General features: G+C 48.4%; 58 protein-coding genes and 2 pseudogenes (2 of these 60 only partly in view). 39 read left to right on the top strand and 21 right to left on the bottom strand.

Features of this window, described 5'->3' with window-relative positions; all coding sequences use genetic code 11:
* Positions 1–65: the start of a hypothetical protein gene (locus IEY34_RS14245; RefSeq protein ID WP_189012536.1), read on the bottom strand. Its footprint begins 334 nt before the window's first position; the window shows 65 of its 399 coding nt (coding positions 1–65); it begins with the start codon at positions 63–65; its stop codon lies off the left edge, out of view.
* A gap of 157 nt (positions 66–222) precedes the next feature.
* Entirely contained in the window at positions 223–2,826 is a 2,604-nt protein-coding gene (locus tag IEY34_RS14240; RefSeq protein WP_229757640.1) for an Ig-like domain-containing protein, read from the bottom strand.
* A 291-nt stretch (positions 2,827–3,117) separates the two neighbouring features.
* On the opposite strand from IEY34_RS14240, the gene IEY34_RS14235 reads away from it, so the two are divergent.
* Positions 3,118–4,857 (top strand): methyl-accepting chemotaxis protein, encoded by a 1,740-nt coding sequence (locus tag IEY34_RS14235; protein WP_189012535.1) that lies wholly within the window; start codon positions 3,118–3,120, stop codon positions 4,855–4,857.
* A gap of 21 nt (positions 4,858–4,878) precedes the next feature.
* Positions 4,879–5,196, top strand: a pseudogene (locus IEY34_RS38125) (transposase zinc-binding domain-containing protein); the annotation flags it as partial.
* A gap of 693 nt (positions 5,197–5,889) precedes the next feature.
* On the opposite strand, the gene IEY34_RS14225 reads toward IEY34_RS38125, so the two are convergent.
* Entirely contained in the window at positions 5,890–7,179 is a 1,290-nt protein-coding gene (locus tag IEY34_RS14225; protein WP_189012533.1) for a glycoside hydrolase family 18 protein, read from the bottom strand.
* Between the two features lie 177 nt (positions 7,180–7,356).
* Between IEY34_RS14225 and IEY34_RS14220 the strand changes: the two genes are divergently transcribed.
* The 6 genes and pseudogenes from IEY34_RS14220 (at position 7,357) to IEY34_RS14200 (ending at position 10,314) form a co-directional block, all read left to right on the top strand.
* The gene (locus IEY34_RS14220) at positions 7,357–8,136 is read left to right on the top strand and encodes a hypothetical protein (RefSeq protein ID WP_189012532.1); all 780 of its coding nucleotides are present in this window, start codon (positions 7,357–7,359) and stop codon (positions 8,134–8,136) included.
* Between the two features lie 4 nt (positions 8,137–8,140).
* Complete coding sequence (locus IEY34_RS14215; protein ID WP_189012531.1) at positions 8,141–8,593, top strand: hypothetical protein; 453 nt, start codon at positions 8,141–8,143, stop codon at positions 8,591–8,593.
* A gap of 163 nt (positions 8,594–8,756) precedes the next feature.
* A pseudogene (locus IEY34_RS37305) lies at positions 8,757–8,960 on the top strand (YiaA/YiaB family inner membrane protein); the annotation flags it as partial.
* On the top strand, positions 8,952–9,209 hold the full coding sequence (locus IEY34_RS14210; protein ID WP_268240131.1) for a YiaA/YiaB family inner membrane protein: 258 nt from the start codon (positions 8,952–8,954) through the stop codon (positions 9,207–9,209). The pseudogene IEY34_RS37305 and the gene IEY34_RS14210, both read left to right, overlap by 9 nt.
* A gap of 107 nt (positions 9,210–9,316) precedes the next feature.
* Complete coding sequence (locus tag IEY34_RS14205; protein WP_189012529.1) at positions 9,317–9,832, top strand: CBO0543 family protein; 516 nt, start codon at positions 9,317–9,319, stop codon at positions 9,830–9,832.
* Positions 9,829–10,314, top strand: a complete 486-nt coding sequence (locus tag IEY34_RS14200; protein WP_189012528.1) for a CBO0543 family protein — start codon at positions 9,829–9,831, stop codon at positions 10,312–10,314. Before IEY34_RS14205 ends, IEY34_RS14200 begins: the two co-directional genes overlap by 4 nt.
* 144 nt (positions 10,315–10,458) lie before the next feature.
* On the opposite strand, the gene xylA is transcribed toward IEY34_RS14200, so the two are convergent.
* Positions 10,459–11,778: a xylose isomerase gene (gene xylA, locus IEY34_RS14195; protein WP_189012527.1), complete on the bottom strand. Its 1,320-nt coding sequence runs from the start codon at positions 11,776–11,778 to the stop codon at positions 10,459–10,461.
* 181 nt (positions 11,779–11,959) lie between these two features.
* On the opposite strand from xylA, the gene IEY34_RS14190 reads away from it, so the two are divergent.
* Both IEY34_RS14190 and IEY34_RS14185 read left to right on the top strand, forming a co-directional pair.
* Positions 11,960–13,135 carry an ROK family transcriptional regulator gene (locus tag IEY34_RS14190; protein WP_189012526.1) on the top strand — a complete coding sequence of 392 codons (1,176 nt, stop codon included), beginning with the start codon at positions 11,960–11,962 and terminating at the stop codon, positions 13,133–13,135.
* A gap of 149 nt (positions 13,136–13,284) precedes the next feature.
* Entirely contained in the window at positions 13,285–13,803 is a 519-nt protein-coding gene (locus IEY34_RS14185; RefSeq protein ID WP_189012525.1) for a Crp/Fnr family transcriptional regulator, read from the top strand.
* Here IEY34_RS14185 and hmpA read toward each other — a convergent pair.
* Entirely contained in the window at positions 13,798–15,012 is a 1,215-nt protein-coding gene (gene hmpA, locus IEY34_RS14180) for an NO-inducible flavohemoprotein (protein WP_189012524.1), read from the bottom strand. The two genes, IEY34_RS14185 and hmpA, sit on opposite strands and share 6 nt — an antisense overlap.
* 635 nt (positions 15,013–15,647) lie before the next feature.
* On the opposite strand from hmpA, the gene IEY34_RS14175 reads away from it, so the two are divergent.
* Positions 15,648–17,156, top strand: coding sequence for a hypothetical protein (locus tag IEY34_RS14175; protein ID WP_229757639.1), 1,509 nt, complete (start codon positions 15,648–15,650; stop codon positions 17,154–17,156).
* A 15-nt stretch (positions 17,157–17,171) separates the two neighbouring features.
* On the top strand, positions 17,172–17,906 hold the full coding sequence (locus IEY34_RS14170) for a metallophosphoesterase family protein (protein WP_189012522.1): 735 nt from the start codon (positions 17,172–17,174) through the stop codon (positions 17,904–17,906).
* 133 nt (positions 17,907–18,039) lie between these two features.
* Here the strand turns inward: IEY34_RS14170 and IEY34_RS37300 are convergent, their stop codons facing one another.
* Both IEY34_RS37300 and IEY34_RS14165 read right to left on the bottom strand, forming a co-directional pair.
* Positions 18,040–18,168, bottom strand: coding sequence for a hypothetical protein (locus tag IEY34_RS37300; RefSeq protein ID WP_268240130.1), 129 nt, complete (start codon positions 18,166–18,168; stop codon positions 18,040–18,042).
* A gap of 336 nt (positions 18,169–18,504) precedes the next feature.
* Positions 18,505–19,140 carry an FMN-dependent NADH-azoreductase gene (locus IEY34_RS14165; RefSeq protein ID WP_189012521.1) on the bottom strand — a complete coding sequence of 212 codons (636 nt, stop codon included), beginning with the start codon at positions 19,138–19,140 and terminating at the stop codon, positions 18,505–18,507.
* Between the two features lie 233 nt (positions 19,141–19,373).
* Between IEY34_RS14165 and IEY34_RS14160 the strand changes: the two genes are divergently transcribed.
* The 3 genes from IEY34_RS14160 (at position 19,374) to IEY34_RS14150 (ending at position 22,120) form a co-directional block, all read left to right on the top strand.
* On the top strand, positions 19,374–20,408 hold the full coding sequence (locus tag IEY34_RS14160; RefSeq protein ID WP_189012520.1) for an agmatine deiminase family protein: 1,035 nt from the start codon (positions 19,374–19,376) through the stop codon (positions 20,406–20,408).
* Positions 20,409–20,418: 10 nt separating this feature from the next.
* Complete coding sequence (aguB, locus tag IEY34_RS14155) at positions 20,419–21,294, top strand: N-carbamoylputrescine amidase (RefSeq protein WP_189012519.1); 876 nt, start codon at positions 20,419–20,421, stop codon at positions 21,292–21,294.
* 388 nt (positions 21,295–21,682) lie between these two features.
* Positions 21,683–22,120: a YkvA family protein gene (locus IEY34_RS14150; protein WP_189012518.1), complete on the top strand. Its 438-nt coding sequence runs from the start codon at positions 21,683–21,685 to the stop codon at positions 22,118–22,120.
* Between the two features lie 71 nt (positions 22,121–22,191).
* Here IEY34_RS14150 and IEY34_RS14145 read toward each other — a convergent pair whose 3' ends face one another.
* On the bottom strand, positions 22,192–23,262 hold the full coding sequence (locus IEY34_RS14145; protein WP_189012517.1) for a branched-chain amino acid aminotransferase: 1,071 nt from the start codon (positions 23,260–23,262) through the stop codon (positions 22,192–22,194).
* Positions 23,263–23,386: 124 nt separating this feature from the next.
* On the opposite strand from IEY34_RS14145, the gene IEY34_RS14140 reads away from it, so the two are divergent.
* Positions 23,387–24,292 carry a LysR family transcriptional regulator gene (locus tag IEY34_RS14140; protein WP_189012516.1) on the top strand — a complete coding sequence of 302 codons (906 nt, stop codon included), beginning with the start codon at positions 23,387–23,389 and terminating at the stop codon, positions 24,290–24,292.
* A gap of 29 nt (positions 24,293–24,321) precedes the next feature.
* A complete protein-coding gene (locus IEY34_RS14135; RefSeq protein ID WP_189012515.1) occupies positions 24,322–25,263 on the top strand; it encodes a TRM11 family SAM-dependent methyltransferase in 942 nt (313 codons plus the stop codon).
* 4 nt (positions 25,264–25,267) lie between these two features.
* On the opposite strand, the gene IEY34_RS14130 is transcribed toward IEY34_RS14135, so the two are convergent.
* Together IEY34_RS14130 and IEY34_RS14125 are read right to left on the bottom strand one after the other, a co-directional pair.
* Positions 25,268–25,876 (bottom strand): DUF3298 and DUF4163 domain-containing protein, encoded by a 609-nt coding sequence (locus IEY34_RS14130; RefSeq protein WP_189012514.1) that lies wholly within the window; start codon positions 25,874–25,876, stop codon positions 25,268–25,270.
* Positions 25,877–26,569: 693 nt separating this feature from the next.
* Positions 26,570–26,737, bottom strand: a complete 168-nt coding sequence (locus IEY34_RS14125) for a hypothetical protein (protein ID WP_189012513.1) — start codon at positions 26,735–26,737, stop codon at positions 26,570–26,572.
* A gap of 196 nt (positions 26,738–26,933) precedes the next feature.
* On the opposite strand from IEY34_RS14125, the gene IEY34_RS14120 reads away from it, so the two are divergent.
* Positions 26,934–27,506, top strand: a complete 573-nt coding sequence (locus tag IEY34_RS14120) for a pyridoxamine 5'-phosphate oxidase family protein (RefSeq protein WP_189012512.1) — start codon at positions 26,934–26,936, stop codon at positions 27,504–27,506.
* 3 nt (positions 27,507–27,509) lie between these two features.
* Here IEY34_RS14120 and IEY34_RS14115 read toward each other — a convergent pair whose 3' ends face one another.
* Positions 27,510–27,902: an acyl-CoA thioesterase gene (locus IEY34_RS14115; protein ID WP_189012511.1), complete on the bottom strand. Its 393-nt coding sequence runs from the start codon at positions 27,900–27,902 to the stop codon at positions 27,510–27,512.
* Positions 27,903–28,111: 209 nt separating this feature from the next.
* On the opposite strand from IEY34_RS14115, the gene fumC reads away from it, so the two are divergent.
* Positions 28,112–29,506: a class II fumarate hydratase gene (fumC, locus tag IEY34_RS14110; protein WP_268240129.1), complete on the top strand. Its 1,395-nt coding sequence runs from the start codon at positions 28,112–28,114 to the stop codon at positions 29,504–29,506.
* A 162-nt stretch (positions 29,507–29,668) separates the two neighbouring features.
* Here the strand turns inward: fumC and IEY34_RS14105 are convergent, their stop codons facing one another.
* Complete coding sequence (locus IEY34_RS14105; RefSeq protein ID WP_189012585.1) at positions 29,669–30,082, bottom strand: hypothetical protein; 414 nt, start codon at positions 30,080–30,082, stop codon at positions 29,669–29,671.
* Between the two features lie 66 nt (positions 30,083–30,148).
* Entirely contained in the window at positions 30,149–30,550 is a 402-nt protein-coding gene (locus IEY34_RS14100) for a YtxH domain-containing protein (RefSeq protein ID WP_189012509.1), read from the bottom strand.
* 258 nt (positions 30,551–30,808) lie between these two features.
* Here IEY34_RS14100 and IEY34_RS14095 point away from each other — a divergent pair, with 258 nt between their 5' ends.
* The 7 genes from IEY34_RS14095 to rsbW (IEY34_RS14065) all read left to right on the top strand — a co-directional run bounded on the left by IEY34_RS14095 (position 30,809) and on the right by rsbW (IEY34_RS14065) (position 37,986).
* On the top strand, positions 30,809–31,945 hold the full coding sequence (locus tag IEY34_RS14095) for a SpoIIE family protein phosphatase (protein WP_189012508.1): 1,137 nt from the start codon (positions 30,809–30,811) through the stop codon (positions 31,943–31,945).
* A gap of 141 nt (positions 31,946–32,086) precedes the next feature.
* A complete protein-coding gene (gene glgB / locus IEY34_RS14090) occupies positions 32,087–33,988 on the top strand; it encodes a 1,4-alpha-glucan branching protein GlgB (RefSeq protein ID WP_189012507.1) in 1,902 nt (633 codons plus the stop codon).
* Between the two features lie 7 nt (positions 33,989–33,995).
* A complete protein-coding gene (locus IEY34_RS14085) occupies positions 33,996–35,180 on the top strand; it encodes a glucose-1-phosphate adenylyltransferase (protein ID WP_189012506.1) in 1,185 nt (394 codons plus the stop codon).
* 14 nt (positions 35,181–35,194) lie between these two features.
* A complete protein-coding gene (gene glgD / locus IEY34_RS14080; RefSeq protein ID WP_189012505.1) occupies positions 35,195–36,346 on the top strand; it encodes a glucose-1-phosphate adenylyltransferase subunit GlgD in 1,152 nt (383 codons plus the stop codon).
* Positions 36,347–36,375: 29 nt separating this feature from the next.
* Positions 36,376–37,065, top strand: coding sequence for a hypothetical protein (locus tag IEY34_RS14075; RefSeq protein ID WP_189012504.1), 690 nt, complete (start codon positions 36,376–36,378; stop codon positions 37,063–37,065).
* Positions 37,066–37,195: 130 nt separating this feature from the next.
* Positions 37,196–37,528, top strand: coding sequence for an STAS domain-containing protein (locus IEY34_RS14070; RefSeq protein ID WP_189012503.1), 333 nt, complete (start codon positions 37,196–37,198; stop codon positions 37,526–37,528).
* Entirely contained in the window at positions 37,525–37,986 is a 462-nt protein-coding gene (gene rsbW / locus IEY34_RS14065) for an anti-sigma B factor RsbW (protein WP_189012502.1), read from the top strand. Before IEY34_RS14070 ends, rsbW (IEY34_RS14065) begins: the two co-directional genes overlap by 4 nt.
* Before the next feature lie 623 nt (positions 37,987–38,609).
* Here the strand turns inward: rsbW (IEY34_RS14065) and IEY34_RS14060 are convergent.
* The gene (locus IEY34_RS14060; RefSeq protein WP_189012501.1) at positions 38,610–39,068 is read right to left on the bottom strand and encodes a Dps family protein; all 459 of its coding nucleotides are present in this window, start codon (positions 39,066–39,068) and stop codon (positions 38,610–38,612) included.
* A 163-nt stretch (positions 39,069–39,231) separates the two neighbouring features.
* On the opposite strand from IEY34_RS14060, the gene IEY34_RS14055 reads away from it, so the two are divergent.
* The 10 genes from IEY34_RS14055 to IEY34_RS14010 all read left to right on the top strand — a co-directional run bounded on the left by IEY34_RS14055 (position 39,232) and on the right by IEY34_RS14010 (position 47,264).
* The gene (locus IEY34_RS14055; RefSeq protein WP_189012500.1) at positions 39,232–39,687 is read left to right on the top strand and encodes a DUF948 domain-containing protein; all 456 of its coding nucleotides are present in this window, start codon (positions 39,232–39,234) and stop codon (positions 39,685–39,687) included.
* Between the two features lie 15 nt (positions 39,688–39,702).
* Entirely contained in the window at positions 39,703–40,074 is a 372-nt protein-coding gene (locus IEY34_RS14050; RefSeq protein ID WP_189012499.1) for an STAS domain-containing protein, read from the top strand.
* Positions 40,071–40,526, top strand: coding sequence for an anti-sigma B factor RsbW (rsbW, locus tag IEY34_RS14045; RefSeq protein WP_189012498.1), 456 nt, complete (start codon positions 40,071–40,073; stop codon positions 40,524–40,526). The genes IEY34_RS14050 and rsbW (IEY34_RS14045) overlap by 4 nt, the downstream gene beginning before the upstream one ends.
* Positions 40,523–41,290, top strand: a complete 768-nt coding sequence (locus tag IEY34_RS14040; protein WP_189012497.1) for a sigma-70 family RNA polymerase sigma factor — start codon at positions 40,523–40,525, stop codon at positions 41,288–41,290. The genes rsbW (IEY34_RS14045) and IEY34_RS14040 overlap by 4 nt, the downstream gene beginning before the upstream one ends.
* 12 nt (positions 41,291–41,302) lie before the next feature.
* Positions 41,303–42,118, top strand: coding sequence for a PPK2 family polyphosphate kinase (locus IEY34_RS14035; protein WP_189012496.1), 816 nt, complete (start codon positions 41,303–41,305; stop codon positions 42,116–42,118).
* 95 nt (positions 42,119–42,213) lie between these two features.
* Positions 42,214–44,997 (top strand): CHASE3 domain-containing protein, encoded by a 2,784-nt coding sequence (locus IEY34_RS14030; RefSeq protein WP_189012495.1) that lies wholly within the window; start codon positions 42,214–42,216, stop codon positions 44,995–44,997.
* Positions 44,998–45,026: 29 nt separating this feature from the next.
* The gene (locus IEY34_RS14025) at positions 45,027–45,860 is read left to right on the top strand and encodes a CheR family methyltransferase (protein ID WP_189012578.1); all 834 of its coding nucleotides are present in this window, start codon (positions 45,027–45,029) and stop codon (positions 45,858–45,860) included.
* Positions 45,861–46,000: 140 nt separating this feature from the next.
* Positions 46,001–46,552 (top strand): DUF1003 domain-containing protein, encoded by a 552-nt coding sequence (locus IEY34_RS14020; protein WP_189012494.1) that lies wholly within the window; start codon positions 46,001–46,003, stop codon positions 46,550–46,552.
* Positions 46,553–46,662: 110 nt separating this feature from the next.
* Complete coding sequence (locus IEY34_RS14015; protein ID WP_079411004.1) at positions 46,663–46,827, top strand: DUF1328 domain-containing protein; 165 nt, start codon at positions 46,663–46,665, stop codon at positions 46,825–46,827.
* 56 nt (positions 46,828–46,883) lie between these two features.
* Positions 46,884–47,264: a YflT domain-containing protein gene (locus tag IEY34_RS14010; RefSeq protein WP_229757638.1), complete on the top strand. Its 381-nt coding sequence runs from the start codon at positions 46,884–46,886 to the stop codon at positions 47,262–47,264.
* Here the strand turns inward: IEY34_RS14010 and IEY34_RS14005 are convergent.
* The 6 genes from IEY34_RS14005 to IEY34_RS13980 form a co-directional block, all read right to left on the bottom strand.
* Positions 47,259–47,474: a hypothetical protein gene (locus IEY34_RS14005; RefSeq protein WP_189012584.1), complete on the bottom strand. Its 216-nt coding sequence runs from the start codon at positions 47,472–47,474 to the stop codon at positions 47,259–47,261. The genes IEY34_RS14010 and IEY34_RS14005 overlap by 6 nt on opposite strands.
* Positions 47,396–47,596, bottom strand: coding sequence for a cold-shock protein (locus IEY34_RS14000; RefSeq protein WP_189012492.1), 201 nt, complete (start codon positions 47,594–47,596; stop codon positions 47,396–47,398). The genes IEY34_RS14005 and IEY34_RS14000 overlap by 79 nt, the downstream gene beginning before the upstream one ends.
* Positions 47,597–47,662: 66 nt before the next feature.
* A complete protein-coding gene (locus IEY34_RS13995; RefSeq protein ID WP_079410998.1) occupies positions 47,663–47,863 on the bottom strand; it encodes a cold-shock protein in 201 nt (66 codons plus the stop codon).
* Between the two features lie 217 nt (positions 47,864–48,080).
* Entirely contained in the window at positions 48,081–49,679 is a 1,599-nt protein-coding gene (locus IEY34_RS13990; RefSeq protein ID WP_189012491.1) for a copper amine oxidase N-terminal domain-containing protein, read from the bottom strand.
* 184 nt (positions 49,680–49,863) lie between these two features.
* Positions 49,864–50,172, bottom strand: a complete 309-nt coding sequence (locus tag IEY34_RS13985) for an LSm family protein (protein WP_189012490.1) — start codon at positions 50,170–50,172, stop codon at positions 49,864–49,866.
* Positions 50,173–50,296: 124 nt separating this feature from the next.
* Positions 50,297–51,847, bottom strand: coding sequence for a copper amine oxidase N-terminal domain-containing protein (locus tag IEY34_RS13980; RefSeq protein ID WP_189012489.1), 1,551 nt, complete (start codon positions 51,845–51,847; stop codon positions 50,297–50,299).
* 209 nt (positions 51,848–52,056) lie between these two features.
* Here IEY34_RS13980 and IEY34_RS13975 point away from each other — a divergent pair, with 209 nt between their 5' ends.
* The 3 genes from IEY34_RS13975 to IEY34_RS13965 all read left to right on the top strand — a co-directional run bounded on the left by IEY34_RS13975 (position 52,057) and on the right by IEY34_RS13965 (position 55,710).
* A complete protein-coding gene (locus tag IEY34_RS13975; RefSeq protein WP_189012488.1) occupies positions 52,057–52,584 on the top strand; it encodes an NfeD family membrane protein in 528 nt (175 codons plus the stop codon).
* Positions 52,585–52,623: 39 nt separating this feature from the next.
* Positions 52,624–54,069: a flotillin family protein gene (locus tag IEY34_RS13970; protein WP_189012487.1), complete on the top strand. Its 1,446-nt coding sequence runs from the start codon at positions 52,624–52,626 to the stop codon at positions 54,067–54,069.
* Between the two features lie 156 nt (positions 54,070–54,225).
* On the top strand, positions 54,226–55,710 hold the full coding sequence (locus tag IEY34_RS13965; RefSeq protein ID WP_189012486.1) for an HD-GYP domain-containing protein: 1,485 nt from the start codon (positions 54,226–54,228) through the stop codon (positions 55,708–55,710).
* A gap of 68 nt (positions 55,711–55,778) precedes the next feature.
* On the opposite strand, the gene IEY34_RS13960 is transcribed toward IEY34_RS13965, so the two are convergent.
* Positions 55,779–56,592, bottom strand: partial view of a hypothetical protein gene (locus tag IEY34_RS13960; RefSeq protein ID WP_189012485.1) — the 3' portion only. It continues 476 nt past the right edge of the window; 814 of the gene's 1,290 nt are visible here — the last part of the coding sequence; the start codon falls outside the window, past its right edge; its stop codon occupies positions 55,779–55,781.

The following is a 56,592-nucleotide window of genomic DNA, read 5'->3' as shown; positions in this document are numbered from 1 at the left end:
GTCCCCAGAAGGGCCGTTATGCATAGAAAAGAAATCAAAGCTAGCTTCATAGAACGGGAAAGCATAATCCATACCTCCAGGCACTTGATGAATAGTGTTTTCTGTAAATGCAGGTAAGGATATATTCCCCTATATACGAATTTGTATGCACGAAGCAGAAATCCCTGTCTTATATATAGAAAAACCGTTGTTTCCATGAAGGAAACAACGGTTTGGCTGAGCTTATTTCGTAACCGTTACCTGAACGGTTGTTCTCATGTTGGAGTAGGTGACCGTAATGCGGGCGGACCCTTTACCGGTTGCGCGGATAACGCCATCTTTCACATCAGCAATCATAATGTTGGAAGAGGTCCAAAGCGCTGGCTTGGTGACCTCTTCTTCCGATCCGTCTGTGTAAGTGGCTATAGCTTCAATTTTAGCTGTTTTGCCTTCTTGAAGCTCAACTTTGACGACATCCGTTTTCAAATATTTCAGGGAATCGATCTCTACAGGAATAGCGATTGTTTTACCGCCAAACGATCCAGTAATGGTCGTTTTGCCAGATGCTGTTGCGGTGAATAGTCCGTTCACAACAGTCCCTAATTTGTAAGAAGACACTTTCCATGTAGCCGTGGAGGTGACATCTTTAATGGTCCCATCGGCCAATGTCGCTGTCAGCTTCAGTTGGACTTGATCCCCGCTTTTGGTAACGAAGAAAGATTTATCAGCCACAAGTGCTTGAATCACACCGATTTCTACCGGAATCGTAACCGTTTTGCCGCCATAGACAGCTGTGATGGTTGCTTTCCCGCGAGAAACGGATGTTACAACCCCTTTGGAAACGGAGGCAATTGCACTGTTGCTCGTTTTCCATTCCGCCTCATTCGTGACTGAACGCGTAGCGCCGTCTAAGTCTGTAGCGGTTAGTGTAATGCTTCTCGTTTCGTTAAGGTCGAATACTAGCGATGTTACATTTGCTGAAAGATCACTGGCCATATCAACCTGAACAGGAATGGTAACTGTTTTGTTATCTAGTTGAGCTGTCAGCGTAGTTTCGCCCGAAGCGATTGCTTTCACTTTGCCGGCATCAACTGTAGCCGCTTTGACATTGCTGCTTGTCCAGATAACATCGGAAGTTACATCTTTCGTTGTCTCATCGGTGTATAGGGCAGTTGCTTTTAATGTAACCGCATCGCCTTTTTTCATCACCAGTTTTTCTTGGTTGACTGTTAAGCTTTTGAGAACACCAACAGATACTTGAATGACTGCTGTACGAGTGCCATATTTGGCTGTGATGGTTGCTGCGCCTGTCGCTAAACCGGAAATTGCTCCGGAGCGAGCTTCAGCGATATCTTTGGAGCTTGTTGACCACTCCGCCTTGGAAGTGACATCAACAGATCCACGGCCATCTTTGAAATCGGCCATCAGAACAATGGATTCAGACCCGCCAATTTGTAAATTTACGATTTTCTTGCTGGGCTTAATAATCGTCGGGATATCGACTTCAACTTTGGTTGTCGTTGTTTTGCCGCCGTAGGTTGCGGTAATTGTAGCAATACCGGATTTATACGTAGTGACTTTTCCTTTACTAACAAAGGCAACGGCATCATCATCTACAGTCCAAACTGCGCTGTCTGCCACTGGGCCAGTTGTTCCATCCGCATAAGTAGCGGTCAGAATAAGCGTTTGGGAATCACCCACTTTGAGAGATATAAGATCTGTATTAACAACAAGTCGGCGTGGAACTTCTACGTCAATGGTGGCTGTCACGACTTTCTCGCCATATTTGGCATAAATAGTTGCTTCCCCGGTAGCTATTGCCGAAATCTTTCCTTTGGTCACCTGCACGATGTCCGCATCACTGGAAGCCCATTCGGCACGGTCTGTAAAATCATCTGTGCTTCCGTTAGCATAAGTCGCTGTCAACTTCAGCACATCTGTCGTATTTTTCTTCATTAATAGATTTTTCTTGTTTAAATCGATTTTAAGCGTACTGTCCACATCTACTTTGATGGTTGTGGACTTCGTGCCATACGTAGCCGTTAAGGTAGCCGTTCCTACACTGTAACCTTTCACTGTGCCTTTGATCGCGTCAGCTACGCTCGGTTTGTCTGTGGTCCATACAGCTTTCTCGGAGATATCCTCGTCGATAGTGCCGTCTGGGTAGGTGGCTATCAGTTTAATTTTCTCTGTCCCATTCAACAGCAAGGAGACTTCTGGTTTCTCAGCATCAATACGTCTTACTACTTCAACATCAACAGGCAATGTCAACGTTTGATTCATATACTTGATTGTCACAGTTGCGCTGCCGGGATTCTGTCCTTTCACTAACCCGTTCGTTACAGTAACAATAGAGCTTGCATCTACCGTGTAATCGGCCTTGCTCGTTACAATCTCGGATGAGCCGTCATCATAATAAGCGGTAATGATAAGTTGATCACTTGCATTCAAACGGAGGTCCAGAGAGGACTTGTTTTTAGTTAATGACTTGACCTTCTTGCTAACCGTAACGTTAACAATCTCGGTTTTGCCCATATACGTAGCAGTAATGACTGCTGTACCTTCTTTCTTAGCTGTTACAACGCCTGCATAGACGGAAGCTACGTCTGCCGTACCGGAATTCCAGTCCGTTTTGACGGTAGCATTCTCTGTAGATCCACTTACGAAAATAGCGGTTGCCGTTAAATTCGCAGTATCTCCAACTTGCAAGGCAAGCTCGTTCTTATTCAGGACAAGTTTGGAAATTGATTCAGCAGCCAATGCAATTCCTGTAAATAAAGTTTGACTCGCTAGGGCGAAAATGATGAGCATCGAAAACCACTTACTATATCTAGACTTCGACTTCACGCTTTGTTACCTCCTGTTGTTCCTTTATTAAGTAATTAAAAATGAAAAATTTGGAACAGTTATTTATATTTATCGGTTTGCAAGGGCTGAAAATGAATAGATACCATAAGAAATCACTGCATTTAACGAGTTAAGAATAGGTAAATGCGACGTTGAAAAAAAGAAACTTAACACAATAAAAACAAATAAAAAAAACTTAATTAACTTGCGTTTAATCCGTTCTTTACAAAACTCTGTTATAGTTGACCTATCTGGTAGGTTTTTATATAGAGAGGGAGAGGGAGAAAAATAATGAGAGTATTTCAGGTTAACAGGCTAGCAGCAGATATGAGGATAAGCCATAAAATATTGACCCTAAATGTCGTGGCGGTTATTTTTCTTGTGCTCTTAACGGCGACCAGCTTCTTTTTTCTACGGGATATGGATCATAATGCGGAAAAGATGTATGAAGATGATTATTTGCCTACGACTTGGATCAATAAAGCAGAGAGCAATGTACATACGATGAATGATCGATTATTGGAATATATGCTGGCACCGGACCCCCACTACAAGGAAGTGTTGGATAATGAAATGAGCAAAATCCGCAGCCAGACGAATCTGCAGCTGGATGATTATGAAAAGTCGTTAGGTGGTGAGCCTGTAGGCGAGCTATGGATGTCCAAGCTGAAAAAAGCGTTGCTCAGTTATGAGGAAGATCAGAAAAAAGTGAAGAGTTTATCAGCAGCCGGGCAGGATAAAGAGGCCTACCAGTATTATAAGACTCATATAAAAAGTACGATGGAGGACATCAGCGGTTATATTGAAAGTTTGCAGCAGGATCGTCTGGAAACCTCGGGAGCGCTGAATAAAGAGCGAATTTCGCAATACAACCGTTTGATTTGGACTTTGATCCTCTCGTCGCTTGCGGCCATTGTTGTCTTTTACTTTTTCGGCAGATGGATAGCATCGCTGATAGTTAAGCCGCTGAGGGCAATGCAAGTGCTCATGGCCGAAGCCGAGACAGGCAATCTGTCCCAGCAGGCGACGCACGATCTTGCCAAGGATGAAGTCGGCATGCTCCATCGATCTTTCCAGGCGATGCTGTTCAGCCTGCGGGCCTTCATTGGAGATGTGCAGCGGGGAGCGCATGTGCTAGCTCAGCAAGCGGAACAGTTTGCCGGGAATGCGGAGCAAAGCAAGCTGGCGGCGGAGACGATAGCGGTATCGACCGATGTGCTGTCTCATAGCATACAAAAGCAAGTAGCTATAGTAACGGAGACGCTAACGACCATCCAGGCTATGAAGGGGGAATTAGCGGTCATTCACGGGGACAGCCTCCATATGGCGCAGCTGGCAGAGGAGGCGACGGATAGTTCCCACGCCGGCATGGAATCCGTTCAGACGATGAAGGAACGAATCGGTCTTGTATTCAATCAAGTCTCAGCGGCTGGGACGATCGTGGATGAACTTCGTTACAGCTGTGGACAAATCAGCTCGATTACAGGGGTAATCGCGGAGATCGCAGAGCAGACGAATCTGCTTGCACTGAATGCTGCCATTGAAGCAGCCAGGGCGGGGGATAGCGGTAGAGGGTTCAATATCGTAGCAGGTGAGGTCCGCAAGCTGTCTGGACAAACCAACGAAGCAGCGAAACAAATCGCTATTCTTCTGCATGAGATCGAGCGGAAAGCCAGAGACGTTGATAGTGTCATGAAGCAAGGGATGAAGCTGACGGAAGATGGCGTAGCCGCCTCTTCGCAGGTGAATGACTCACTGGTCTTCATGAAGGATGCTTTCAGCGGCGTTTCAAGAAAGGTCGAAGTGGTGGGTGCGGCGATCACGCATGTGGCGACCCGCAGCGATGAAGTCGTTGCCTTTATGGAAAACGTGACTGTATCTGCACAGAAGGGAGCGTCTTCCAGTCAAGATTCGGCTGCGGCCAACGAAGAGCAATTGGCGATGATGGAGGAAATTTCCTTCTCCTCCAAGAGTTTGTTCGATATGGCCGAGCAGCTTCAGCAGGCGGTTGGTCGATTCCGTGTCGAATAGAAAGTATAAGGGAAACAGGACATCTTACACCGACTTTTCTTTGATGAGAATCGGCAATGGCAAGCCTTTATAAGCAAGCATGGCAAAAAGATACGTCCCATAGTGCTGAAAGAAATCCAAAAATTTCGAGATTGTGGAGACCCGAATTAAGGGTTCAAGCTGCTCGCATGTGAAGGGTGCCACGATCTTAAGGTGGTGCCCTATCTGTGTAGGGACGTTTTCTGCACGACGTATTCATGCGGAGAAGCGGAAGAGTGGAGCCGGGGCTTGTCTGAGGACGTATGTCAAGTCAACCATAGACAGGGCATCTTGACAAACGACGAAGGTTTAAGAGACATGTCGATGATTGGGGTGGGTGAAGCTTGCCCAGAATTTCAATGTTGGAGATTGACGCCAGTTGCCAGGATTGGGTTGTAGGCCATCCCAGCACGATGGAGTAATTCGATGCCAGAATGAGATCCTCTAGCCTAGCTATCGCGCGGAGCTAAGGGAACGTTAAGCCGCGATAATAGTGAAATGTGTCAGGATAGCGAGTTTGAGGGAACTACAGTGCGCTATAATTCTGAAAACCGCTATATTCCGCTTCAAAAGGAACTATGATCCTCTATTTCACCATTTCCCGGTTGGAATTAGCAGGTTCCACTTAAATTGCGTATCTCAGTTCTCTTTCATGCTGCGTTTACCCCAGTTCCCTCCGTTTAGCGGATCATAGTTCCTTTTCACACGACGCTCTCTGTCATTGCACAGTCCAAAGAGGACTAGGATCCGCTATATTGCTGAAAACATCTAATGAACTGTAGGATGCTTATAGACCGGAAAATGGCTACTTTGGCGATATAATGAACTGGATTAACGCTATCGTGCAAATTTTAGGCGGAAAGGTGATCATTTGCTTGAAATAGGGCATCAGGGATTCATTCGAATTTCAGAATGAGCGATTTTGACCGAATAAAGGGTGTTGAGTTCGTTAGGGGGCTTGGGTTTGCCTCAAGGTGCATGGACTGGATGACCTAGCCGTAGGCTGGGCTTTTCTCATGCGCGTTTCACGACATTGAAATGATCTTCCAGCAGCAGCCAGTTCTGCGGGAATTTAAGACCGAGCTTCCAATAGCTGATGCCGCGCAAGCCAAGCTCTTTAAGTAAACGGAATTTGGCTTGTATGGAGCGGGCATCTTCGAACCAGACAGTGTGCTCTTTGCCATTATCATCCCAGTAGTTGAAATGGGGCGCTTGTGCCTTGTGATCATACAAGATCTGCGAGTTGAATCTGCGAGCAAGCTGGATAGCTGCCTGTGGCGAGACAGCTTTGGCGAATTCGCCGCCTTTGACGAAGGGCAGTGTCCAGTCGTAGCCATACAGATTTTGACCCATCATGATTTTGGAAGCGGGCATTTCGCTAATCGCGTATTCGAGCACTTTGCGGACGGGGCCAATCGGCGATACGGCCATTGGCGGGCCGCCGCTGTAGCCCCATTCATAGGTCATAATGACGACGAAGTCGGCAATCTGACCATGCGCTCTGTAATCGTGAGCAGAGTACCACTCGCCGGCTTGCGCAGCACTGGTCTTGGGCGCGAGGGCGGTGGACATCAGGTAGCCTTGTTGATGAATCTGATCCGCTGCTTTGCGCAGGAACCGGGTATAGGCATCGCGGTCATCGGGATACAGATGCTCGATATCAAAGTGGATATCCCTGAAGCCATATTGCCTTGCCGTCGTTTGGATCGTCTGGAGCAGACGGTTTTGGATGGCTTCATCCGTTAGGAAGAGATGGCCCAGCTCAGCGCTGAACTGATCATTCTCCAAGTTGGTTACAACCATCATCAACGTAACGTTATACTGCTTGGCAATGGCACCCAGATCATCTAATGGGGGAACTTGCAGCGTGCCATCGCGCTTGATGCGGAAGCTGAAGGGGGCTAAGTACGTCAGATGAGGGGCCGCTTCCTTGGCAGACTGAATCAAGTTGGGCGCTACATCGGTGCCTCGGGGTTCCAGATAAGCATTCACCTCAGCTTGTGTACGCGGAGTTGGGGGGATATACAAGCGAAAGCCGGCGGGAAGCGGCTGGTAGACGGTAATGCCATTCATCTTAGCCAGGTTCTGTAGATCGAGTCCGAGTTTGTTGGCAATCAGATAGAGACTTTCGCCGGACTGCACCCAATAATACGAGCCTGCAATCGGAATAACCAGTGCCTGTCCGATAACCAGTGATTGACTGGGCGTCATCTCATTGGCGTCTGCGATGGCGTCTGCTGATACGCCATATACCTGCGAAAGGCGATACAACGTCTGTCCTCTCTGGACTACGTGAATTTGCATGGGAGTTCCTCGCTTTCTTCGTAAGCAAAGGATTGCATCCGAGCCTACTTTTTCTTTTACCATATTCGAAAGGGCGGCTCTGGGTGTATGTCTCGGGAAACTAATTTATCGATGTATATCTTGCTTGGGAAAGAAGATACTACAACAATTGGAAATCAATTCACAAGGAAGCTGTCCATGAGACCCAAACCACGTCGTCAAATCGCTTTTCTAAGCTTAGTAGGCATTACTCAACTCCATTTGCGCAATCCGCTCATCATCACCTGGTGGTCTGCCGCTTTTCCCGGATTCGGTCATTTGCTCTTATCTAAATATTTGCGCGGTTTTATTCTAATCGGGTGGGAAATGTTCATTAATAGTCAAATGCACCTGAATGAAGCGATGGTCTACACGTTTATAGGCCAATTTGAGCAAGCCAGTGAAGTGATGCAAATTCGTTGGATGTCGCTCTACGCGCCTGTTTATTTATTCGCCATCTATGACAGCTACCGGACAAGCATTGATTTGAATCATCAATATATTCTGGCCAAGAGGGAAAATGCTCCGATCGTGCCTTTTAAGATGGGTATCATAGAAATCAACTATCTGGATAAGCGCTCACCATCGATGGCGGTTGTTTGGTCAATGCTGATGCCAGGCATGGGGCAATTGTTGACCCATCGCATTCTGAATGCTTTCTTTGTTCTGGGGACTTGGATTTTAATTTGTTACTGGTCGCATTTGCTGGAAGGCCTTCACTATTTGCTGATGGGCGATTTAGCGCGTTCAGCGAAGGAAGTTAATAGGCACTGGTTCTTATTCCTGCCATCTATTTATGCTTTCGCTGTCTATGATGCTTATGTGACTACGGTTGAATACAACAAGTTATTTGATCATGAGCAGGCTAATCTGTTAAAGGCAGAGTATCAAGATCAACGATTCGTATTTCCGCGATCTCCATCTCGTAGAGGAGGGTGAAATTATGCATGTTATCGCTTCATTCAACCATTCGATTTATGTGGAAATGGCGATTACTGCCCTAGAAGAGGCGGGGATTATGAAGGAGAATATCTATGCAGTCCCTCTGCATCAGAGGGCTCAGAAGCTTAGGATGTTTGACAGCATCACAGGTTCAGACGGTACGAGTTTGTTCGACCTAGGTGCTGCTCTGGCCACGGCATGCGCAGTCATAGGCTCATCCTATGGTTTCATTCTGACGGGTGGACCCATTCTGTGGGGTATAATTGGCGCTGCAACAGGTTTCCTGGTTGGGTTTACCATTGATGTATCTCGGCAAAAGAAAAGGGCTATTGCAGCATCCAGCAATCAAAAATCCGAAGTTATTGTGCTTGTCGCTTGTGTGAAAGACGAAATTGCCCCTATCCAGGAAGTCTTCTGGGAGCATCTTGCTTATGGTGTTGCCATATGTGAATAGCAGGGGTTAAGCGGAAGTTTAGCCTCTTTATGATGTCGTGTGCAAGCAAGGATGAGGTACTATTGGTAAATAGTACTATCTGAGATGCGGGTGTTCTCCTATAATAAGGACCAAGAGCACGATATCAAAGCGTTGCAGCAGCAACCACAGGGGGACTTTTGAGATGAATAACACTCGGAGACGAAATACAACAGCGTTCACTTTCATGGCTTGGGCATCTTTCATTGGCGCATTTCTGGCTATGTTCATCGGGATTTATACCTTGGAGGAATCGCTAAGTGTCAAAGGCTATTTCGCCGTATGTGCCTTGTTTCTGACCATGTCCGCCTTCGTTCTGCAGAAGGTCATCCGGGATAATTTGGAGGATGGCTATGGCAACCGCAAAAGAAATACAGCAGCATTCACTTTCCTGGCCTGGAGTTCTTTCGCCCTGGCGCTGCTCGGTATGTTTATAGGGATTATTAACTTGGAACAGCTGCTTTCAGTGAAGGGTTATTATGCGGTTACGGCGCTATTCCTTACGATGTCGTCTTTCGTCCTGCAGAAAACTGTGCGTGATAACAATGATGATGAACCTTTATTGCCACTGGTTGAAAATAAAGTCGAAGAACTTTAAGGGATATACTAAATGAAACGAGCCTTAGAAGCGATTCTGGGAGGCTCGTTTTTTGATATTTATGGGGATAAACAAAAGTTAAAAGGGCATATTGGGATAATAGGACAATGTGTAGAAAGGCTGAGGATATGTCCGTAGAGCGAGCTATTTTAATTTTGGCTTGGGTGATCTGTATGACTCTCATGCCCATCTTAGTTCCGAAGAATCGCATCAGGCAAGCAGTGCTTTTATTTCTTTCCACGCAATTAATTACCTGGGTGTTGAGTGTCATGTTTGTGGAATGGGGTTTTTATGAAAATCCGATTCGTGAATTTCCTGCGGCATCCGGGAGTAATTTTACGAATAACTATCTCTTGTTTCCCTTTATATCAACCATGTTCTCCTTGTACTATCCAAATTCTAAGAGCAGCGTTCTGAAATGGTTGTTTCAGGCGCGTTTCGTTATAGCCATTGGGACGTATTGTGCCCTTATTTCGAAGTACAGCAATCTGCTGGAGTATAGGCATTTCAATGTCTACTTTCACATGTTGGTGATTTGGGCCGTTCTGAACATAACCAGAAAATATGAAGGTTGGTTTTTCTCTAAAGAAGGCAGTTCAGGAAAGGTAGACAACCCGGTATGAGTTTGATGGCAGAGCGAATGATCCTGGTAGCTGTATGGGGCGTTTCCCTGATAGGGCTGGTGCTCGTGCCCAAGCGGCATCGACGTAAAGCGCAGGTTGCTTTTCTATTTCAACAGTTTCTGACCTGGATTCTGGGACTTATTGTTGTTCAGAACGGTTGGTTGTCCTATCCGCTCAGGGAGCTTAAACATAACTTTACAAGCCTTACTTTTGAAATTATGGCTTATCCAACGATTGCTGTTTATTTAAATATCTTCTACCCGGCTGGCAAAAGGTTAGGACTGCGAATACTGTACATAGTGGCTTATCCAGCAGGAATTACCCTCCTTGAAATTGTGATTGAGACGTACACGGAGCTGATTGATTATCATTCTTGGAGTTGGTATTGGACCTTTTTGAGTACATGGGTAACTTTGCATCTTTCACTGATCTTCAATCGCTGGTTTTTTCGGGAGAATGATGCAGTAGGGCGTTTCGAGTGACCTAGCGGGTTAATATAGGGGCCAAAATGATGCGAAAATCGCCCCAAATACGCCGATGAATCAGGGGTTGGCGTATCTGGAGCGATAGATTGATGGGGCTCGGGATTTCGGGAACTCAGGAATTCCAATCAGAGTTCCTGCTGATTAGGTGTTGATTAGATATTGATTCACGGTGGCTTTGATCAATTCCAAGCGACCGGATTGGTTCACGATGGCACCATTATGGGCAAGCGCGTAGGCTTCAAGGGATTTGAAGTCGGCTTTGCCGGACACGATATCCGCTCCAATGCCGGATTGGAACGAAGCATAACGCGTGTCGAGGATTTGGTCGAACACCTGATCCTCAATCAATTTGGCAGCTACTTCCAAGCCGCGGGCAAAAGCGTCCATCCCTGCGATGTGAGAGTAAATCACATCAACCGGCTCGAAGGACGTCCGGCGAACCTTGGCGTCGAAGTTCACGCCGCCGCGGCCGATGCCGCCTTCATTGAGCAAGATTTCGTACATCGCAAGCGTAGTCGAGTACAAGTCAGTCGGGAACTCGTCGGTATCCCAGCCAAGCAGCAAGTCGCCTTGGTTCGCATCGATGGACCCAAGGATGCCGTTGATACGAGCTACGCGAAGCTCATGCTCGAACGTGTGCCCAGCAAGCGTGGCGTGGTTGGCTTCCAGGTTTAATTTGAAGTAAGGCAGCAAATCATACTTCTGCAAGAACGATAGCGTCGTAGCTGCATCGAAATCGTATTGGTGCTTGGACGGCTCTTTGGGCTTGGGCTCGATCAGGAATTGACCGGTGTAGCCGATTTCTCGGGCATAATCAACAGCCATGTGCAGGAAGCGGGCCAAGTTATCGAGCTCCAGGCCGAGGTCTGTATTCAGCAGGGTTTCGTAACCTTCGCGACCGCCCCAGAAAACATAGTTCTCAGCGCCAAGCTCCTTGGCATGGTCGAGAGCCTTTTTCACTTGCGCAGCAGCGTAAGCGAAGACGTCTGCATTATTCGTAGTAGCCGCACCGTGCGCGAAGCGCGGGTTTGTGAACATGTTAGCTGTATTCCAGAGCAGCTTTTTGCCGCTGGATGTCATTTTATCTTTGATTAAAGCGACGATCGCATCGAGATTTTGATTTGTTTCTTGCAACGTATCCCCCTCAGGCGCGATATCGCGGTCATGGAACGCGAAGTAGTCGACATCGAGGATGTGGAGCAATTCGAAACAAGCGTCAACACGTGCTTTGGCAAGCTCTAGGCCGGAGTATTGGTCCCAAGCGCGAACCATCGTGCCGCTGCCGAAAGGATCGGAGCCATTAGCGGAAAAGGAGTGCCAGTAAGCGATTGCAAAACGCAGGTGTTCACGCATCGGTTTACCAAGCACGACTTGATCGGGATTATAAAATTTGAAAGATAGCGGATTCCTGGATGTGCGGCCTTCGTACTTAATCGGTTGAATGTTATCAAAGTAGCTCATGAATTCACCCTCCAAATGTAAGTGATAAATGCTTATGCAGTCATCATAGCATCATTCGAATAGTTTGTAAATTCATTAAACAAACTTAGTTGGTGCGAGAAAAAGGCATTCATGGTAAACTTATTTCCATATTCAGCAAAGTGAAAGCAAGACAAGCAATCGAAGCAATATGGGGGCAGGCATGAAACAAACAGGCGACTTGAATCTTGTGAAAAAAATAAATAAATCCATCGTACTTCATCATATACGCACGGACTCACCGATCTCCCGCGCACGGATCGCGGAGATCACAGGGTTGACCAAGGCAACGGTGTCCAGCCTTGTGAATGAACTGATAGAGAGCAGCCTCGTCGATGAAATCGGTGTCGGTGAATCCAGCGGCGGGCGGAAGCCGATGATGCTGCTGTTCAACGGTACGGCCGGTTACGCGATTGGCGTCGATCTGGGCGTACATGATATTCTTGCGGTGCTCACTGACTTAACCGGCAAGGTCGTTCGTGAGAAGCGGGTCAATCATGACAACCCGTCTGCTCAAGAAGTCATAGATTTGCTCAAGGCAACAATTCGCGATCTGATCAACGGCGCGCCGGAAAGCGTCTACGGGATTATAGGCATTGGCATCGGAGTGCCAGGCATCTGCGATGAGGACGGCACGCTCTTGTTCGCGCCGAATCTCGAGTGGGAGAACGTCCCTTTGCAGAAGTACATGGAAGAGACCTTCCATATTCCTGTCGTTATTGACAATGAAGCAAATGCCGGAGCGGTGGGCGAGAAGCAGTTCGGTGCCGGCAGAGAAACGGCTAACCTGGTGTATGTTTCCATCGGCATCGGAATTGGGGCCGGCATCATCATCAAAGGCGAGCTGTACCGCGGAGCCACGGGGTTTTCGGGAGAGATTGGACATATCTCGATCCAGCACGACGGGCCCAAATGCCGCTGCGGCAGCTTAGGCTGTTGGGAGTTGTATGCGTCAGAGCATGCGCTGCTGGAGCGGGCGCGCCAAGAGTTCGGGAGCTCCATTACCCTGGAGATGCTGCTGAGAAAAGCAGAAGCTGGAGATGCCGCAATCATTGCTTTGTTCGAGCGTCTCGGTTACTTTCTCGGTGTTGGCGTCGTCAATATCATCAACAGCTACAATCCGGAGTTCGTCATTCTGGGCGGCCGCTTGGCCGGGGCGGAGAAATGGCTGATGAAGCCGCTGCTTCAACTGTTGGAGAAGCGCTCCCTGCCTCATCCGCGCAAGCTGTTGAACGTGGCGTTTTCTGAGTTGAGCGACCGTTCCACCGTGCTTGGGGCGGCCTCTTTTGCCGTAACCAAATTTTTCGCGTCAACGACTGTGTCCGTAGAGCATAATTGATCTGCAAATCTGTCCATAATTCGTACGGCAGTGGTCGTTTCCTTGCTGGGACTCATGGTATCCGTATGGCTGATTGGCAAGGTGGAACGATAAAAAAGCGATCAGCCTATCCTATGGCTGTCGCTTTTTCTCTTCGAAGGAGAAATTAGATGATCATTCATAAAGGAGAAACCCTGTTCCGCCAAGGAGAAACAGGGGGATTATACCGGCTGAGAAGCGGTTTATTGAAAATTGTTCGCGTCCATGAAGACGGCACGCCGACGCTCGTCAACATCATCGTCCCGGAAGAGACCATCCCGCATCACTCCCTCATGAGTCCGAGTCCCAACTATGGAACTGCTATTGCGCTGGTGACGTGCGACATTGAGACGATTTCGCCGGAAGCATGGTATCGGGATCTGGAGCAGCATCCAGAGAAATTCCGCGCCATTGCGCGGCAATTGCAGGATAAGCTGCGGATGATGCAGCAGCGGATTGATCAGTTGACCGAAGTGACGCCAGCCATGAAGCTAGTGAAGCTTCAACGCTGGATGCATCATTATCTGGGCAGTCTGGTTCTGACCGATGTGTTGACCCAGGAAGAAATCGGCCAATTCATCGGACTGCGCAGAGAGACAGTCAATCGGTTGCTGCGGGAACAAGTGCAGCGCGGTACGAATCTTTTATAAGCTGCCCGCAGGCCCGAAAAACTCAAAATGAATATCTTCCGTCGGAATTTCCCACTCACGAAGCGCCGCATAGATGGCTTTCATGAAAGGGTGGGGACCACAGAAGTAGAAGCAGGCTGCTCGGTTAGGCACAACAGTTTTCAGCCAAGCGAGATCGATGTAACCTTCTTTGTGGAAGGTTTTTTCGCTTAGATCGCGCTCTGTCGGTTTGTCATAGCACCAGTGGACGCTTATATCTTCATGCTGCGCGGCAACGGCTTCTACCTGCTGCTTCAGGGCATGAAGCTGACCGTTCTGAGCGGCATGGATGAAGGTGACCCCGCGATGTGGCTGCTTTGCCGCCAAGGTGTTCAGCATGCTGACCAGAGGGGTAAGGCCTACGCCTCCGCTAATGAGCACAACAGGCCGCGAATCCTGCTGATCCAGGGTGAAGTCGCCAGCAGGCGCTGAGATTGGCAGCACATCACCGATCTCCAGATGCTCATGCAGGTATAGGGATACCTTGCCGCCTGGGCGATCCGCTACAGGATCTTCCCGTTTCACTGTGATTCGGTAATAGCCTTTGTCCGCTGCGTCGGAGAGGCTGTATTGCCGAATATGCGTATGCGTTTCTCCCAGAATTTGGACTTTGACACTTATATATTGCCCAGGTTCATGGGCAGCGAGTGCTCCGCCATCGGCAGGGATCAAGTAAAAGGAAGTGATGACCTCACTTTCTTTGACCTTCCGGACAAGACGGAAGGGCTTGAAGTCTGCCCAGCCGCCTTCTTGTGATTTCGCTTGCTGATACATCTCATTTTCGACACCGATGAAAGCACCAGCGATCACCCCGTAAGCCTCACCCCATGCTTGTAAAATATCTTCTGTAGCTGCTTCGCCGAGCACCTCTTGGATAGCCGCCAGCAGATGCTGACCGACAATCGGATAGTGCTCGGGTAGAACGCCTAGGCTGCGATGTTTATGAGCGATTTGCTTCACGACAGGCAGTATCGCTTCTAACCGATCAATATGCAGGGCAGCGGCATAAACCGCATTCGCTAGCGCTGTCTGTTGTTTGCCTTGTTTTTGATTGGCATGATTGAAGATGTTCAATAGTTCAGGATGCGCGGTGAACAGCATCTCATAGAAACGTTTGGTGATAGCTGTGCCATGAATCTCTAATACAGGGACTGTGGATTTAATAATTTCTATGGTTCGTTGATTTAGCATGTCGGTTGCCCACCTTCGTACAGGATTTCTGTTGATGAGGTAAGTATACGGAAAGCAAAGAAACGGCCGTGTGATTGTAATCACACGAAAATTCAACATTTTGTGTCTGTTTCCACCTCGGCTTATTCGCGCTATACTAGAATGAAGAAATTTCCATTTTGCCAAAGAACAGGAGCATCCTGATGCCGGATTGGTCGTACCATGCGCTATTTCGTCCTTTGTTATTTCGGCTGCCAGGGCGCATCGCTCGCCATTGGACGCTTGAGGCGATAGGCGGATTAAGCCGTATCCCTGGCGGCACCTTCGTAATCAAAACGATGGGGCATATGGAGCTGTCCCCGATCCTGGAGGGGCAGTTGGCCGGGGTGCCGATCGGTTGCCCGATCGGTTTGAGCGGTTCCCTCGATCCCCATGGGACGGCGCACCGAGCGCTGGCCCAATTCGGGATCGGCTATATGGAACTCGGACCCGTTACGGTCCGGGAAGTGCGCTGTGATGCGCCGATTGAGCGCATCACGGGCGAGGAAGCCATCGTGTACCCCGATGGCTATGCGAATGACGGCGCGGACGCGATCGTCGCGCGCCTGCGCAAGGGCACGGGGCATCGCCTGCCGCACTTCGTGCGGCTCACGCCGATGCCGGGAAGTTCGCCGCGCGAAGCGCTCCGCGAGCAGCAGGAGCTGCTCGCGAAGCTGGCGCCGTACGCGGCGGGCTTCTACATCGCTGGCCTCGCCGAAGGCTGGCCAGCGGAAGAGACCCAGGCGTACCTCCGCGAGGTGCGCCAGCTAGCCCTGGCAGCGGCCCCAGGGAAGCCGCTGCTGCTGTACGTGCCGCAGCATATCCCGCTAGGGATGCTGCGTGATATCGCCGCTGCCGACGGCTGGAGCGGCGTGGTGGTGGGCGAAGCGCGGCACGAGGCGGGCACGCGCTGCATCCGCGTCGGCGGCGTGGACGCGCTCGCCGCGCAGCTGGAGCGCGTGCGTCTGCTCCGCGAGACGCTGGGCGCGCAGAGCGCCATCGTTGCGGCTGGCGGGGTGCAGCAGCCGCAGGACGCTCTGGAACTATTGGCGGCTGGCGCGGATAGCGTCCAGCTGCACAGCGGGCTGGTCTATGCGGGGCCAGGGCTGCCCAAGCGCATTAACGAAGCGATTATTTATGATCGCATCAGGGACACGGCAGCGCCTCCGCCGCCTTCCTTCTGGTCGAATTGGGGCTGGATGTATCTGCTTGGCCTCGGCATGATGTTCGGCGGAGTGCTGGCTTGGCTCATTGCCTCGACCACGGTGCTCTTGCCCTATGATGAAACATTTCTCGGCGTAAGCCGAAGTGTCATAAATCGATTTAACGGGCATATTATACATTTCATGTCTCATGACCGGATTACATTGGCGGGGACGATGATTTCGATCGGCATTTTTTATTCGCAATTAGCCAGGCATGGCTTGCAGAGCGGGTTGCACTGGGCGCGGACGGCGGTCATCACCTCGTGTGCCGTAGGATTCAGCAGCTTTTTCCTCTACCTCGGCTACGGTTATTTTGATCCTCTGCATGCTGGGGTTGCGGCAGTTCTGCTGCCCATGCTGCTGTTTACGCTGCGGGGGTTGAAAGATTATCCTTCGCGGAAACCGCCTGGACTGCGGAATGATTCCGTTTGGCGCAGAGCACAATTAGGACAATGCTGCTTCGTTATCCTCGGTTTCGGTCTGGCTATTGGGGGATTAACGATTTCGGGTGTTGGCGTTACCTATGTATTCGTGGACACCGATTTAACCTATATGGGCCTAACAGCCGAGCAATTGGCGGCTTGGAACGATCGCTTGATTCCGCTTATTGCTCATGATCGAGCTGGTTTTGGCGGAGCGCTCTTCTCACTGGCGGTAGCGATTACAGCCTCTGCCTTGTGGGGAGTTGGCCAAGGCGAAAGCTGGCTGTGGTGGACCTTCCTCTGGGGAGGCCTGCCAGGATTCACAGCGGGCCTGTTGATTCATTTTCACATCGGCTATATGAACTTCATTCATTTGCTTCCGGTTTACATAGCTGTCATGCTATATGGTATTGGATTGTACTTGTTGTATCCATTTCTGGTCAGCAGAGCGGGTAAGGTACCGCATGACGACGAGAACGAACGAACAATTTTAACATAAAGGCAGGTGTGGCTTGTGGAGAAGCTAGCGATTATTTCCGATATCCATGGTAATATGCCTGCTTACGAAGCCGTGATGCAGGATATTCAGCAGCGGGCTGTGACACAAATCATTTGTCTGGGAGATTTAGTGGGTAAAGGACCGCATTCGGAGCAGGCCGTGGACCGGGTGCGGGAAGATTGCGATGTCGTGATCATGGGCAATTGGGACGATTTCATTGGAAATCCTACAGAGGACATGATTTTGAAGTGGCAGCAGGAGAGATTGGGCAGTGATCGGATGACGTATTTAAAAGGGCTGCCTTTTTGCTTTGAATTTTGGATGAGCGGTAAGTTTATCAGATTGTTCCATGCCTCGCCTCGCAGTGTTTACGAACGCATTCAGCCGTGGGACACCATGGAAAGTCGGTTGTCGATGTTCGAAGCGTCGGATGCTTGCAGGGAACAGCGGACTGCCGATGTAGCGGGCTATGGCGATGTGCATAATGCTTTTCTGCAAATTCTGAATGGCAAAATGTTGTTCAACACAGGCAGTATAGGCAATCCGCTTGATCTTACGCAAGCCTCCTATGTCCTTCTTGAAGGGCATTACCATAGTAAAGAGCCTGGAGCATTCAATATTCAGCATGTGCGAATTCCGTATGATATTGAACTGGCTGCGCAGCATGCGACGGATGAGGGAATGCCCGATGCGGACGTATACATCAAGGAGCTGCGGATCGGACAATACCGCGGCAGGAAGCAAACTTAACCAGCGTTTTGCCGTCAAACGCCCGAAGAAGATATGCCTTTAGGTAGAGAATAAGAGCCTCCAAAGACTTCTATCTACTCAAAAAGCGGCCGTTTCAGCGCAATAGGAGTCTTTGTGGACCGCTATTTGAGGCTCAGATGGCAAAACCAGCGACTAGGCCAAGAACTCGGGCATCTTCGCCATCTACGATGACTTTAAGAGTGAATTTCAGCGTTAAGTCCAGTTTCCCGCTCATTCCACCCACTTTAACGTTGAAAAACATCCTTAACTCTACCCACGCGTCCCAAACTCGGCATCTACGATGACTTTAAGAGTGAATATCAGCGTTAAGTCCAGCTTCCCGCTCATTCCGCCCACTTTAACGTTGAAAAACATCCTTAACTCCACCCACGCGTCCCAAACTCGGCATCTACTATGACTTTAAGAGTGAATTTCTACTCAAAAAGCGGCTGTTTCAGCGCAAAAGGAGTCTTTGGGGACCGCTATTTGAGGCTCAGGTGGCAAAATGGAGGTATCGGGGCTGAATAAGAGCCCCTAAAGAAAAAGGGCTGTCCCCAAGTAGATGGATCTACGTTGGAACAGCCCTTTTTCTTTGTGCTTAGAAGCTTTTGGCCAGCTCTTGGGCGCGGCTGATCGCTTCTTCTTTAATTTGCTGCGCTTTATCAGGGAATTGATTATGCCCCTCTACGAACAGCCCTTGGAAATCGGTGATGCCGAAGAATCCCATAATGATGCCGATGTAGCGATGCCCTGATTCCATGGCGGCTGCCGGCCCTTCTGAATAAATACCGCCTCTGGCTTGGATATGCAGCGCCTTTTTGCCTGGCAATAAGCCGACAGGACCAGCTTCTGTATATTTAAATGTTTTGCCAGCCGTACACAGTGAATCTAGATAAGCTTTCATGATCGGAGGAAAAGAGAAGTTCCACATCGGTGTGACGAACACATATTTATCCGCAGCGACGAATTGATCGGTTAATTCGCCTAGGCGGCTAACTTTGCTTTGTTCCTCTTGGCTCAAGGTTGAGAAATCTTGGCCACTCCGTAATTTGCCCCAACCGCTAAACACATCGGCGTCAATGTGAGGGACAGCGATGCTGTATAAGTCAATCGGAACGACTTCGTCACTTGGATGGGCTTCCTGGTAGGCGTCAATAAAAGCTTTACCAACGGCCATACTGTAAGAAGTTTGGTGATCATGCGGATGCGCGGTAATGTATAAAATCGTTGCCAAAGTTGATCTTCCTTTCTTCTGGTGGGCTTGTGAACCTTACTAATGTTCATTAAAAGCAGCCAAAGTATGCATTCAGCCAGCTTGCCTTCACCCGTGCAATTGCTAAATTTGTAAAGGGATTTGCATTGAGCCTGAGCTCCTTTTGGGTTATGATGATAGACGGTGCATTTGGCACTATTCTTTGATGTCTACGAGGTCTGCCGACAAATTTATATAAAGTGAGATGGATGACGATGAAACCTACAGATGTAAACTATAAAATGCCAGCCGAATGGACAACCCATGAGCGTACGTTCATTTCCTGGCCTGTGCAAGATTCCATGGTCTACCCTGAAGATCACGCCGTTGTGACGAAGGGCTATGAGGATTTGGTCAAAGCGATTGCTGAGTTTGAGCCCGTGACTGTGGTTGTGAATCCTGCGGAAGTGGAGCAAGTGAAAGCGCGTTTTACGGAGAGCAACGTCGATTTTCTGGAAATCGAGCACAATGATGCTTGGTTCCGAGACAACGGGCCAACGTTCTTGCTGAATGAGCAGCAGGAGATCGCGGCAGTGAACTGGAAGTTCAACGCTTGGGGCGGCAAATATGCGCCTTGGGATCTGGATGACAACGTCGCTCCGCAAATCCTTGCGCATCATGGTGTGAAGCGTTTCGACGCTCCGCTGGTCATGGAAGGCGGGTCCATTCATGTGGATGGAGAAGGTACGCTGCTGACGACGGAAGAATGTCTTCTGAACACGAATCGCAATCCCGATCTGAGCCGCGAAGACATCGAGAATTTGGTGAAATCGTTCGTGAATGTGGAGAAAATCATTTGGCTGAACAAAGGGTTGGACGGGGATGAAACTGACGGTCACGTCGATAACATCGCTTGCTTCGCAGCTCCTGGCAAAGTGATTCTGCAAGTGTGCAACGATCCGTCGGATGCCAACTATGCGATCACCCAAGAAAATTTGGAAATCTTACGCAAAGCTACGGATGCCAAAGGACGCTCTTTGGAAATTATTCAAATCGAGCAGCCGCCTTTAACCTTCTTCGAAGAGCAGCGTCTGACGCTCAGCTATTTGAACTTTTATTTCGTGAACGGCGGCATTATTTTGCCGGTGTTTGGCGGAACGGCGGAAGAGACGGATCGCAAGGCAGAAGCCGTGTTAAGCGCAGCTTTCCCGGATCGCCGTATCCGTACAATTAACGGTATGTCCATCATCAAAGAGGGCGGCAACGTTCACTGCACAACGCAGCAAATGCCAGCAAGCAAGAAAGGGTAGGTGACTTTCAGTGAGAAATGTCAAAGTAGCAGCGACACAAATGAGCTGTTCCGATAACATAGATGAAAACATTCGCAAGGCCGAGGCCTTGGTTCGCCAAGCAGCCGCCAAAGGTGCTCAAATTATTTTGATTCAAGAGCTGTTCGAAACGCCTTATTTCTGCCAAAAAGAGAAATCGGACTACTACCGCTACGCTACTGAGCTGGAAACCAATAAAGCGATTAATCATTTCCGTGAAATCGCCAGGGAGCTGCAGGTCGTTCTGCCAATCAGCTTCTACGAGAAAAAGAATTACGCGCGCTACAACTCGCTGGCTGTTATTGATGCCGATGGCCAAGTTATGGGCACGTATCGTAAAAGTCACATCCCGGATGGTCCAGGGTACGAAGAGAAGTTCTATTTCAATCCCGGCGATACCGGGTTCAAAGTATGGAAAACCCGCTATGCCAAAATCGGCGTAGGCGTATGCTGGGACCAGTGGTACCCGGAAGCAGCCCGCGTTATGGCACTTATGGGTGCTGAACTGCTGTTCTATCCGACAGCGATCGGTTCCGAACCGCAGGATGGATCGATCGATTCCAAGGATCACTGGCAAATGTGCATGCGCGGCCATGCCGCGTGCAATCTGATGCCGGTTATCGCATCCAACCGGATCGGCAAGGAAGTGGATGAGGATTCCAGCATCGACTTCTACGGTTCTTCGTTCATTGCAGGCCCGCAGGGCAACCTGATTGAAGAAGCAGGCCGTACGGAAGAAACCGTACTGGTTGCTGAATTCGACCTCGATCAGTTGGAGATCCAGCGTATCGAGTGGGGGATTTTCCGCGATCGTCGTCCGGACCTGTACAAGAAAATCGCCACCTATGACGGAGATCAGGTGCTGTAAGCGATATTGATCTGAGTTATCTGGAGCGAAATCCAATAGTGAAAGCAAGAGGCTGCCCTTAAGTCATTAAATTGATTTTTGGGACAGCCTCTTTGTGCGCTTGGGATTGTCCCGGGATACCGCGATTGTTGGGGGAATAAGATCATCAAGCTTGCTTATGTATCCCACGCATTCCCTCGCTCATAATTTTCAAGACGATTTCCTCAGTGGTTAGCCCGCCCTTCAACACCTCTAATACCTCCCGAAATACAAATGGTGTATAATTGGTATATGATTTGAATTAGACTTCTCAAAGACAAGGACAGCGGGTTAGTTCTTCAGAAAATGGTTATATATATGGAAAGCAGATCATCAGTGTAGGATCCCAAATGAATGGAGTGATCGGCAGATGGATACAACCAAATATCAAAAATATTTCTCCACCGACGGTTTCTGGTCCAAGCTCAAAAAAATCGCGAAATCAGCAGGAAGCAAGGTTATTTACACGGGATTGCTGCTTTTTTACGCGGTAGAAAGTCCCCAAACCCCATTGAGAGCCAAAGTACAAATCTACGGAGCGCTCGGCTATCTAATTCTTCCACTGGATCTCGTGCCGGATTTGCTGCCGGTTATCGGCTACGTGGATGACTTCAGCGCACTTGGATTGGCGCTGCTAGCTGTCGCTAAGAATATTGACGATGATGTGAAGTATAAAGCGAAGAGCAAGCTGAGGAGTTTGCTTGGAGATGAAGTGATGAACAGCAAGGATATTATCGATATTGACGGCAAGCTGATGGCGGAGAAGCAGAAGGTTGGTACAAAGGGCAGCGTGGATTTAGGAAAGTGATGTCTTAGAGTAAAAAAGCTCCAGTTCCACGTACGCCGTGGAATTGGAGCTTTTTATGTGGCAAAGTATGCCTAACAAGTAACCAACCAGCTATGTGTATCCTCAATACGTCCGAACTGAATGCCCGTAATCGTATCATATAACCGATGAACCAGCTCGCCGATGTGTCCTTGGTTAATAACCATCGGTGTTCCCTGCCACAACAGACTGCCAATCGGAGAAACGACGGCTGCGGTGCCTGTACCGAATGCTTCCTCGAGTGTCCCGTTCTTATAGGCTTCAACGATGTCGTCGATGGAGATTTTTTGTTCCTTCACAGGAAGGCCCCAATCTTTCAACAGATGAATGATGCTCTTGCGGGTGATGCCTTCCAGAATACTGCCGCTTAGGCTGGGAGTAATAATTTCTCCATTAATTTTGAAAAAGACGTTCATACTGCCGACTTCTTCCAAATATTTTTTCTCCACAGCGTCCAGCCAGAGGACTTGAGCGCAGTTGTTTTCTTTGGCGATAGCTTGCGCATTCAGACTGGCTGCGTAATTGCCGGCAACTTTGGCGTTGCCTGTACCGCCCTGGACAGCTCTGGCAAAATGGCCTTCCACCAGAATATTAACGGGCTGAAGCCCCTCTTCATAGTAAGCGCCTACAGGTGACATAATGATAATAAAGGAATAGCGTGAAGAAGCACGCACCCCAAGACCTGCCTCCGTAGAGATAACAAAAGGGCGAATGTACAGCGATGATCCCTCTTTGCGAGGCACCCAGTTGGCATCTACGCGTACAAGGCTCTGAATGGCTTGGACGACGAAGTCTTCATCCAGAGATGGCATGCTCAAGCGTTCACAAGAGCGATTAAGCCGTTTGGCATTTTGGTCGGGACGGAACAGGACAATGTCTTCTTTATTTGTGCGAAAAGCTTTGAGCCCTTCGAACACGGCTTGCCCATAATGAAAAACCATCGCCGCAGGATCATGTGACAAAGGACCGTACGGGATAATCCGGGGATCCAACCAGCCCTGACCTTCCTCGTAATCCATCATAAACATATGATCGGTAAAATAACGCCCAAAGCCTAAGCTTTCATCTGGGCCAGGAATCGTTTTACAGTGAGGATTTTGCTCGAATCTGATGGTTCCATACATCGCGAATAACCGCCTTTCGTTCCCATGAGTGTATTCCTTCTACTATAGATAAATATCAATCATTGATCAATTCCGAATTATCAATTACCATCATAGGTAATAGCTATGATCGGTGGTGGCAACGATGGAGTATCGATTATTGGAATATTTTATGGCGGTTTGCGAAGAATTGCATTTCACCCGTGCAGCCGAAAAGTTAGGGATCAGCCAACCTACGCTCAGCCAACAGATACGCTTGATCGAGCATCGCGTAGGTTCGCCTCTTTTTCAGCGGATCGGCAAGAAAGTTTATATCACCGAGGCCGGAGAAATTTTGCTCAAGCATAGCCGAAATATTTTCCATGAATTGGATCAAGCGCAAGCTGCGTTGAATGAAATCCAAGGCATGCAGCGGGGAAAGCTGCGCATCGGCTGTTCCGGTAATCATTTGCTGACGGCGACGATTATGGCTTTTCATGCGCAGTATCCCAAAATTGAGCTATCGGTAACAGAACTTGCCACCGAGGAGACCAAAGAGGGGCTGCTGAATAATCAACTGGATATTGGCGTTGTTTTCCTGCCTGATGAGGACGAGCAGCTAGCGAGTATTCCTTTGTATAACGAGGAGCTGCAATTTGTGGTGTCGAGCAAGCACTCGCTGGCACAGTCGGATACGATCCCGTTAGCCGAGCTCGTACAACTTCCAGTAGCGATGATGCCAGGTAAGTTTTATGTGCGGCAAATGATGGATGAATGCTGCAAGAAGCATGGATTTGAGTGGAAGCCAACACTGGAACTGTCGACGTTGGAGTCGCTGCTTCAGATGGCGAAACAGAATGTGGTGGGCGTCATATTGCCTGGCTCGTATGTGGACAGCATTCGCAGCAGCAAGGATATTAGCAGCATTCCGATTGTTGATCCTATTCCGCAGAAGGATGTGGGGATTGTCTATCGCAAAGACATGCATGTGTGCAAGACGACGGATACCTTTATGAAGCAGTTGATCCAGCAGTTTGCGAAGAGCGGAACAACTGCTAACACAACGAAATAGAAAGTCACACGTTAAATGAGGGATGCAACATGAAATATATCTATACCTTTGCCTGCCATGAAGATGAGCAGGCGCTTTGTCTGCTGGAGCTGCGCAGTTTACTGGGCGCAGATGCTTTGTTTGGTGCGCGCTACGCAGTTAGCGCGCGTAAGGTTGAACCGAGCCGCAGCCCGTTCCTGAAGCTGCGGCTGGACGTTCTGGTCGAGGCCGGCAGTTTGCCGGAACTGGCCTCGCAGGTGGGGACGTTGGCGCCGCGGGAGGCAACGTTCAAGGTTGTGTTCGCGGAAACGGAAGCTGTGGTCCGCACGGACCGCCAGCGCGAAGTTGCACGCGAAATAGGCCGGCATCTCCGCGGCAAAGCGGAGCTGGAACGGCCGGAGATGTGGTTCGCCGTCACGGAGCTGGGAAGCCGGTGGGTGTTCGGCGAATGCAGCTACGGCGAAGCCGTGTGGCTTCAGCATCAGCAGAAGCCGCAGAACTACTCCACCGCCCTGAACACGCGCGTAGCGCGGGCGGTGGTGAACATTGCCGTGCCCGATATAGCGGGCGCCAAAGTCATTGACCCGTGCTGCGGCATCGGCACGGTGCTGATTGAGGCGATGTCGATGGGCATCGACATCGTGGGCACGGACATGAACCCGCTGGCTGTGCGCGGCGCGCGGGTGAATCTCACCCATTTCGACATGCCGGATGTGGTGCGTATTGCCGACATGCGAACGCTGGGTCTGGCAGCGGGAGATGAGGCGCGTTACGACGCCCTCATTCTGGACATGCCCTACAATCTTTGCTCCAAGCTGCCCGAAGATGAGCAGTTGGACATGCTTAGGGCCGCACGCCGCGTCGCCTGGCGCGCGGTTATTATCACGACAGAGCAGATTGATGCGCTCATCGAGCAGGCGGGTTTCCGTATCGATGAACGCTGTATCGTGCAAAAAAGCAATTTCAGCAGACAAATTATTGTCTGTGTTTAGTGTCTTAGTACAGCATTATGCCCAGTGGCCCTTCTTCCGCAATAATATCCTGTAGAGCGTACACAGAAATAGGAAAATAAAGAAAACCATATACATAAGCTGCCAGCTCATAGACTTGGAAATAAATGACTAGCGATTTATCGGCAATATAGAAATCTTGATCTGGACGAATCGTCTTAAAATCGACCAACAACGGGATGTCTCGTGTTTTGAGCTCGGCTTGAATCAACGCGCTTAACTTGCCGACATAGTCGCTGCCTGGTTTAAATAGATCTTTGAGGGCGTAAGATTTGCCAGTTTCCGTACTGAAAGTCAACGCATTCTGAATCGTAAGCCCATGGGCCCCGCCCGAGAACGTATAATTCCATAGCGTCAGACTGAGCACATTGCGCTCATTGGTTTTGATCTCATAGTAAGCTGTGACATCAGCCAGTGGATTCTTGGGGTAGCCTTGGTCGCTCAGTTGCTTATTGACCGCGTTGACTATCGCGGTATTCATGGCATGCTGGGATGTATAAGGCGTATGGTGGATAACTGAAGGGTAGAGCAGCTTTAATTGATTACGCAGCACCTGATTCGTTTGTATACTAACGGGTTGATCCAGTCCGTCCATTTTCTTCGACCATCCTTGTGTTTTTACTATATGTTATTCAGCGGATGGGCGTTTTGTTCATGGCTGACGGGGGCGTTTTTTGAGTAGGGGCCTACTGGTCAACCGAATAAGAGTCTTTGACGTCTCTTATTAGGTTTGAAAGGGACGATTTGACCAGAATAGGAGTCTCTTGGGACTGTTATTTGCGTTAGAAATGAGGAAAAAGCAGCCGCTTTTCGGAATAAGAGTCTCTGAAGACTTCTATCGGGCCAGAAAGGGACGTTTTGCCCCGAATAAGAGTCTTTTGGAGCTTTTATTTATTTATTGAAGTTAGGATTTTAGGAAGATGATGATTGCACCTATCAATAAGATCGAAAAACTGAGCAGATTGGCTTTTTTATCAAAGCTTCTTATTAGGAAAACAGTGGATAGCAATAACATGTAAATTGAAATGTTAAAGTCGCTTGAACCAGTAAGAGCTATAATCCCATAAATGATAACGCCTAATGTTAAAGGAATTTCAAAATAAAGGCTTGCACGCGTGCGGTTTTTATAGGGGTTAATAAACAATAGAAATCGCCTCCCTTCAGTAAAAGCTTATTCGATATATCTAAATTAGGCAAATAATGGAACAAACTAAAAAGAGCTTTCCCAAGGTCTCTAAAGACCATCTGGAAAAGCTCATCTGCGCTAGCTCGCGAAAATAAGATCAAATTACGATTGCTGCTCGGATGAATCTTCATCGGCAGTGGAGTTTGTCGTCGTATTTTGCAGAAGAGAGCTTAATTCCTCTACTTGTTGCTTGGATTGGCCGTCTTCCGCATTCGCCTCAGCGGCATTAATGGCATGACTCACCACATCATCACTGTTGTTTGTTGGCATGTTAGGTCACCTCCTCTAGGTTTCAACTAACTAAGTATGCCTCGAATGGCCTGGAAGTATGCAGAGGATTTGCAAAAGTAATGCAGCGGATCTTCTCTATAGGTAAATACTATAAAGCAATGTCTATTTAGGTATTTCACAAATAGTGCGTCGAGGAGCATAATAGAAGATATTGGGAAATGGAGGCGAAGAGACAATGGGGAAATCGTTCGAGGCGTTATTGCCGGAGCATGAACAGTTCATTGGCAAGCAGCACATTTTCTTCGTGGGGTCAGCCCCGTTAGCGGGGGATGGACATGTGAATCTATCGCCCAAGGGCCATGATGTCTTGCGAATTTTATCGACCAACGAAGTGGCTTATCTGGATTTGACAGGGAGCGGCAATGAGACGAGTGCGCATCTTGAAGAGAATGGGCGCATTACGGTGATGTTCATGGCATTCGAGGGGCCGCCGATGATTCTGCGGTTGTACGGGGTCGGCCGTGTTGTGCTGCCCGGTACGCAGGAGTGGGATACTCTCGTCCCAAGGTTCACTCTGCTGCCGGGAGCGCGTCAGATTATCGTCGTGGATGTTCATGAAGTCAAGACATCTTGCGGCTATAGCGTTCCTTTTTACAATTATGAGGGAGAGCGTCACACGCTGCAGAAGTGGGCTGCCCACCAAGGCGAGCAAGGTTTAAATGACTATTGGCAGCAGAAAAACATGATCAGTATGGATGGACTGCCAACACCGCTCGGACAAAAATTATCCACAGAGGCGCTGAATTAAACGTTAGCTAAAATGTTTCCGCAAAGCTTCGGGAGCTTCCACGCTTTTGCGTGTTGCGCTGTCCATCGTTACACTTGTGACAAGGGCATCTGCACATAAGTCGCCTTGCTTATTGATAATTTCTTGTTTCAGCACATAGCTGGAACGTCCCATTTTTTCAGGACGGCAGGTGATGGTCAGATCGTCTCCTTGTTTGCATTCTTTTTTGTAGTTAATGTTAATGTTCACCGTTACGGTTTGAATGCCCATCGCGCCAAAAGTATCATAGAATAGCTCCGCTTGCTCGTACCATTCCTCACGGCCCCATTCGAGGTATTCCAAATATTTGGCGTTGTTGACGTGACCATTCACATCGATTTCCGTCGATCGGACGACAATTTCTAGTCGGGTTTCCAAGGGGTGTCCTCCTTTGATTCACTAGCGCCTGCTTATGCGGGTGTTTTTTGTTAATTATAGCTTGTTGCTGAAGGAGAAAACCAGTCCGTAGCTCATAGTGTTCCATGTTTTGGGCAAAATAAGACTTATGTGTTTGACGATATCAGCAAGCTGGTTACCTTATTCTGTTGGGTTATGCCAGCATGACGAAGCTAAAGGAGGCGGTTCAGGTGACGCAAGAATATCGGATTGAAAAGGATACGATGGGGGAAATCAGAGTGCCTGTGGATAAGTTGTGGGGGGCACAAACGCAGCGCAGCTTTGAGAATTTCAAAATCGGCACGGAGCGGATGCCGGAGCGGTTGATTAGTGCTTTTGCGCTGTTGAAAAAGGCTGCTGCGCAGGTAAATCGCGAGCTTGGCGGGTTAACGCCACAGAAAGCCGAGGCGATTGCCCAGGCGGCTGATGAAATCGTGCAGGGACGCTGGAACGACGAGTTCCCGCTTGTAGTCTGGCAGACGGGCAGCGGTACGCAGTCGAATATGAACGTGAACGAGGTGATCGCTCACCGAGCAAGTGAACTGCTTGCAGGGGAAGGCGCTCAGCGTATTCATCCGAACGATGATGTGAATCGTTCGCAAAGCTCGAACGATACGTTCCCGACCGCGATGCATGTCGCCGGCGTCATCGCGGTAGAGCAAGAGCTGCTGCCAGCGCTGGAGCTTATGCAGGCGACTCTGCACAGCAAGATGGAGGCCTATGCCTCCATCGTCAAGATCGGCCGCACCCACCTGCAGGACGCCACCCCGCTGACGCTGGGGCAGGAGATAAGCGGCTGGTGGGCCATGCTCCAGCAGGCCGCGCGCATGGTGCGCAGCAGCGTCGACACGATGCGCGAGCTGGCTATTGGCGGCACCGCGGTCGGCACAGGGCTGAACGCGCATCCTGAATTCGGCGCGCGTGTGGCCGAAGCCTTGACTCGCGAGACGGGCACGCGCTTCGTCTCCGCGGAGAACAAGTTTCATGCGCTGACCAGCCATGATCAGATCGTTTACGCCCACGGCGCGCTGAAGGCGCTGGCGGCGAATTTAATGAAGATAGCCAACGATGTGCGCTGGCTATCGAGCGGTCCCCGCTGCGGAATCGGGGAGATCACGATTCCGGAGAACGAGCCCGGCAGCTCGATCATGCCGGGCAAGGTCAACCCCACGCAGAGCGAAGCGATGACGATGGTCGTGTGCCAGGTGATGGGCAACGATGCGGCCATCGGCTTCGCCGCCAGCCAGGGCAACTTCGAGCTGAATGTGTTCAAGCCCGTCATTATTCACAACTTCCTGCAGTCGGTGCGGCTGTTGGCGGATAGCATGCGCTCGTTCAACGATCACTGCCTCGCAGGCATGGAACCGAATCGCGCTGTCATTCAGCGCAATCTGGAACAATCGCTCATGCTGGTAACAGCCCTCAACCCGTACATCGGGTATGAGAAAGCGGCCAGCATTGCGAAGCAAGCCCATAAGGAAGGGCTGACACTGAAGGAGTCAGCCCTGCGCAGCGGCTACTTGACCGCTGAGCAGTTTGACAGCTATGTCCGTCCAGAGGATATGGTGCATCCTAAGACGCCGTAATCTGTTATACAAACGAGGCTGACTCAAAAGGTTGCAAACCTAGAGAGCAGCCTCTATTTTGTCTTGATTTTTTGGGGCAGCGGCCCATCTCACGCTCCACCGCCAACGGCCAGAAACCTCCAACTCCACATAAGTGGATTTGAAGGTTTCTAACCTCGTCCGCTACTGAATCGGATCGGGGATCATGTTCTGCTCAAGCAGCTCACTGTTCGTTTTCATGTGCTTCATCTCGTTGCCCAGCTTCTTGATCTCAGCCATGTCCTGAGCCATGGAGCTGTTGTTGGCCTCTTCCAGCGATTTGCTGGAAGAGCCGTTGCATAAGCGCTCAAGCTCAATGAGCTTGTCCAGAGCTGTTCGGCGGACTTCGAGAGGAACGAATTCGTTCTCTTGAAAGTCAGCTTCGTGGAAATGGACGGTCGTATTGCCATGTTCTGTCGTCAGTGTAGTTAACGTCAGGGGATAGGAAACGGATGTGGGTTCATGTTTGATGTTGATTTGATACACGGATTTCTCCGTATATGCCACACGTTCGAGTCCCATATTGGTTAATTGCTGATGCATGTTGTTTTTATCCATATTGCCTAACACTCCTTTCGGGCCTGCGGCCAAAAAAATTCGTCCTACCAGCCCGAGTCAGGGCTTTTAATGGCGGTTGTTGTTTGTGGACGTGGCAGACTGCAAGGACTCCGCTACCATGTCTTTGCTTTCTTTAACTTTATCGATCACATCAGAGGCTTGTTTGCCGATTTCCTGTGACTTTTCGCTCACGGTGGAAAAGATATCTTTGGCTGTGCCGCTAGCCGCAGCAGCGATATCTTGGGTAGTCTCGCATACGCTGGAGACGATTTCCTGGGTTTTTTGACCAACTGTCGAAGCTAGTTTACTTGTTTTATCGTTTAACGTACGATACGTATTGGAAAGGTCTTCACGTAATTCCGACCCCGCTTTAGGGGCGAGCAACAGGGAAGCTACAGCACCTACTGCTCCACCGATTACTAAACCTAACAATAGTCCGCCTTTATTTGTTGCGACTGTTTCACTCATGAGTCATCTCTCCTTCAAATGGGGTTTTTGGTTGTTTTGCCTCTTGGTAGAAAGTAACCGTCTTTCCCCCATTTGAAACAGGAAAAATTTAATTTAAATTCCCTTACATTATATTAACACCCAAAAGTTGATCGAATTCTGATTGAATTTTTCAAATTCGGGTAGTAGATAGAAGAACTCTAGCGATATTTACATTTAAAGTATGTTAAACTACGGTGAGGGTTTTTGTTAACTTTTACCCGAAAAGGGGTTAGAGCTATGAGCATTGTGATTGTTGACGATAACGCGACGAATTTACTTATCATTGAAAAAATTCTGCTTAAAGCCGGGTATACCGATCTCATGATGGTGTCTTCTGCCAAAGAGCTATATCACTTATTAGAAATGAATTCCCCCAGCACCTCGGAGGTATCCGTAGATTTGATTTTGATGGATATGATGATGCCGGAAATTGATGGGGTAGAAGCGTGCCGCACGGTACAAGCGGATGAACGGTTTCGAGATATCCCGATTATTTTCGTAACAGCGATGGGAGATTCGAATAAATTAGCGGAAGCTCTGGACGCCGGGGCGCTCGACTATGTGATGAAGCCGATTAACAAGGTAGAGCTGCTGGCTCGCATTCGCTCCACACTGCGTCTCAAGTTCGAGAAGGACTGGCATAAGGAACGGGATAAGCGGATTAAGTATGAGCTGGATCTGGCCAAACAAGTGCAGCGCAGCGTACTAAGCAGCCCTATCCAGGATGAGCATATTAACATCTCAGCGGTATACAAGCCTTCTTCAGAGCTTGCGGGTGATTTCTATGCGTGGTACCCGATTGGGCCGAACCGGTATGGTATTATTTTGCTGGATATGATGGGTCATGGTATTTCCTCGTCACTGGTTTGTATGTATATCTACTCGGCCTTGAAGGATACGATTACGAACATTTGTGATCCGGAGGGTGTGATTCGCGAGTTAAACTGCCGGATGAATCAACTGCATAAAGCGGATAATCTTATCAATTATTACTTTACGTCGATTTATTTGGTGTTGGATACGGAGAAGCGCACGATCGAATATGTGAATGCCGGACATCCAACAGGAATCGCTATTCTGGATGGCGAGGTCAAGCTGCTGACGGAAGGCTGTTGTGCCATCGGATTTTTCGAGGGAATTGAGATTACCAAAGGGGTTATTCCCTATAAGAAAGATGCACGGATTGTCTTGTTCACCGACGGTCTTTCGGAATGGCTTGACGATGAGCTGGAGGAAGGCATCAATAAAATTCAACGCAGCTTTCAGTCGATGCAAACGCACGATCCTGAGGGCATCATTGAACGCATTTATCCTTATACCAAAAGCGGTTCTCCCCAGGACGATATGTGCTTGGTGATGATCACAGCGACCTAATAAATTCTCCACCTAATTAGTTACAATCGATAACGCACTAGTTTATCCCAATCGGGAATAAAACTTGTGCGTTTTTTGTTTCAATAAGCACAAAGACGTGTAATAAGGAATATCAATCCAATCAGGATGGGAGGAATAGGGATGACGATGGTATCGGCCCCTACGACAGACGCTTTATACTTACTACACGAGGGTACACAGTATCAAAGCTATCAATTTCTAGGTTCACATGTGGAAGAACGAGATTCGGTTAAGGGAATTAACTTCGCTGTGTGGGCACCCAATGCCAAGCAAGTGAATGTATCGGGCAGCTTCAATGGTTGGGACGGCAGCAACCATAAGATGTCGATGTCAGGCGGGGTATGGACGCTTTTCGTTCCTGAGCTGGAAGAAGGAACTTTGTATAAATACGAGATCGTCACGCTGGATGACGAATGTTACTTGAAGTCAGATCCGTACGCCTTTCATACGGAACTTCGTCCTGGAACGGCATCCATTGTAACTTCTTTGGAAGGATATGAATGGCAGGATGAGGAGTGGCTGGCAACAAAAACCTCGAATCAATTTCTACAGCAGCCGCTATTGATTTATGAGGTGCATCTGGGAAGCTGGAAACGCAAGGAAGACGGAAGCTTCTACACCTACCTGGAGTTGGCGGACGAGTTGGTTGATTATGTTCTTGAGCGGGGGTACACGCACATCGAGTTGATGCCGCTTGAGGAACATCCGCTGGATGCTTCCTGGGGCTATCAGGTGACCAGTTACTTCTCCGTCACGAGTCGATTCGGGTCACCCAAGGATTTCATGCAATTCGTCGATCGCTGTCACCAGAAAGGCATCGGCGTCATTATGGACTGGGTGCCTGCCCACTTTTGCAAGGATGCTCATGGCTTAACCCGATTCGATGGGACCCCGCTGTATGAGTATGCAGACAGCCGCAAAGGGGAGAATCCCACTTGGGGGACGCAAATCTTTGATTATGGGAAGCCGGAAGTGCTTAGCTTCTTGATTTCCAATGCGTTGTTCTGGATGGATGTTTACCACATTGACGGTTTGAGGGTGGATGCGGTTTATAGTATTTTGACGTTGAACTTTGACCGTGAAGAAGAGGATCGGATTACGAATGAATTCGGCGGCGACGAGAATTTGGAAGGGATCGCTTTTCTTCAGAAGCTGAATGCGGTTGTGTTCTCCCGTTATCCCAATGCTTTGATGATGGCAGAGGATTCCAGCTCATATCCGGGGGTAACCGCTTCGGTTGAGCATGGCGGACTTGGTTTTAATTATAAATGGAACTTAGGTTTTACGTGGAACACGCTCGAATATATGAAGAAGAATCAAGCAGAGCGCTGTGAAGCGGAAGACCAATTGACGAATTCCTTGCTCGGTGCTTGGGATGAGAATTACATACTTCCGTATGCCCATGATGAAGTGGTTCATGACACCAAGTCGCTTCTGGGTAAAATGTCAGGAGATGACAACTGGCAACGTTTCGCCAATCTGCGTGTTCTCTACGCCTATATGATCGGTCATCCCGGTAAAAAATTGCTGTTCATGGGCAATGAATTCGGCCAGATGGATGATTGGAATTCAGAAAGTGCACTGCCGTGGAACTTGCTTGCGTTTGAGGAGCATCAGCAGTTCGCCAGCTTCGTCACGCATATGAACCATTTCTATGTGGGGGAAAAAGCGCTCTGGGAGCTCGATCACGACGCCAGCGGTTTCGAACCGATTGGAGAAGAAGATAAAAGCGACGGTCTAGTGATGTTCATTCGGAAAGCAGAAAACGAGGATGAGCATCTCATTATGATCTGTAATTTTAAAACGGAGAAGCACGAGGGTTACCGTTTGGGGGTTATGAAGCCAGGCAGCTATCAAGAAGTGTTTAACAGTGATAAAGCGGAGTACGGCGGGTCAGGCGTAGTAAACGATACCACGCTGCTTAGCGAAGAAAACGCCTGTCAGGGTCGCTCTTATAGCATTATGTTGAATATACCGCCACTTGCAGCAGTTGCAGTGAAATATATCCCACAGGAAGGATGAGATCAGGATGAAGAAGCAAGAATGTGTAGCCATGTTATTGGCTGGAGGAGAAGGGACTAGACTGAGTCCGTTAACGAAAAATATAGCTAAGCCAGCCGTTCATTTTGGCGGAAAATATAGAATCATTGATTTTACATTGAGCAATTGCCGCAATTCCGGCATTCATACGGTTGGGGTGCTGACGCAGTATAAGCCTGCTGTTTTGCATGCGCATATCGGCAATGGCGAAGCTTGGGGCATGGATGGCGATGCGGGCGGCGTCACCTTGCTGGAAAGACAAATTGGTGCTCCGAATGCCTATTCAGGCACGGCTGATGCGATTTACCAGAACTTATCCTATCTGCGTAAGCATAACCCCAGCTATGTGTTAGTGATATCCGGTGACCACATTTACAATATGGACTACAATGCGATGCTGGAGCATCATAAAGCTTCTGGCGCGGATGCAACGTTATCGGTTATTCCTGTGAAATGGGAGGAAGCCAGCCGCTTCGGAATTATGAGCACGGATGAATCGCACCGAGTGACCGGATTTGCCGAGAAGCCAGCTAAGCCAACCAGCAATTTGGCCTCCATGGGGATTTATATCTTTAATTGGGATGTGCTGCGCTCCACGTTAGAGATCGATGCGATGGATGACTCTTCCAGCCATGATTTTGGCAAAGATATTATTCCTGGACTATTGGAAGCGGGCGCTTATTTGTCAGCGTATCCGTTCGAAGGCTATTGGAAGGATGTCGGCACGATTGAAAGCCTCTGGGAATCGCATATGGACTTACTCGGTTACACGCCGACACTGCAATTGGATCATGAGAAGTGGCCTGTCTATACCAAGGAACGCAATTATGGCAAAAGCTTCGTGGCGCTTAGCGCTAGGGTGAATAATGCGGTAATCGGCGACGGCACGGATATTTACGGCAATGTGAGTCATTCCGTGCTGTTCGATGGCGTCAGAGTCGGAGACAATAGCCGGGTGTTAAACAGTGTTATTATGCCGGGCGTGCAGATCGGCAAAAATGCGCTTGTCCTCAACGCGATTGTCGGCGAAGGAACCATTATCAAAGATGGCGCGATTGTCGGGAAACCCGGTGGATCGGAGCTGACGGTGATTGGAGAAAAGGCCATCATTGGACGTCATTACCCAGCATCGATTCCAGCAGCGCTGACAGGTACTCGTGTGAATTTTGGCTAAAAGGAGGAGAAATCATGAAAGACGTTCTTGGTATGATTAATCTGATGGATGAACAGGATGATTTGTCGACGCTTACCCGCAACCGCTGTGTGGCGGCTGTGCCTTTCGCCGGAAAGTACCGCTTGGTTGACTTTGCGCTTTCCAATATGAGCAACTCGGGTATTCAGAAAGTTGTGGTGCTCGCCAACGAGAAGGCAGAATCACTGCTGGAGCACGTTGGCGACGGACAGGATTGGGGGCTGGATGCCTCGCTGGAGGGCGGGGTTTCGGTCCTTGCTCCGGTTGCTTTGCGCATCGATACAGCGGACAACTTCCGTACGCTGGAACATGGGGATCTTCTCCATCTGTACAGCCATTTGGATTATCTGAAATCTTGCCAGGAAACGTACATTCTGCTTGCGCCGAGCAGTGTGATCTACCGTTCCAATTTCGAGAATATGGTTGATTATCACCTCAGCAGCGGGGCAGAAATTACCGTCCTCTACAAACATTTAACCGAGATCGATCGTCACGCGCATATCGGACATGCGTATAATTTGGAGATGAATGATCATGGCCGTGTCGTCAGCGCCTCGCCAACCTACCATGCGCTGCCGAGTCTAGCCCCGCAGAATATCGATTTGGATACGATGGTGATCGAGCGCCGATTGTTAATTGATCTCATTGAGAAAAGCATGAAAAGCGGCAGCGAGATTTATTTGAAAAATGTCATTTGGGCGCATTTGGCCGATATTCATGTGCAAGGCTTTGCCAATCATGGCTATATCGCGATTATGGATTCAATCGATAGCTATTATGCTCACAGCATGCATCTTCTGCAGCCGCAGGGTTGGAAACAATTCATGATTAATCAGGAATCCGTGTATACGCGGAAAGAAGAAGAGCAGCAGACGGCTTGCCATCAACAAGCGTTGGTTCGCAACTCCTTTGTTGCTCCGGGCTGCCGGATTGAAGGCTATGTGGAGAACAGTATTCTCTTCCCAGGTGTGACGATAGGCAGTGGCGCCAGTGTCAAAAATAGCGTGATTATGCACGATTGCATCATCGAAGCCAGCGCGTATTTGGATCGGGTCATTTTGGACAAACAGGTTGTTGTGGAGAAAGGGGCCGTGTTGAGCGGACAGTATGCCCACCCCTTCGTTGCCGAGAAGAGCGGAGTCTTATAATCCATGAGGTGTGATGAGGAGGATCCGTTATGAATGTAATGATTCGTGAAAACGATATCAAGCTGCTTACACACGTAACAAGCTATCGACGCCGGTTTCTGAAGTTAGCTTTGTTCTCGCTGGCGATGACCTCGGCTTTGTTGTTTCTCAAAGGGGCGACTACGGAACGTATCGGTGAACCGGAAGTTATCCTTACACCAGCCGTCATCAGTATGCTGCCAGTGAGCTCGGACGCCGCGTTGATACAGCTCGATCCTCCTCCTCTTCTTGTGGCCCAAGAGGATGCCGGCGAAGCTGCTGTTAATCCAATGGCAATGACCAATGTCAGTTCTGCGGCTGCAACGCTGTTCAGTTTGGAGGGAATTTCTCTGGAGGATAACACAGCGGACGTAACGGCCAAGAAGGGACCTCCCTCCACCATTGTCGAAGATCCCCAATTCATCGGAGAAACGATCTACCAGTACCCGAATTTTAATGTAGGCTTCTATGAAGATGTCGTGTCCTTCGTCCAAGTATCGGCGACAGTCGGGCATATCCAAATCAATGATCAACAGATTCCATTAACGGTATCGGAGCTGAAACAATTCCTAGGTGAACCGGATTTCGTTGCTGAGGACGGGCTCGTATTTCAGCGAAGAGACACTTTGATTAAATTGTTTGTACAGCCGGAAACACAAGAACTTATTTCCGTTGATTATTACCATCTTTCGAGCACATAAGGGTGAAGCTGGCCGGCTACGGTCAGCTTGGCTATGTGTCAGAAGGATCATTTCTTTTTAATCGGAACTTGTGAAATTCTAGGGGTCTTGTTACTATTTAGAAGATGAATAACGTAAAGGAGTGTGGCTAATGCCAGCGGAAAAGTTCCAGGTTGATCGAGAAGAATTGGAAGAATCAATAGAGCTTCATATCAGAGGGGAGCTGGATTTGGCGGCAGCTTTAACATTCCGGCATGCCCTTGAAGAAGTTGTCCATCGGGCTGATAAAGCGTTAATCCTTGATGTTGGACAGTTAAGGTATATTGATAGCACAGGCATTGGTATTGTGGTATCGGCCTTGAAGATTCGGGATGAGCTGAAGGCGCCATTCGCAGTGCGCAATATTCCGTCCAGTATCAGAAAACTGTTCGATCTTACAGGAATTTCCGGATTCCTCAACGAAGGGATCGAAGGCAGAGCATGAATGTCGTTCGTTTGAAGATACCCGCTACTGCGGAATACTTAGATATAGTTAGACTCAGCCTGTATGGCGTCGCCTCCAAGTTAGGTTTCTCTTATGAAGATATCGAAGATATGAAAGTAGCGGTTTCGGAGGCTTGCAACAATGCGGTGCTTCACAGTGAGCCGCTGAGCGATCAGATAGGCCAGATCGAGATTAGCTACGAGGCGGAGGACGGCAAGTTCATTGTGAAAGTGAAAGATGAGGGCACCGGCTTCAACTATCAAGAGCGCAGCCAGCAAGCAGGTCCGCTAACGGGCAATTCGCCCAGCGATTTGCAGCCTGGCGGCCTCGGCATCTATTTGATGCAGGCGCTGATGGATGAGGTGGCAGTGAACACGGATGCCGGAACCGAGGTTACGCTCGTGAAATATGTGCAAACGCCAGATACTGGCTCCAAAACAAATGAACAATCTACATGAGGGTATAGATGCTGCCTTATTTTCAACCCATCGAATCACGCCCTCATGGTTGGGTACCCAGAGCGCAATCCTGGCTTACCTCGATTGAATTAGATCGCCAAAGTAGCCATTTTCTCGTGTATAAGCATCATACAGTTCATTAGAGTGACAGATGGATGTAGCGGGGGGGGCGACGACGGGGCTCGACCGTTAAAAGCAAAGGAGCTAAGCGTGTACAAGCCGCTTAGCTCCTTTTTCAAAATATAAGAGTTTATATGTATTGGAGTGAGCGCGGAGTTACTCCAGCCGCCCTGTGCGAACAGAGGGAGGGAACTACAGTCCGCTATTTTAGCCAAAAGTATCCATATCGCAGGGGTGAGGGAACTACAGTCCGCTATTTTGCTGTTTCAGGGCAACTTCAGCGTTTTTCGTGGAAATAAGACCCTGTAGTTCCGCTAATACCCCAGCATCCCTGCTATTTGCCTATATAGCGTCCTCTAGTTCCCTTAACAGGTTTTGCCGCTACTAAGAGGCTGATCTCTCAGGGCGGCGAAGCCGTTTTTCTTTATTTCAATCGAGCTGTCCCACTAATCCATTTTGTTACTTATCGGACAGCCTCTTTTTTATGCAACTCTTACTTCCATTTATTTCCCAAGGAATGCTTCCAGCATCCAGCTATGCTTCTCTAGTGAGGAGCGAATGCCAATGAGCAGATCCGCTGTAGGCTGATCCTTGCTCTCTTCAGCAAGTTCAATGCCTTCTGTGAGCTCGGAGCAGACCAGCGAGAAGTCGCTAGCCAACTGCTTGACCATTTGTTCCGCCGTTTCATCATTCTTCGCTTCCTTAACGGAAGCTGTATCCAGATGCTGCTTCAAGGTAGCTGTCGGAATAGCGCGAAGCGCGAGCATTCTTTCGGCGATTACATCCAGATGCAAGCCTACCTCATTATACAATTCCTCGAATTTGATATGTAGCGTGAAGAAGTTCTCGCCTTTCACATACCAGTGATAATTATGGATTTTCATATAAAGAATGGAGAAGTTTGCGACTTGTTTATCCAGAATGTCTGTAACTGGGTTTGCTTTGATTGCGACTTTGGCCATGTGAATCCCTCCACTTAATTTGTATAGTTGTTTATACATATAAGTACCCAGCAGCCCTGTAAGTGAAACAGTCAAAAAGAAAATTGAAATTTTCTGCACGCCCTGTTTCATCTTCGAACAATGAGGGTAACAATAAGTAATTAAGCAGACAGGAGTGATTCAAATGTTATTCCAAATCAGTGCGATTATTGCAGCCGTTGCGTTTGTATTTCTGGTCTTCTATTTAATACAAACCTTAAAGTCATTGAAGCATTCCTTGGATGAGATCACATCGACCATGGGCCAGATGAAGAATGAAGTGACACAAATCAGTTCAGAAGTACAGGATGTAATTCTCAATACGAATGAGATGGCCATAGATGTACGAGTTAAACTGGCTAAACTGAATCACTTGTTCAGCTCGGTGAATGATGTGGGTCAGGTCATTCACGAACTGACAACTTCGGTGAAACAATCCGCAACCAGCTTGCTCTCAGCTGTGAAGCAAACGAGTATAATGAAAGAAGGAGCAAAGCCTAACCACAAATGGCAAACGATCATTCAAGGCGCAGCGATATCCTTCGATATGTGGCAAAAAATGAAAGCAAATAAATCACCGCACGCCGGTGTTACGAAATAGGAAAGGGGTCATCTTGTGAACGCAATACGTAAATTTACCGTCTATAAGCAATCAAATGGCAAAGAAAATATGATCTATCTGAGTGGGGAACTTGATCTGTCCGCGGCATCGGAACTGGCCGCTGTGCTTGATTCCGTCGTGAACCTGGAAGACCAAAGTCTTATTCTGGATTTAAGAGAACTTCGCTATATTGACAGTACGGGAATCGGCATGTTTGTCTCAGTGCTTAAAGTGAGAGCAGCTATGCAAGCCGCATTCCGAATTCAACACATTCCTGCCAAAATTCAACGTTTGTTTGACTTAACAGGCGTATCCAGATACTTCGTGAATGGTGATCAACAGTCAGCCAATCAGCGTGCAACAGAAAGGAAAGAAGAAATCATATGACACCATACATCGGACTTACTATACCTGCGAGGGCGGAATATTTGGATATTGTTCGCCTTACCCTATACGGTGTTGCTACCAAAGCCGGCTTCTCTTTTGAAGATATTGAAGATATGAAGGTAGCCGTTGCGGAAGCATGCAATAATGCTATTCTTCATGCCTACGAGGATCAAACAGGCACGGTAGACATCCAATTCGAGCATAGCGATGGCTATCTGAAAATTTCCGTTAAGGATGAGGGCAATAGTTTTAACTATGTTCAAACGGATCCGGACGAAGCGACGCTTCATCACAAATCGATCAGTGAAGCCACAGTTGGCGGGTTAGGCCTCTTTCTGATGCAAGCGCTGATGGATGAAGTTCAAGTACTTACGCACAGCGGGAGAGGAACTGAGGTTATTTTGTTGAAACATATAGCAGGGCAGCTGAATAGAAAAGAGGAAATGGTATGAATGCCAATGCATCATCCTCAAAGCCTTTATACGAAATGTATTTGAAGATGAAGATCTACAAAGAAACAGCTTGCCAAGAGACGGCTACGGCACTGCTGCTGCACTATGAACCTATTGTTCGTATGGCAGTTGGCAAAATGTCGCGAAGCCGTCCTGATTTGTATGAAGATCTATTTCAAGTCGGTCAAATGTCGATGCTGCGGCTTTTCACGCAATATGACAGCTCTATGGATATCCCATTCGAAGCCTATGCGATGAAAAGTTTGATCGGTCACCTCAAAAATTATTTGCGTGACAAGTCATGGTACATACAGGTTCCAAGGCGTATTAAGGAAAAAGGCTCCATGGTCCAAAGGGCATTGGATGAACTGACGGTCAAGCTTGAGCGCTCACCTAGCATTGACGAGATTGCTGCTTATCTGGAGCTCAGTTCCGAAGAAACCATCGAGATTCTGGCGGGCCGTGACTACTATAATTACACGTCGCTGGATACACCTCTTACAAGTGAAGGCGACAGCGCCACGATTGGCGATATGATTGCTGGACCAACAGATGATTACACATCACTGGAGAGACGGATGGATTTGGAAGAGGCCATGAATTGCTTGAAGCAAGAAGAGCGCACCGTCATTGGCCTCATCTACCATGAAGGGCACTCACAGCGGCAAATCGCCGATCAACTAGGAATTTCCCAAATGAGTGTATCCCGTATCCAAAAACGGGCAATAGATAAATTGAAGGCCGTTTTGATAGAGAATTCATAAGGGGGCGTGCTGATGCTAAACAGCCAATTTCGTTTGGAGCATGGGAAGAAAGTAAAGCTAGCGCAAATCGATCCCAATGAAACGGGGAGTGTTCATGATCGGGAAGAGGCTGAGCCGAACATCGAGCGTTTGAAGGAACGCTTGGAAGCCTTGCAGAATGTCTTATACGCGGGCAAGCAGCAAGCGGTACTCTTCGTTATCCAAGGCATGGATTGCAGCGGCAAGGACGGTGTCGTCAAGCGTGCGCTTGGCGGCCTGCATCCGCAAGGGTTTCAAGTGAACAGCTTCCGTACGCCTACGGAGGAAGAGGAAGCTCATGATTTTCTCTGGCGGGCTCACAAAATTGTGCCTGCCAAAGGCATGATTGGGGCTTTTATTCGCTCGTACTATGAGGATGTCCTGATTACAAGAACCCATAAGTGGATCAGCGAGTCGGAAGTGAAGAAGCGATTTAAACATATCAACCGTTTTGAGAAATTGCTAGAAAGCAGCGGTGTGAAAATCGTGAAGATTTTCTTGCACATTTCCAAAGATTTTCAGCTGGCGAAGCTGCGCAATCGGTTGACTGATGAGACGAAGCGCTGGAAGTTCGATAAGAATGATCTTGTGGAACGTGAATCATGGGGGGCATACGAGCAAGCCTATGAGGACGTGTTTAGACAGTGCAGCTCCGAATCGGCGCCGTGGTATGTCGTTCCTGCGAACCATCGCTGGTACCGTGATTTGGCCGTCCTGCAAATTGCAGTGGACGCTCTGGAAAGCATGAATCTAGCGTATCCGCCATCGGATCTAGAGCTGGATCAACTGCTGGATCAGTTGCAGGAATAATCAGAGATTTTCTCTATTAGCTCCCTGAATGTGGTATAGTGAGAGTAGTAGAATGTTAACATAACATTCTCTACGAACTATACTAGGAGGCAACTATGCTTAAATCTTTACAGATCAATATACGTGCCAAAATTATAGTTGGATATGTCTTTATTATCATATGCTTAGGGATATCGCTTTTGGTCGTGAGTGACCGTGTAAACTCGCTTCAAGAGGAAGTCAGTTTTGTCTCTACGCATGATATGGAAGTCCATGATTTATTAAATTTAATTCAAAAAAATATGCTTGATATGGAAACGGGGATGCGCGGCTACGTCATAACAGGGGATACGCAATATCTGGAACCTTATGATGCCGGCAGCCGAACTTGGCTGGATAACTACAACAAGCTTCATCAGCTTATAGAGGATAACCCCTCGCAACAGAGAAGCCTAGAGCAAATTAAGCCTACTATTCAGAGTTGGATTAAAAATGCCGGTGAATTTGCTATAAAGGCTAAGGGGGCTAACAATCAACAAGCTCTTAATGAATTTTTCTACCAAAACAATGGCAAAAAGATCATGGATCAACTGCGTACGCAGTTCGACTCCTTTCTCTCAGCAGAGAAGAAATTAACGGCTGCCAGAGTCGAACAGTTAGCTGAAAGCAACTATAATCTTAGAGTTGTTCTTTTCTCTGTTCTCGGGATCATTTCGATTTTTGCTATTCTTGTGGCCTTATTCCTATCTAGTTCGATTACGGGCACTATCAAACAAGTTATCCGAACGATTCGAGATATTACGGCGTCTGAGGGCGATTTGACCACTAGAATTCAAGTCAAAACCAATGATGAGATCAAAGAGCTGGCCGTAGCTACCAATGAATTGTTAGCCAACTTGCAGAAGCAGAATTGGGTTCAAATAAATTTAACGGAAGTTGCAACTTTGTATCAAGGGATTAATGAAATAAAGCTTTTGAGTGAAACGTTTGTCAATACGCTGGCCCCTATGCTGGGCAGTCTCTATGGCGCTGTCTATCTGCGGGAATACGTGAATGGGCAAACCCGCTTTGTAAAAATGGCCAGCTATGCGGCTATTGGCGAAGACCCTGCTTCTGACAGTTTCGGCTTGGGTGAAGGCTTGGTTGGTCAATGCGCACTCGATCAGCGGATTTTCCTAATGGATAATCTGCCGGAGGATCATGTCAAAGTCACTTCAGGCTTAGGCGTATCCGCGCCGCGTGCACTCTTGGTGGCACCGATCCTGGTGGATGGACTGACGGAGGCCGTAATTGAAATAGCCTCCTTGCAGCCCTACCAGTCACAGCATCTGACATTGATCGATTCCCTGCAGGATAAGTTCGGATCAGCGATTCTCAATGTGAGGGGACGGATGGAAGTGGAACGGCTGCTTTCAGAATCGCAGATGCTGACGGAAGAACTGCAAGCCCAGTCTGAGGAGCTTCAGGCTCAGTCCGAAGAACTCCAGATGCAGCAGGAAGAGCTCAGAATGACCAATGAATTCTTGGAGGAACAGAACCATTTCTCCGAACAAAGGGCTTTGGAATTGAAGAGAGCCAAAGATGAGTTGGAAGAATTCTCGCTTAAACTTCAAACGAGTTCCCAATACAAGTCGGATTTCTTGGCGAATATGTCGCATGAACTGCGTACGCCGCTGAATAGTATTATGATTTTGTCGCAAATGCTGGCGGAAAATAACGGCGAAATGCAAATGTCGGAGGTCGTGGATTACTCCCGTGTTGTGTATGCCGCAGGGAACGATCTTCTGGCACTCATTGATGATATCCTTGATTTATCCAAGGTTGAAGCGGGCAAGATAGAAATTATGGCCGATGAATTCAACGTGACGGAAATGCCGCAATTAATGAAGCTGATGTTTGGCCCAGTGGCCGAGAAGAAGAAGCTGGATTTTGATATTATCTTGGAAGAGAATGTACCGAATGTGATGCTGACAGATGGCCAACGCTTGCAGCAGATCGTGAAGAACCTCCTATCCAATGCTTTCAAATTTACGGAGGAAGGATCGATTACGATGCGGATCGCTCTTGCTGATCCAGTTCGCGTGCAAGAGCTTTTGCATCGGGATCCGGAAGAGAAAGTGCTGGCTATTTCCATCACCGATACGGGAATAGGGATTCCAATTGATAAGCAACAAGTTATTTTTGAAGCGTTCCGTCAGGTCGATGGGACAACGAATCGCCAATACGGCGGCACAGGCTTAGGCTTATCCATTTGCCGTGAGTTCACGCGGTTGCTAGGCGGTTCCATTGTTGTCAAAAGCGAAGTAGGCAAAGGCAGTACATTTACGCTGTATCTTCCTAATGCGCAGGAAACGGATCAAGATGATCAGGTGACGATGTATCCTGCGGGCGAAATTGCAGCCGCAGGTGAGTATGCTGACGTGGTGGCCGTTGAAGCGCTATCGTCTGAATTCTTGCATGTGATCAATGATTCTCCTGTGACTGAGGCCATTAAATCCGATGCGCAGTTATTCCAGGGGAAAAGAATCCTGCTTGTCGACGATGACGCTCGGAATGTATTCGCATTGGTTACTGCGCTGGAGATGAAAGGCGTGACTGTGGAAGTAGCGGATCATGGCAAGATGGCCCTTGAAATTCTTCAAGGCAGTTCAGATTATGATCTTGTCTTAATGGATATCATGATGCCTGTCATGGGCGGCTACGAAGCGATGCAGGCCATCAGAGGGCAGCTTCAGCTGATGGACTTACCTATTATTGCGTTGACCGCGAAAGCCATGAAGAGCGAGAAAGAGAAGTGTCTGGAAGCAGGTGCTTCCGACTACATTACGAAACCTTTGAACATGGATCAATTATTCTCGCTCATGCGTGTGTGGTTGACGAAGCAGGTGAAAAAGCATTGAGCTATCAAACCGGGGATGAGTTAAGCGAAATGGAAGATTTCCCCTATCAGGATGAATTGCAACAAATTGAAATCAATCTTCTCTTAGAAGGCATATACCAAATGTACGGATTTGATTTCCGGCATTATGTGCGTTCTTCGCTGCGCAGGCGAATTCTTAATCGGATGCGAGCGGAGAAGCTGCCGACGATCAGCGCTGTTCTGGAAAAAGTGCTGCATGAACCTGGCTTCGTGGAGCTATTGCTAAATGATATGTCCATTCGGGTAACGGAGATGTTCAGGGATCCGAGCTTTTTCCGTGCGTTCCGCGAACATGTGGTCCCTGAGCTGCGGAAGCTTCCGGAGATTCGCATTTGGCATGCAGGCTGCGCGACAGGAGAAGAAGTGTATTCGATGGCCATCCTCATGCAGGAAGAGGGTTTGGCGGAGAAAACGCGGATCTATGCCACAGATATGAATGACAGAGCGATTGAAGCTGCGCAAAAGGGCGCCTTCCCGCTGAAACAGATGCAGCTGTTTACCAAGAACTATCTGGATGCCGGCGGCGAGATGGCCTTCTCCGAATATTACACAACAGATCATCAATATGCTTATTTCCGACCGTTAATGAAGGACAATCTGGTTTTCGCCCAACATAATCTGGTGACCGATGGTTCCTTCAACGAATTCCACGTAATCCTTTGCCGGAATGTTATGATTTACTTCGACAACAAGCTGCAGCAGCAGGTGCATAGTCTTTTTCATGAAAGCTTGACGTCGGGAGGCTACCTCGGGCTTGGCAAAAAGGAGTCAATCCTGTTCATACCAGAAGGTGTGCACTATGAGGAATTTGTTCCGCAAGAACGTATTTACCGTAAGAAATAGCAGACCTCTCAGACCGCTTCTATTGATGAGTTCATCAATGAGCGGTTTTTTTGTTGTGAAAATTAGGTTGTTTCATAGAGGGTGAGGAAGGTTTAAATAAAGAGTAGTGTGATCTCTGGACACGGAAGGAAGGGATAGGGATGAGAGAAGAGGCGAATGACCAAGAAATCAGCGGGGAATGCACGCCTGAGCAGTTATTCCAGGAGTTGGAACAAGATCAAAGCGCTCAGTTAGATATGGAGCAATTAGATCGCATCAAGGTCATGGTGAGAGAGTACCAAGGCAGTATTAAATCCCATCTGACACAGCAGCAAAATAAGAAATCATCATGGGCGGACCGCTTGGCTGATAGAATTGCTACGTTTGGCGGAAGTTGGACGTTTATTGTTCTGTTTATTACATTTTTGATCGTTTGGATGCTTGTTAATCTGATGAGTTTTGCCTTCGACAAACCGCCGTTCATTTTACTCAATTTGATTTTGTCCTGTTTATCGGCGTTTCAGGCGCCCGTAATCTTGATGAGTCAGAACCGCCAGGCAGCCAGAGATAAGCAGGAGGCTATTCTGGATTTCGCTATTAACTATCGGGCAGAGCAGGAAAATACCGAATTAAAAGTATTATTGGAGCGTCTTGATCAGCGCATGGAAAGGCTGGAACAGCAAGCGTTGAATCGACATTCAACCAGCGAATAGAGGGCACAGCACCTAATAATTCTTGGAAAAGTGTTTCACTATCAGACATGATGGGTAATAGACAACATAGCAAGAACAACACAATTAATAATAAAGAGAGGGTGTTTCCTATGTTGGGTTGGGCCATTATGTTTCTCATCATTGCACTTGTAGCAGGTGTTTTCGGATTTTTCGGGATTGTCTCAGCGGCAGTGGGGATTGCCAAAGTACTATTCTTTGTCTTCCTGATCATGTTCGTTGTATCCTTGATTTTCGGCAGACGCAGAAGTATTTAATTCCGTTTACCCTAGCTTCACCCTTATAAATCAAATGCGAAAGAGGAGGAATGATCATGGATACTTATACTAGAGTGAGTGTGACAGCGAATCTTCAAGAAGCACAGAATAAGGTGCAGCAACTGTACAGGGAAGGTTTCGAGAGAGACCACATCTACGTACTGACGCATAGTGCAGAAGGTACCGACTTCGTAGCTAATTACACAGGTGCTGAGCAAATTTCGATAGCGGAGGAAGGCGTGATTACGTCCATTGCGAATCTCTTCCGATCCCGCGGCGATGAGCTCCGGGCGAAGATGAAATCGCTGGGCGTGCCTGAAGTCGAAGCGAGCAGACTGGAAGGCGAGTTGGATAAGGGGAAAATCCTAGTCCTGGCGACCCCTTCGACAGAAGTGAATTCGTACAGTACCGAAGATTTCCAACGAACTATTTTATAAAATAGAACAAGAGGTTGCCTCATTAGTCGAAAATGACTGCGAGGCAGCCTCTTCTGTTGTAGAGGCTGCTGGATAAAGGAAAGCCCTCACCGTCTCCGGTGAAGGAGTGGTCAGGGCTTCCAGTACGACGGTTATCGCCTGCTGCTTGTGTTCGATAAGGTTGGGAGCATTTTTTGATCCTTGACCATGGATGAATGACAGATCGGACATTCCGGACTATCCGCGAATGAAAAGTTATCTCTCATCCAACAGGAACACTGCTCTGTGCTGCAGGTCCAGATGCTGGTTTCCTCTTCAGGAACAGGCTCCAACGATTTCTTTGAAAAGTACAATCGAACTCCTCCTTGTCATAGTAGACTCAGACTCGCAAGCAGTTTATCGCAATATGTGGTGAAGGACTACAGCTTGACTACATTTTCAGCTTGCGGCCCGCGGTTACCTTGAGTAACTTCAAATTGTACGCGTTCACCTTCGTCTAAGCTTTTGAAGCCTTCTCCCGTAATGGCGCTGAAGTGAACGAACACGTCTTTTCCGCCTTCCATTTCGATAAAACCAAACCCTTTTTCTGCATTAAACCATTTGACTGTACCTGTTTCCATGTAGACATAAACCTCCAACAATAATTTGTGCCTGCGCATTTGTTCTTCGAGATCACATCGACTCGGACAGCTTGTTAACGCAGCTTTGATAATATATCCATTTAAAGGGAAGCTTATTCCAATTTCACCAAAAATTCTTTTTCTAATAAAAAACCCAAACAAAAGCTCACCCTCAGAGGTCGCGTAGACCCGAGGGCGAGCTTTCTTATAAACACTTCTATTGTCTTGTCAGGTTGACGCTTTGCGTCTGATTGTCGAACTCGATCTTGCAGCCCATCTGCTCCGCTATAAAGCGCAGTGGAACGAACGTGGAGCCATTCTTCAGGATAGCGGGGCTTTCCAGAGCAACTGTGACGCCGTTAACTTGAGCTGATTTGCTGTTCAACGTGAACACAATAGTTTTCTCCGTCAGGTCGTCCTTAACGATGATTTGTTTGGCCGTATCGTCCCATTTCACGGCTGCGCCCAGTCGCTCAGAAAGGAAACGAACCGGCAACATGGAGATGTTATCCTCATTAATAAAGGGATGGCTCGCATCATAGAACGAGTATTCATCTTCATCGTCATTGGTATTCAACAATAAATGAATATCTTTTTTGGCTACTTGCAAATCATTTCTTAAAAGCGAGTAGGCCTGTGAATCTTTTTTGAAATAGTTGAGAATGGTACTGCCGTAGAAAGGTGCTTCGCTAAGATCCAGCGCATCGTCGGTGATGGCAATTGAAGCGGCTTTCACAGGCTTATTGATATTCCAGGTTTCATTGACGAATGTTAGTTTAACAGCACTTATCCCTGATTTTGCATCAGCAATAGGGAAAGAAAGCTCGGCATTGACTTTGCGGATTTGCTTGTCACCATCGATGAATAAATCGGTTTTCAGCACCGTTTTATCGCTCAAGAAGGCTTTGACTTGATCATCTCGAATCGAAGAAAGCGAAGATTCCACCGTCTGATTCCAGTCTTTGAGCACTTTCTGCAGCCCTTGTTGAACCGTTGTGTAAACGAATTCGACAGCTAGTGTTTTATTATCCAGGTAGGCCATCATCAAGTCAGGAAAAGGTGAGGAGAACTCATTCTCAGTAGCTGATCTTTTCATTTCTTCTTTAATGATTGGAGCGAGAACGTCATAAAGCTGTCCAATGAGTTCCTTCAATCCTTTGTCATCGGCGATGATGTTGGTTAGGAATGTTTTGAGGAGGCCGACAAGTTCACTGCCCTTAATCTCCAAATGGAGTTTTTGCAAAGAAAGCGTCTCTTGGTACACTTGCTCCGAGACGGATGAGACGGCAATTTGACTCGGATTCGGCGCATTGGCAATGATGAATTTCAAGATGGCCGGTGACAGCGACTCGGCTTTATCCATGATTTGCTTCTGCATATCAGTTGTTAACGGACTTGGCATGGAGCCGCGCTCGGCGTCGGTTAAATCAAAGAAAATCGGTTGTTTGGCGCCTTCGATTTGAAGGACAATCTGGGTCTCATCCAAGCTGGCTTGGAAAGGGATTTTCCCTTTGCTGTACGTGATAGCACCGTTCACGGAGAGGTGCTGCTTGTCCTGCATAGCAACGTTAGTTAACTCTAGCTTCACATTCTTCAATGCGTTGAATATGGCTTTTTCATTGGCAGTAAACGCGGTTTGGTCCCCCGGAATAAGCTCCAATTGAAGAGATCCTCTGGATTCGCCGGACTTCACGGCCGCGCTATTTTGAAAGGCTTGTGAAACGTCTAATCCTTGTAGGTTCTGACAACCGGTTAGTGCAAACATCAGAATTACGAGTGAGGCGGATACCCACCAAGTCCATCTCTTTCTTTCCATCTCCGAATCTACTCCTTAAATATAATAGCTAATAAATAATAGCCGTGATAGATTATACGCTCGAATAGATAGAAAGATGCGGTTGAAGCAGTAAAATTATACAAATCGTGGGAGAGCGGCTCATTGCAAAAAAACTCGCACCACCTAGGTCAATAAGACCGAATAGGAGGTGCGAGCTTCTTTTCTAGGAAAGCAGGACGATTACCAAGAGCTCAAACAGAACTAAAGTCATGATCTGGTTGTACTGGGCTGGTGTATAGATGGGTCTGTGCTGACCGTGATGCTGGCCATGTGACGTTACTTGAAGATAGACATGGTGACCATCCACGTTAACCAGAACGCCTTCATACGTATGTCCGTCCAAGGTGGTGACACGAAGAGTACGACCGACGTGCGGATGCAGCGTGCCCATCAGCATATCTCTTTTTTGCATCAATTCGTGCTGCCAATTAGAATCGGATTGGTAAATAACATGAGGTTGATTTGTGTACATAACGCTCGCTCCTTTATCGCGCTGCTGCTCTGGGCAGCAGGCTGTTTGCCTAGTTCCTTACTAGACTATTCAGCAGCGTGAAAAGGGTATAGGCGAACGCCCATGTGCCGTTAATTTAAATGGGTTAGTCGCGTTTGATCGTGACGACACGCGTATCGTCATTGAAGGAAACGATGCCGCCGAGCTGCTCGGCGATGAAACGAATCGGCACGAACGTTGAGCTGTTATGAAGCGTTGCTGCACTTTCAAGATCAAGTGAGGAGCCATTAACACTAGCAGTTTTGCTATCCAATTTCAGCGCAATCGTTGCCCCGGATAGCAGATCCTTGATCGTAACTTGCTGAGATTCTCCGCTCCAGCCGACTTCAGCGCCGAGCTTTTCAGAAATGAAACGGACGGGAACCATTGTAACGCCGTCGGCATTGATAAAAGGCTGCGGTGTATCCGTTACAGGACCCGTTGTAGCCAGGCTAACTTGCTTCTTCGTGATTTTCAAATCATTTTTGAGCAAGGTGTAGAGAAGTGATTGCTTATCCAGGTTGTTCAAGAAGCTATAGATAGCGGATGCTTCTGGGTTCACTTTCACCGCACCGCTGGAAATATCAATTGTTGCGGCTTTGGTCGGCTTGTTAATGTTCCAAGTTTCACTGACATAGGATAGTTTAAGGCCGGATACGCCTGGCGTATTGGCAAGCGGCAAGTTCAGAGCAAGAGCCTGTTTGCGGACTTGTTTGTCAGCATCGGCATAAATATCAGCCTGCAGCGCAGATTTTGCGTTGAACAGCGCTTGGATTGGCAGCAAACCTTGGTCGGCGGAAGCATTTCCGGCGATAGCCGCTTTCAGAGAATCAGATGCCTTTTGCAGGAAGTCATGAACAGAAGGATATACCAAGCCTACGGCTAACTGTTTGTTCCCGAGCAGCTTCAGGGTGAAATCGGTGGAACCATTCGTAATCTGTTCTTGAATAACTGGCGATATAGCATCGTACAATTGGCTGATCAAGTCTTTGAGGCCAGCTTCATCAGCTAGAATGTTGGCTAACAGCTTTTGGAGCAGGGCAGCCAGTTCAGTGCCGCTAAGCTCGAAATGTGCTTTCTGCAAAGCAAGATCTTCCCCATTCACTTTGTCCGTAACGGATGTGACGGAGACATGGGAGGGATTGGCTGTATTCGCTAGAATAAGCCCGATAATCGCTGGCTTGATCTCGGCAATTTTACCGCCGAATTGTTCTTGCAGTGCTTTAGGCAGCAATTGAAGGAAAGAGACACTGGAACCGCCCAATAGATCAAACACAACCGGCTTCTTGGCGCCTTCGATGCTCAGCACAATCTTGGTGCCTTCCGTCGCCAGCTTGAAAGGAATCTTTCCTTTGCTGTATGTAAGGGAACCATCGGCAGAAACATGTGCGGCATCTTCTGTTTTCACGTTAGTGAGTTCAATTTTCACATTTTGCAGGGCGCTGAGCGCCTTTTGTTCGTCCGCTGACAATTTAGAGATATCGCCAGGCAGGAATTCGAGTTGCAATGTTCCTTTGGATTCTGAGGACTTCACAGACCAGTCGTTTTTGATTACGGCACCAATGTCTAAGCCTTGTACGGTTTGGCAGCCTGTTAATGTAATAAGCATGAGAGCAAGCAGCGAGGATACCCACCAAGTCAGTTTCTTTTTGTGCATGTGATGATCTACTCCTTATTTTTAATAGAAACATTTTGAAAAGACGTCGAAAGATTATACGCGAACTAGAAGAGAAGGATTCGGTGCAAGAAGTAAATTTTTTTGAACGAAACCTTTTATTCCCAGAAACGTCTATATGTAAGGGTGAACAATGCTTGCGTAACCAGTTTCTACTGGATAGCTGAGCTTACGTTTAGGAGGTGAAGTCTATGATGACTTTGTTTGCCATATGCTTTTTTGTAGGCCTTGTACTTACGTTATTGATTACTTTTTTCGGTGGCGATTTCTTCGATTTACATGTCGATCACGGCGCAGCTCATGGTCACGGTGGTCCGTCCTTTTTTAATCTTTCTTCCATTTTGGCAAGTTTGACGGTATTCGGCGGTATGGGTTATATGCTGGGCAAAGTGGGGATGACAAGCGTTGTGCTCATCGTACTGATTGCAGTAGGGGCAGGTCTTGTCATAGGTTGGCTGTTCTTCCTGCTCTACGCCAAAGTCATCTATAAGCATGATCACAGCATGAAAGAGAGCGATTTTGATCTCAGCGGACAGCTAGGGAAGCTATCAGTAGCTATTCACGGGACGGGTATCGGTGAGATGATGTTCGTCCTGCAAGGGACTACGCGTACATTAAGTGTCCGATCTGAGCAGGGGGAGTCGATCCCCAAAGGGGCGAAGGTGATTATCCTGCACGTAAACAAAGGCGTTGCTGCGGTCACCAGATTTTCTGATTAGGCTAGCTAAGAATTTAGACAAACTGGAGGTAATTCATTTATGCTGACGATTCTGTATACGGTTGTTGCAATTGTGCTTGTCGTTTTTATCTTACTAGCTTCGATTGTTAGAGCCTACAAAAAAGTACCGCCGAATGAAGCGATGATCGTGTTTGGTTTGGGCGGCAAAAGGGTCGTACAAGGCGGAGGGACCTTCGTCATTCCTGGATTCCAGAGCTTCAAGACGATTTCTATGATGCTGATGAGCTTCGATGTGAAGCCGGACCAGCCGATGTTCTCTCAGCAAGGCATACGCCTGAAAATTGAAGCCGTAGCGCAGATCAAGATTCAAAGTGATCCTGTGGCGATTGGAACCGCCTCTGAACAGTTTCTTGATCACACGCTGCTCGAGCGGGAAATGATGATTCTGCATTCTATAGAAGGACATCTTCGCGGGTTGGTCGGGCAGTTGACCGTCGAAGCGATTCTGAAGAATCCGGACGAGTTAAATAGTAAGATGAGGGAAACGTGCTCGGAGGATTTGGATAAAATGGGGCTGAACCTTATATCCTTCGTACTCAAACGGGTCGCGGACGATCAAGGCTACATCGAGAACCTGGGCGTACCCGAGGTCGAGCGCATTCGCAAAAGCGCCAGTATTGCCAGAGCCGAAGTCGAGCGGGATATTCAGATTCGTCAGGCTGACACTGAGAAAGAATCCGCTATTCGCAGAGCGGAAGCGCATCAGCTCAAGATAGAAGCGGAGAGCGCCGCATCCGCCAAGGAAGCGCAGTATCGCAAAGAGCTCAGCATGAAGGAAGCGGAGTTCAAGCAAGAGACGACGAGCCGTCAGGCGGAAGCGGATTTGGCTTATGAATTGAAGCAGAAGCAAATTCAGCAATCTCTCGTGACGGAGCAGGTGAAGATTCGGCAGATGGAAGCCGAAGCGAACAAGACGGTTCGGCAGATTGAAGTTGAGCTGAAGCAGAAGGAACTCGAAGCATCGGTCATTAAGCCGGCCGAAGCGGAGAAGCTGGCGGCCATTATGCGCGCTGAGGTGAACAAGCAGCGGCAAATTCTTGAAGCCGAGGCGGAAGCGGAGTCGACGCGCAAACGCGGCCAAGCGACGGCCGAAGCCGAGCTGGCCATAGGGAAGGCGAACGCGGAAGTCGTTCGCTTGGCGGGTCTTGCGGAAGCCGAGGCTTTGGAGAAGAAAGCCGAAGCCTATAAGCAGTACACGCAAGCAGCCGTCACCGTGGAAATCCTGCGCATCCTGCCGGAATTGGCGGAGAAAATTGCGGCTCCATTAAGCAAAGTGGATAAGATAACGGTGATTTCGCAAGATGGCGCCACGTCAGGCGTCAACCGCATCACAGGCGACATTGCCAAGATGATCGCCCAAGTGCCGGAGATTACGCAGACGCTCACGGGCCAAAGCGTGACCGAGCTCGCTCGCGCTTTCTTGGGGAAAGATATCGAACCTTTGGTTAGCAAGGAAAGTGAATAATAAGCATCGCAAATGTCTTCAGTCCAATGGGCTGAGGATTTTTTTTGTTAGAAAAGAGTTAAGTTTAGAGCGGGATTTGTCGAATTAAGCTACAATAGGAAATAGCGATTGCTAAGCGGAAGTGCTTGTTAGTTGGACAGAAATGAGGAAGACATTATGCAGATTTACAAGAAGTTCTTACTTGATTTGATTCGTAATTATATCATTGGTTCCGGAGTAGCTGTCATCGTAGTTGGCGGTGTCATTATATCTACAACACTCAGCATTTCAGATGTAGAGATGGTTCGTATCTTTTTCATTATGATCAGCTCCTTATGCGTGATGATGTTTGCCGAATTCCTCATGTTTCGCAGGCATATGAAGCCCATCAAGATGATGCTGGAGCAGGAGAAACCCGACATTGCAACGATCCGTGAGGCTTATTTGCAAACCCACCGCTTTCCGGCGCTTTCTGTGAAACGGATTCTGGGGCCTCATTTCTTGGGGCTTTCGATACCTGCGATAGCGATGGCTAGCTCCGCAATTGCCATGGGGTGGCTGTCGCTGCCAGCCTATTACATCGGGCTTGCCGGCATAGGCGCGATTCTTATTGCGAGCATGCATGCTTTACTTGAGTTTTTCTCGACGGCGCAGGCCATTAGAGCCGTACTTGTACATATCCGTCAAGTAGGTCAGCGCTTGTACGGCGAGGATGTTTCTTTGGACGGGCGCGTGATCGTTTCGATACAGCGGAAGTTTCAGCTTAGCGCGTTCTTGATCGGCACGATGCCGCTCTTCCTTTTTAGCTTGGCGACGCAAATTCGTTTGATTTCACATTCATCGGATTTGACCGCGGATTATTGGAAGTGGGCGGGCATTATTCTGCTGCTCGGTGTCGGCTTCTCCTCCTTGGGAGCCAGAATGCTAACCAGAGACATTCAACAGCCGATCAGCGATTTGCACAGAGCGATGAAGGAGGTCCAAGCCGGAGATCTTCAGGTAAGAGCTTCCGATTTATACTCCGATGAATTCTCGCGGCTCGTTGCAGGTTTTAATCACATGGTCAAAGGGCTTGAAGCCCGCGAACAGATGAATAATCAGCTGCTGCAAAGCTATTACGCCACGCTCGCGGCCGCACTCGATGCCAGAGATGCTTATACAGCGGGCCATTCGACACGCGTTGCCCAATATTCCTTGATGATCGGACGAGCTGTAGCTTTGAGTGAAGCTGAGCTCGATCTTCTGAATAAGACCGCGCTGCTTCATGATATTGGCAAAATCGGCGTAAGAGATGACGTTCTCCTCAAAGAAAGCCGGCTGACGGATGAGGAGTTCGAGAAGATCAAGCTTCATCCTGTCCTGGGGGAATCGATTCTCAAACAGATCGAACCGGCCGAAGCGATGGCGCCTCTGCTGCCCGGCGTGCGCTCGCACCATGAGCGCTACGATGGCAAGGGATATCCGGACGGCCTGCAGGGCCAGGATATCCCGGAGTTCGGCCGCATCATCGCTGTGGCGGATGCGTTCGATGCCATGACTTCCGATCGTCCGTATCGGAAGGGGATGGCGGTCGAGAAGGCGTTAGCCATTCTCGCGGACGGGAAGGGGACCCAGTGGGATCCCCGGTTTGCACAGGCTTTTATGGATGTTTATAAGCCATAGGAGCGAGAACGTCGCAAAAAGGCTGCCCACCGGGTTGAAAACCCTGTAGGCAGCCTTTTTGCGAATCATTATTGCTCGGTCAGGTGGGCTCGAGTTGCCGTGTTATCTGATAAATAACGGCCAACTTTATCGATCCATTCCTGTACGTAGTGATCCGTCGCCCATTGTGCCATGACAAGCTGTTCGCCCGGCTGCAGGTCTACGGATAACTGTGGCGCATTCCCTGGCGCTTGCGCGAAGGGGTAGAAATTCAGCTTGCTCTGCTCGAAGATGACGAGCATGTCGTTCATCGGCGAGGTTAAGACATCAGTCGCTTGCGGCCAGGACGCTTGGATGTCGCTCCATGAACAGCAGATTTCGTCGTGATTGACGACTTTGTCCGGCAGTTCGCGGGGGAAATCGTGCAGCAAGTAGCTGTCCGGTGCGGTGCTGCCGGCGCGCGGTGTTTCGGCAATTTTGCCGACCCAGCGGCCAGGCTCTCGTTGAACGGTCCAGCTTTGGCCGGAAATTTCAGTGGCAGGAGCAGCTGGGCCGCTTCGCGCATTGGTAAATACATTGTTCAGGCTGGTGCCGTATAAATCGGTTATAGACACGTGATTCTTGTCTACCGTCTTGTTATAGAACTGTAAGGTATGGCCTTCTTTCAGTTGTGGGAGCGTGCGCACCCAGACGCGATCGGCTTGATACGGCGCAGAGCCACGCACCAGTTGTTCGGATTCGGCGATGGACACATATTGATTCCCTGCAAATAGCAGCGTCTCTACTCGATTCAAATGTTCCTCGGGTTGATCAGTGAACGTTTCCGGTTTCACAGGCTGGTCCGCCAAATGAGCAGATAAGTAGCGGAATTCATCCGTTTTCGTTTGATGGACGAGGGAATCA

Origin of the sequence: Paenibacillus marchantiophytorum (genome assembly GCF_014640555.1) — a bacterium.
Lineage (GTDB): Bacteria > Bacillota > Bacilli > Paenibacillales > NBRC-103111 > Paenibacillus_E > Paenibacillus_E marchantiophytorum.
This window is presented reverse-complemented; position numbering and strand designations above follow the sequence as displayed.

What these genes read in the sequence shown, in the direction of transcription:
- IEY34_RS14235 (WP_189012535.1), top strand. Translation starts at nt 3,118, where the DNA reads ATGAGAGTATTTCAGGTTAACAGGCTAGCAGCAGATATGAGGATAAGC.
- IEY34_RS14225 (WP_189012533.1), bottom strand. Translation starts at nt 7,179, where the DNA reads ATGCAAATTCACGTAGTCCAGAGAGGACAGACGTTGTATCGCCTTTCG.
- IEY34_RS14220 (WP_189012532.1), top strand. Translation starts at nt 7,357, where the DNA reads ATGAGACCCAAACCACGTCGTCAAATCGCTTTTCTAAGCTTAGTAGGC.
- IEY34_RS14215 (WP_189012531.1), top strand. Translation starts at nt 8,141, where the DNA reads ATGCATGTTATCGCTTCATTCAACCATTCGATTTATGTGGAAATGGCG.
- IEY34_RS14205 (WP_189012529.1), top strand. Translation starts at nt 9,317, where the DNA reads ATGTGTAGAAAGGCTGAGGATATGTCCGTAGAGCGAGCTATTTTAATT.
- IEY34_RS14200 (WP_189012528.1), top strand. Translation starts at nt 9,829, where the DNA reads ATGAGTTTGATGGCAGAGCGAATGATCCTGGTAGCTGTATGGGGCGTT.
- xylA (WP_189012527.1), bottom strand. Translation starts at nt 11,778, where the DNA reads ATGAGCTACTTTGATAACATTCAACCGATTAAGTACGAAGGCCGCACA.
- IEY34_RS14190 (WP_189012526.1), top strand. Translation starts at nt 11,960, where the DNA reads ATGAAACAAACAGGCGACTTGAATCTTGTGAAAAAAATAAATAAATCC.
- IEY34_RS14185 (WP_189012525.1), top strand. Translation starts at nt 13,285, where the DNA reads ATGATCATTCATAAAGGAGAAACCCTGTTCCGCCAAGGAGAAACAGGG.
- hmpA (WP_189012524.1), bottom strand. Translation starts at nt 15,012, where the DNA reads ATGCTAAATCAACGAACCATAGAAATTATTAAATCCACAGTCCCTGTA.
- IEY34_RS14175 (WP_229757639.1), top strand. Translation starts at nt 15,648, where the DNA reads ATGCCGGGAAGTTCGCCGCGCGAAGCGCTCCGCGAGCAGCAGGAGCTG.
- IEY34_RS37300 (WP_268240130.1), bottom strand. Translation starts at nt 18,168, where the DNA reads ATGTTTTTCAACGTTAAAGTGGGTGGAATGAGCGGGAAACTGGACTTA.
- IEY34_RS14160 (WP_189012520.1), top strand. Translation starts at nt 19,374, where the DNA reads ATGAAACCTACAGATGTAAACTATAAAATGCCAGCCGAATGGACAACC.
- IEY34_RS14150 (WP_189012518.1), top strand. Translation starts at nt 21,683, where the DNA reads ATGGATACAACCAAATATCAAAAATATTTCTCCACCGACGGTTTCTGG.
- IEY34_RS14145 (WP_189012517.1), bottom strand. Translation starts at nt 23,262, where the DNA reads ATGTATGGAACCATCAGATTCGAGCAAAATCCTCACTGTAAAACGATT.
- IEY34_RS14140 (WP_189012516.1), top strand. Translation starts at nt 23,387, where the DNA reads ATGGAGTATCGATTATTGGAATATTTTATGGCGGTTTGCGAAGAATTG.
- IEY34_RS14135 (WP_189012515.1), top strand. Translation starts at nt 24,322, where the DNA reads ATGAAATATATCTATACCTTTGCCTGCCATGAAGATGAGCAGGCGCTT.
- IEY34_RS14130 (WP_189012514.1), bottom strand. Translation starts at nt 25,876, where the DNA reads ATGGACGGACTGGATCAACCCGTTAGTATACAAACGAATCAGGTGCTG.
- IEY34_RS14125 (WP_189012513.1), bottom strand. Translation starts at nt 26,737, where the DNA reads ATGCCAACAAACAACAGTGATGATGTGGTGAGTCATGCCATTAATGCC.
- IEY34_RS14120 (WP_189012512.1), top strand. Translation starts at nt 26,934, where the DNA reads ATGGGGAAATCGTTCGAGGCGTTATTGCCGGAGCATGAACAGTTCATT.
- IEY34_RS14105 (WP_189012585.1), bottom strand. Translation starts at nt 30,082, where the DNA reads ATGGATAAAAACAACATGCATCAGCAATTAACCAATATGGGACTCGAA.
- IEY34_RS14100 (WP_189012509.1), bottom strand. Translation starts at nt 30,550, where the DNA reads ATGAGTGAAACAGTCGCAACAAATAAAGGCGGACTATTGTTAGGTTTA.
- IEY34_RS14095 (WP_189012508.1), top strand. Translation starts at nt 30,809, where the DNA reads ATGAGCATTGTGATTGTTGACGATAACGCGACGAATTTACTTATCATT.
- glgB (WP_189012507.1), top strand. Translation starts at nt 32,087, where the DNA reads ATGACGATGGTATCGGCCCCTACGACAGACGCTTTATACTTACTACAC.
- IEY34_RS14085 (WP_189012506.1), top strand. Translation starts at nt 33,996, where the DNA reads ATGAAGAAGCAAGAATGTGTAGCCATGTTATTGGCTGGAGGAGAAGGG.
- glgD (WP_189012505.1), top strand. Translation starts at nt 35,195, where the DNA reads ATGAAAGACGTTCTTGGTATGATTAATCTGATGGATGAACAGGATGAT.
- IEY34_RS14075 (WP_189012504.1), top strand. Translation starts at nt 36,376, where the DNA reads ATGAATGTAATGATTCGTGAAAACGATATCAAGCTGCTTACACACGTA.
- IEY34_RS14070 (WP_189012503.1), top strand. Translation starts at nt 37,196, where the DNA reads ATGCCAGCGGAAAAGTTCCAGGTTGATCGAGAAGAATTGGAAGAATCA.
- rsbW (WP_189012502.1), top strand. Translation starts at nt 37,525, where the DNA reads ATGAATGTCGTTCGTTTGAAGATACCCGCTACTGCGGAATACTTAGAT.
- IEY34_RS14060 (WP_189012501.1), bottom strand. Translation starts at nt 39,068, where the DNA reads ATGGCCAAAGTCGCAATCAAAGCAAACCCAGTTACAGACATTCTGGAT.
- IEY34_RS14055 (WP_189012500.1), top strand. Translation starts at nt 39,232, where the DNA reads ATGTTATTCCAAATCAGTGCGATTATTGCAGCCGTTGCGTTTGTATTT.
- rsbW (WP_189012498.1), top strand. Translation starts at nt 40,071, where the DNA reads ATGACACCATACATCGGACTTACTATACCTGCGAGGGCGGAATATTTG.
- IEY34_RS14040 (WP_189012497.1), top strand. Translation starts at nt 40,523, where the DNA reads ATGAATGCCAATGCATCATCCTCAAAGCCTTTATACGAAATGTATTTG.
- IEY34_RS14035 (WP_189012496.1), top strand. Translation starts at nt 41,303, where the DNA reads ATGCTAAACAGCCAATTTCGTTTGGAGCATGGGAAGAAAGTAAAGCTA.
- IEY34_RS14030 (WP_189012495.1), top strand. Translation starts at nt 42,214, where the DNA reads ATGCTTAAATCTTTACAGATCAATATACGTGCCAAAATTATAGTTGGA.
- IEY34_RS14025 (WP_189012578.1), top strand. Translation starts at nt 45,027, where the DNA reads ATGGAAGATTTCCCCTATCAGGATGAATTGCAACAAATTGAAATCAAT.
- IEY34_RS14020 (WP_189012494.1), top strand. Translation starts at nt 46,001, where the DNA reads ATGAGAGAAGAGGCGAATGACCAAGAAATCAGCGGGGAATGCACGCCT.
- IEY34_RS14015 (WP_079411004.1), top strand. Translation starts at nt 46,663, where the DNA reads ATGTTGGGTTGGGCCATTATGTTTCTCATCATTGCACTTGTAGCAGGT.
- IEY34_RS14010 (WP_229757638.1), top strand. Translation starts at nt 46,884, where the DNA reads ATGGATACTTATACTAGAGTGAGTGTGACAGCGAATCTTCAAGAAGCA.
- IEY34_RS14005 (WP_189012584.1), bottom strand. Translation starts at nt 47,474, where the DNA reads ATGTCCGATCTGTCATTCATCCATGGTCAAGGATCAAAAAATGCTCCC.
- IEY34_RS13995 (WP_079410998.1), bottom strand. Translation starts at nt 47,863, where the DNA reads ATGGAAACAGGTACAGTCAAATGGTTTAATGCAGAAAAAGGGTTTGGT.
- IEY34_RS13990 (WP_189012491.1), bottom strand. Translation starts at nt 49,679, where the DNA reads ATGGAAAGAAAGAGATGGACTTGGTGGGTATCCGCCTCACTCGTAATT.
- IEY34_RS13985 (WP_189012490.1), bottom strand. Translation starts at nt 50,172, where the DNA reads ATGTACACAAATCAACCTCATGTTATTTACCAATCCGATTCTAATTGG.
- IEY34_RS13980 (WP_189012489.1), bottom strand. Translation starts at nt 51,847, where the DNA reads ATGCACAAAAAGAAACTGACTTGGTGGGTATCCTCGCTGCTTGCTCTC.
- IEY34_RS13975 (WP_189012488.1), top strand. Translation starts at nt 52,057, where the DNA reads ATGATGACTTTGTTTGCCATATGCTTTTTTGTAGGCCTTGTACTTACG.
- IEY34_RS13970 (WP_189012487.1), top strand. Translation starts at nt 52,624, where the DNA reads ATGCTGACGATTCTGTATACGGTTGTTGCAATTGTGCTTGTCGTTTTT.
- IEY34_RS13965 (WP_189012486.1), top strand. Translation starts at nt 54,226, where the DNA reads ATGCAGATTTACAAGAAGTTCTTACTTGATTTGATTCGTAATTATATC.